Source organism: Bacillus sp. GW821-FHT01G09, assembly GCF_059422205.1.
On record NZ_JBWKWL010000004.1, the window covers coordinates 449,474 to 506,285 of the forward strand.

A 56,812-nucleotide genomic window follows, 5' to 3' on the forward strand; every position below is an offset into this window, starting at 1 on the left:
TTTGATCCATTTTGCCTGATTCATGTTTGCTAAACTTTTCTGTTAATGTCAATTGTTTATGTTACACTTGAAGGGATGAAACTGAAGGAGTGTGGGCATGTTACGCTTAGGAATAGATATTGACGGCACAATCACGGCTCAGGATACATTCGTCCCTTATTTGAACCGTTCGTTTAATCTTTCCATTTCATTAAACGATATGACGGATTATGATTTAACAAAGCTGTTAAACATTACCCAGGAAGAATTTTGGGATTGGATGAATCAAAATGAAGCAATCATATATAAGGAAGCATTGCTTGCACAGCATGCGAAACAGTCACTTGATCTTCTCAAAGAGGAGCACAAGCTTATTTATATTACAGCGAGACGGACTCATTTAACTGATATTACCTATGAATGGTTTGACAGACAAAACATTCATTATGACCACATCGAACTCGTTGGCGGTCATCACAAAGTTGAAGCGGTCAAGGATCATAACATCGACCTGTTTTTTGAAGATCATCACGGGAACGCCATGATGATTGCGAAAGAAGCCGGGATACCGGTGATTTTGTTCAATTCCCCTTATAATCAGCTTCCGATTGATTCAAACATCATCAGAGTAAACAACTGGCTAGAAGCCGTTCAATGGATGAACAACAACAAGCATCACTTTATACGCGTCAATAACTGAAAAAGGAGCCCAAACCGGGCCCCTTTTTCATATATACGCATTTTACGCAGTAGTGTTGTCTTGGTTTTCCGCTGTACAATCAGGGCATGTGCCGTAAATCTCAAATTTATGCCCGCTGACCTGATAGCCATCCAAATCATCACAAAGCTTGTCCATCGGACATGATTCAATTTCCTTTGTTTTGCCGCAGGCAAGACAAATAAAATGATGGTGGTGATGGGTGAATGAACACTTAAATCTGAAAAGCTTTTCACCGGACAGCTCAGTTGTTTCCAAAATCCCAAGTTCTTCATATAAAGAAAGATTTCTGTAGATTGTATCAAAGCTTAAGCCTGGATAATCATCATTCAGTGCAGACAGTACGTTTTTAGCGGTAAGATATCTGTCTGAATCAGCAAAAAGCTGCAGCATATCCTCCCGTTTGTTTGTATATTTATATCCGTTTTCTTTTAGTAGGTTCAGCGCTTCTTGGACGTTCATGAAGGGTCCCCCTTTTCGCTTTGCTTAAGAACGTATCACATGTATGAAAAAGAAAATGGCAGCTGTCTGTCCAGCAAGCCATTTTCTTTACTGCAGATAAAATTATACCCATAAAATGAATAAAAGTAAATGAAAGCCTAGTGGATTGCGTTTTTGAATTTTCCGCCTCTCGTTTCATGAGTATTCATAATTGTTATGAATGCATTTTGATCAACTTCAAACACGATCGATTTGAGCTTTGTCACTTCCAGCCTTGTGACAACCGCGTAAATTACGTCTTTTTCTTCGTCCGTATACCCGCCTTTCCCCTTCAACTTCGTTGTGCCCCGACCAAGACGGTGCAAAATCGCGTCGGAAATCTCATCATACTGCTCAGACACAATAATGACAGCTTTTGTTTCATCAAGCCCTTGGATCACGGCATCAATCGTTTTCATCGCAATATAATAAGTCATGAATGAGTACATCGCTTGCTCAGGACCGAACACAAAAACTGCCCAAATGAAGATGAACACATTGATGAACATAACGAACTCACCTACTGAAAACGGGAGTTTTTTGGTCAGCAAAATACCGAGAATTTCTGTACCATCCATTGAACCTCCGTTTCGAATAACAAGCCCGACGCCAAAGCCGAGTAAAAGACCTCCGAACACAGTAGCCAAAATAGGCTGGGTTGTAATGGCTTCTACATGGTGAAGTGAGGATTCAATAACGGCAAGCCCGACAATCCCTATAAACGTAGAGACTAGAAAGGTCTTACCGATATATTTATATCCGAAGATCATAAAAGGAATATTTAATATGACAACGAAAAAAGCGAAATTGAGAAAGGGGTTTGACATAAAGAGGTGGTCTAAAATAAGTGATACACCGATAATCCCGCCATCAATAAAATCATTGGGGATTAAAAATAATTCGATACTTACAGCCGCAGATGCAGCACCTACCAGAATCATGAAGACCCTGAAAATAAAATGGGTAAATGTTTCTTTCTTATGTTGTTTTGTTGGGGTCATAAAATCTCCTTTCCTGCAATAACTATTTTAAATACATTATAAATCTATTTTACCATTAAACACTGACACATTTTACTGATTTGCCCATACATTAAGTCTGGAGGTGGAATGACCGATGATTTTATTTCAAAGAATTATTTTACAGCGGCTTAATCAGGCTACTGCTGATGATTTGCTGAAGTACTCAAAACAATACGGAATCAGCTTAACAAGATCGCAGGCCGTTGAAGTAGCGAACTTGTTATACGGGAAAAATGTAAACATCTTTAATGAGAGTGAACGAATGCGGCTGTTGAAACAAGTAGAGACGATTACATCGAAAGAAACAGCTCAAACAGTTAATGAACTATTCAAACAATTTACAAGCTAAAAAATGGGGGTGTTATCCCCCATTTTTTATTGCTGTAAAATCTTTTCGAGCAATGTATCATCAAATTGTTTTTCTTTCAGCATTTCAATCTCAAAACGGTATGGCGGTTTTTTGTTCTTTTTATCTTCACCGACATATGGTGTTTCAAGAATTTTTGGAATGTCTTTTAACTGCTCATGGTGAACAACATATTGCAGTGCGTTAAAACCTATTTCACCAAAGCCAATATTTTCATGGCGGTCTTTTCTCGCACCTTTGACATTTTTGCTGTCATTGATATGAAGCACTTTGATACGGTCAATGCCAATGATTTTATCGAACTCATTCAGCACTCCGTCAAAGTCTTCGACAATGTTATACCCGGCATCATGTGTATGGCACGTGTCAAAGCACACTGACAGCTGCTCATTGTGTGTAACGCCTTCGATAATCTGTGCAAGCTCCTCAAAGCTTCTGCCGCATTCTGATCCTTTTCCAGCCATTGTTTCTAATGCAATCTGGACATTTTGATTCGGATCAATCACTTCATTTAAGCCTTCAATAATTTTTTTGATGCCGGCTTCAGCTCCTGCCCCTACATGAGCGCCAGGATGAAGGACAATTTGCTTCGCTCCGATGGCAGCTGTCCGTTCAATTTCTGAACGAAGAAAATCAACACCCAGCTCAAAAGTGGACGGATTTGTCGTGTTGCCAATATTAATAATATAAGGCGCGTGTACGATAATCTCGTCAATGCCGTTTTCTTGCATATGTGCCCGGCCTGCTTCTATATTTAAGTCTTCAATTTTCTTTCGGCGCGTATTTTGCGGTGCGCCTGTATAGATCATAAACGTATTCGCCCCATAAGAGACTGCTTCCTGGCTTGCAGCCAGAAGCATATGTTTTCCGCTCATAGAGACGTGTGAGCCTATTCTCAACAACAGGTTCCCCTACTTTCTTTTCTTAGATTGGTTTCTTCTCTGTTTTTTCTTGATTTTCTCCATCTCATAGCTCATTTTCTTTTTATACCCAGGCTTAACCTTCTTCGGCTTTTTCACGAGACGATGAGCAATTTCATCCGCTTCATTCGGCGTTTTTTTACGCTTTTTGCGGCGCTGACGGTCATCGCCTTTTTTCCATTCGCCCTTGTCAAGCTCTAAGTAATCAAATTCGATGCCCATTTTTTCAAGTCTTACTAATGCATCCTCATCAGTAAGCTCATAAATGGTCATCGCTTGTCCTGATGAGCCGGCACGAGCCGTTCTGCCCACACGGTGAACATAGAAATCGAGATCATCCGGCAGCTCATAGTTGATAACATGGCTGACACCTTTAATATCAATACCTCTTGCGGCAAGGTCAGTTGCAATGACATATGTGAATTCCAAATCATTGATCTGCTTCATGACTTTTTTCCGCTCACGTGGTGTTAATCCGCCGTGCAGCAAGCCAATTTTCATGCCTTTGCCAGTCAGATACTGGGCAATATGGTCAGCCGTATTTTTCGTGTTGGCAAACACAATCCCCAGGTATGGATTCAGATGCGACATGATGTCAAAAAGGAGCTTGTCCTTGTCACGATGTTTCGAAGGAATGAGGATATGCTCAATTTTCGCAGCAGTCACCTGTTTTGGCTCCACATGGGCGTATTTCGGATTTTCCATGTATTTCTTCAAAAATGGTTTCAGCTTTTCCGGTATGGTCGCTGAGAACACAAGCATTTGCAGATCCTCAGGCATGCGGGAACCGATGTAATCTACATCTGCAAGGAATCCCATGTCCAGCATTAAATCCGCTTCATCAATAACAAGAGATTCCGCTTTATGAACACTTAACGCCTGTTCTTTGATTAAGTCAGCAATCCGTCCGGGTGTACCAACAACAAGATGCGGCTGTATTTTCAATTTATCAATTGATTTTTGTTTATCAGTGCCTCCGATAAAACATTTCGAGCGAATCTGACTGCCTTCCTCACCCTGTGTGATTTTAAGCGCTTCCTGATAAATCTGGTTGGCAAGCTCTCTTGTCGGAGCCGTAATGACTACCTGAACGACATCCTTAGCAGGATCGATTTTGTTTAATAAAGGCAGTAAATAAGCGTGAGTCTTTCCAGTACCCGTCTGAGACTGGCCGATGACGCTTTCTTTTTTTAACACTGCAGGAATCAGCCTTTTCTGGATATCAGTCGGTTCGTAAAAACCAAGGCGATGTACTGCATCTATAATAAATGGTTTCAATTCATAAAGTTCAAATTTCGTTTCTTTCATTTTTCCCAGCTCCTTAAAGCGGCACATTATGTGTCCATCATCACATTATACCCGATTTTGCTTAAAAACACCACGTTTGCAAGGCGTTTGTTTTATTCAGTTATGTAAAGCAAATACCGCAGCCCATGCATATTCTAATAGCAGAGAGAGCTGAAAGGAGGTACAAGTATGTTTTCACCGCAGCAGCCAATGAGAAATTACCCACAGCCCGGACCGCCCCGCCCCATGCCAAATCAGCGAATGGCGGGCAGAAGACCGCCTAATATGCGAGGACCTTCATTTGGAGCACAGCAGCAAGGTTTTCAGCAAGCCGGACAATTTCTTCCTCAGGCAAATGCCGGAGCGAGAAATGGTGCAGGTGCAGGCGGAGGCTTAAAAGGAATGCTGTCAAGGTTCCTACCCGGCGGAGGAGGCGCTGGCAGCGCCGGAGTTCCTGGAATTCCAGGAGCAGGTGCAGCAGCGAGCGGAGGTGCTGGCCTGCAAGGCATTCAAAATATCGCCAATCCTGCATCATTATCCAGTATGCTTGGAAATGTGCAAAAAGTACTCGGCATGGCGCAGCAAGTCACCCCTATGATCCAGCAGTACGGCCCATTAGTCCGCAATCTGCCAGCAATGATGAAGCTGTACAGCCAATTAAGTAAAAGTGATGATACTGAGACAGAGGCCAATGAGGAAAGTGAAAAACAATCCGTTTCAGAAGAATCATCAGAAAAAGAGAAAGAGACTGAAACAAAAACCTCAGATGGGAACAAAAAATCAAAACCAAAAAGTTCTTCTCTCCCAAAGAAATCTAAAACAACTGACAATAAAGAACAAGAATCAAAAACGTCTGCCCCGAAGAAAAAGGAAGCTGCCTCTCCTGCTCCGAAAAGAACATCAGGCAGTTCAAAACCGAGATTATATATTTAACATTCTTTGATATCTGAAGTGAGATTGGCTATAATGAGATCAGAAGAATGCAAGAATAGAGCCGTTTGATTACGGCTTTTTATATTGCCTTTACTCACTTCAGTATTGGAGGACAACCGAAAATGGACGTAATTAAAATTTCACCGCGCGGCTATTGCTATGGTGTTGTTGATGCTATGGTCATTGCCAAAAATGCGTCACTAGATAAAAGCTTGCCAAGACCCATCTATATACTCGGGATGATTGTTCATAATAAACACGTCACTGATGCGTTTGAAGAGGAAGGGATTTTTACATTGGACGGCTCTAACCGTCTGGACATCTTAAAGCAGGTTGACAAAGGAACTGTCATTTTCACTGCGCACGGTGTTTCTCCCGAAGTCAGAAGAATCGCAGAAGAAAAAGGGTTAGTCGCAATTGATGCTACATGTCCGGATGTGACGAAAACTCATAATCTAATCTTAGAGATGAAAGAAAAAGGATATCACGTGATCTATATCGGCAAAAAAGGGCATCCAGAGCCTGAGGGAGCCGTTGGCGTAGCGCCGGAGATCGTTCACTTAGTTGAAACAGAAGAAGATGTAAAGAACCTTGATATCCAAGCAGAGAAGTTAATCGTGACGAATCAAACAACAATGTCTCAATGGGATGTTCACGACATTATGGAGCTTGTCAAAGAAAAATATCCTCATGTCGAATATCACCAAGAGATTTGCCTCGCTACTCAAGTGCGGCAGGAAGCTGTATCAGAGCAGGCAAAAAAAGCGGACTTAACAATCGTTGTCGGAGACCCGAAAAGCAACAATTCAAATAGGCTTGCTCAAGTGTCAGAAGAAATAGCCGGGACAAAAGCATACCGGATCGGTGACTTAAGCGAATTGAAGCTCGAATGGCTGAAAGGCGTTAATACCGTTGCAGTTACAGCGGGAGCTTCAACACCGACGCCGATCACAAAAGAAGTCATTCGCTTTTTAGAGCAGTTTGATCACGAAGATCCATCAACTTGGACAACTGAACATAATATACCGCTCAAAAAAATACTTCCAAAAGTAAAAGCAAAAAACTGAGGCTGTAAAAGCCTCAGTTTTTTTATAGAAATGTAAATGGATTTGTATCTGTTTCAGAAACAAAGATATTCACGCCAAACTTTTTATCATTACACATTGATGTCAGTTTTCTCGTGACGCCTTCTTTCATGATTTTTTCCGCGTAATGGCCCGGATCAACCACATTTAGGCCAAGCATCATCGCATCATGGGCCACATGGAAGTATAAATCTCCTGTGACGTAAACATCGGCTCCCTTTCGTTTTGCATGATGAATATACTTGTTTCCATCTCCGCCAAGAACAGCTACTTTTTTCACCATGCTGTCAGCATCCCCCACCATTCTGACACCATTGACGTCAAGCTTGTCTTTCACAAATAAAGCGAATTCCTTGAGCGTCATCTCATTTTTAAGGGTTCCGACACGGCCGAGCCCTTTTTCGGCGGGAGTCTGTTCGATAGGATAGATATCGTAAGCGACTTCTTCATATGGATGGCTTTTTATCATTGCATTGATAACAGCTTTTTCGACGCTTTTAGGAAATACAGTCTCAAGCCTTACTTCATGAACAAGCTCAAGCTCTCCCACTTCACCGATAAAAGGCTTAGCTCCGTCTAATGGTTTAAAACTGCCGATTCCTTCAGATGAAAACGCGCAATGGCTGTATTCACCGATATGGCCAGCCCCCGCATTTCCGAGCGCGGCTCTGACCTGCTCTTCATATTCCTTCGGCACGTATACTGCCAGCTTTTTCAGAGGATCCGTATAAGTAGGCACCAGCACTTCCGTCTCACTCAGCTCTAATGCTTCAGCAAGCAAATCATTCACACCGCCGTCCGCAACGTCTAAATTTGTATGAGCTGCATAAACAGCAATATCATGCTTCAAACACTTTTCAATTAACCTTCCGGCAGGCTGATCTGTTGAAATATGCTTTAGCGGCCGGAAAATTGGTGGATGGTGTGCAATAATCAAGTCAACCTCTTTTTCAATCGCTTCATCGATAACGCTCTCTAACACATCAAGTGTAACCATCACATTTTTAATTGGTTTGTTTAAGGTGCCGATTTGCAGGCCGATTTTATCTCCTTCAACCGCATAGGCTTTCGGGGAAAATTGTTCAAACAGCTGGATGATCTGCTGCCCATTTACACTTTTAGCCATGATCGATTACCTCCTTTAACAGCTCCATTCGATCGGCGAGCTCCTTTAATTTTTGTTTGTTTTGCTCTGTATCCGCCGCTTGGCTGATCTGTTCATAAATGCTTTGAGTGTGCTGAAGCTCTTGTGTCCACTTTTTCAAAAAGACAGCATTTTTTTCTTTTGCCAAGAAAGGGCCGACAAGCATCCCGGCTGATAAAGAAATACCGTCATAAGCCGCATCCCTGTCTCCCGCTTCGGCTACCAGCACCTCATAGCACTTTCCGTCCTCTTCAAGGATTACCTCATCTATCAGCGCATATCCTTCTTTATAAAGCCACTCCCTGATATGAACAGCATGAATATTCGGCTGTAAAATGAACCGTTCTTTCCCCGTTAATTTGTCTTTGCCCGCTTCTAAAATGTGAGCGATCAAAGCCCCGCCCATTCCGGCAATCGTAATGGCATCAGCTTCACCTTTTTTAATCACTTCCAGTCCGTCTCCCTGCCTTACAGAAATGTGCGAGTTTAAGCCTGATTTTTCAACCTGCCGCTTTGCAGACAAAAATGGGCCATCTGTGATTTCTCCGGCAATCGCCCCGCTGGCTTTATGATTCAGCACCGCATAACAAGGAAGGTATGCGTGATCAGAGCCGATATCGGCCATCACCGCTCCATTCGGTATGTACTCCGCTACTGTTTGCAATCGTTTAGATAATTTTAATTCGTTCACTTGTCATCACAACTTTTCTCAATCATTTTTTCCTTTACTATCATATAAAAAATCAGCCCGGAATCCAAGCTGAAGCAAATGATTTTGAGATTATTTCTTTTGATGCGGGTCTGCACGCGGCAGTCAAAAATAAAAGGCTGTCGAGAACATCTCGGCGGCCTGTGAATGTATAAAGAGAAAAATGGTTCTTTTATTTAATTTTTGACACCCACTCTGCCATATCATCCAGCTTATCGGCCGGAACAAGACCGGAAGGCATTCCATTACCGCCTTTTTCGATCTTTGTTTTAATTTCAGCGACATCTTTCTTATCCCCTACACCTTTTAAGCTAGGACCCGAAACACCTTCATAATTTTCACCGTGGCATGCGATGCAGTTTGCCTTGTAAATTTCTTCTGGTGAAGCGTTTGCATCTTTCTTTTCAGCAGATTTGCTTTCTCCTCCGCTTGCAATCTCCCGAGAGTCATCAAGTCCTTTTACTGATAAAAAGAAAGTTAGACCAATTCCTAAAACAGCGATCAGCAAAAATGGAATAAGCGGGTTCCATTTCATTTCCCTTCCCCCTTTTTGATCCTTCCCCCTATGTAAACACTTCTAATTCTAACTTATTTTTACAAAAAGTAAATGGATTGCTATACAAAAGTTTTTTATTCACACTTTATACAAAATTGAATTGAAACATGCCTAAATCTCTAATATCCTTTTTATTCTATTGTATAATGTATTGTATACGCTTACAATAGAAAATATGGAATTAGATTTTGAAATTTTTCATCACAATGTTCATTTGCAAATGACATCATTTTTCAGTAAAATAAAGGCATATTATCCATATATCTTTTTAAAAAAGAAGAACGGATCATCAAGACCCGTTCCATCTTATTCGAGGAAATCTTTCAAACGTTTACTTCTGCTAGGATGTCTTAGTTTCCGCAACGCTTTGGCTTCGATTTGTCGAATACGCTCTCTCGTTACTCCAAATACTTTGCCGACCTCTTCTAATGTTCTTGTACGGCCGTCATCAAGACCGAATCGAAGACGCAATACATTTTCTTCACGATCAGTTAACGTATCAAGCACATCTTCCAGCTGCTCTTTCAATAGCTCGTATGCGGCGTGGTCAGAAGGTGAAGTTGCTTCTTGGTCTTCAATGAAATCACCAAGGTGCGAGTCATCCTCTTCACCGATCGGTGTTTCCAGCGATACCGGCTCTTGAGCAATCTTTAAGATTTCGCGTACTTTTTCAGGCGTTAAATCCATATCTTCCGCAATTTCTTCAGGTGTTGGTTCTCTGCCTAAGTCTTGCAGTAATTGACGCTGCACACGGATTAATTTATTAATGGTTTCAACCATATGAACGGGAATCCGGATCGTTCTCGCCTGATCGGCAATGGCGCGTGTAATCGCCTGTCTGATCCACCACGTAGCATACGTACTGAATTTATAACCTTTGCGATAATCAAATTTTTCAACGGCTTTCATCAGGCCCATGTTTCCTTCCTGGATCAGATCAAGGAACAGCATACCGCGTCCGACATACCGTTTTGCGATACTGACAACAAGCCGCAGGTTCGCTTCAGCCAATCTGCGTTTAGATTCTTCGTCACCTTCTTCAATCTTTTGAGCGTAGGCGATTTCTTCTTTTGCAGAAAGAAGGTTAACCCGACCGATTTCCTTTAAATACATACGAACTGGGTCATTGATTTTAACGCCAGGCGGTACACTTAGGTCATTAAGGTCAAATTCTTCTTCGGCTTTGGCAAGCTGCTGAATATTAGGATCTTCTGTTTCTTCATTCTCACTAATTAATTCAACACCTTGTTCACCTAAAAATTCATAATACTCATCCATTTGGTCTGATTCAATTTCAAAGCTGGACATACGCTCAGCAATTTCTTCATATGTCAAAACGCCACGTTTTTTACCAGACTCTGTTAATTGCTCTTTTACTTGGTCGAATGTTAATTCTGTCTCGTGGGTTTGTTTATCAGCCATTATGGATCCCTCCTTCCAAAGCTTGCAACGAATTCTATAAGCGGTATGATTCTTATTCGGTCCATTCAGGCGTTTTCTATGTGAACTGCCTTTAACAATGTGCGAATAATGAAATGACAATTCATGATGAGGTTAAGCGATCTATTTGCTCCTCCGCAAGGAATCATTGCCAATAAATGCTCCTCATCAGTTCTCCAGTTATTTTAAAGATCGGTTCAATGTAACGATTTCTTGAGCCAGAGAAGCAGCTCTTAAAAAATCTTTTTGCCTTTCGGCTTCGGCTCTTTCCGCCTCTTTTTCTTTTATCATTGACCAATTTCTTTGATTCAACACTTTTTTTACATAATCTGATAACTCGGCTTCGCTAAGCTCTTGACTAACCTGAAGCATTAATATATCAGACAAGAGCTGGCTTATATGATCATCCGTCACCCTGGCCATCAGATGCTGAGGCGTCAGCTCGGCTCCCTCTTCATAAAAAGCATAAAGATAGGCGGCTAATGCCCGGTGCTCATCAATATTAAATTGAAACCCTACCCGATCAATCACTTTTTTGATGACGCTCCGATCTCGAAGCATGTGAGCGAGTAACAGCCTTTCTGCATTTTCATACGCCGGACGCAAACGTTTTTGCCTTGCTTTTGTCGTCAGATGCGCTCGCCGCGTTTTTGTTTCACCGCTATTGTCAGCAGGTTTGTTTTGCTTGCTGAAAACAGACAGCTGCTCAGTTAAAGACTCCTGTGAAAGCGAAAACTCTGAAGCAAGCTGCTTTACATAGACTTCCTGCTCTAGAGACCCTGAAAGCGTGCTGATTTCTTTCAGTACGTCTTTAATGTAAGCTAGTCGGTCGCCTTCATCGGACAGGTTCTTTCCTTTTCGGAAATATTGCATTTTGAACGCCATTACGGTGACACTGGCGTCAATAATGTCATTTTTAAATTTTTCCCCGCCGAATTTTTTGATGTAATCATCAGGATCCAATCCGTCAGGAATCATTGCAACTCTGACTTTGCAGCCTTTTTTTTGCAGAAGCTCCGAAGCTTTTAAGGTGGCTTCATAACCGGCTTTATCAGAGTCATAGCAAAGAATGATTTCTTCGACGTTTCTTCTCAGGATCTTGACATGATCATCTGTAAGAGACGTTCCCATCGTGGCTATGCTTTCTTTTACACCCGAGCTTACGGCCGATATGACATCAGCAAACCCTTCAAATAAGACTGCTCTTTCCTGCTTTCTGATATGAAGGCGGGCCTTATAAAAATTGTAAAGCAGTTTACTTTTATGAAAGAGCGGGGTTTCAGGACTGTTCATATACTTAGGCTGCTGGCTGCCAAGAGCCCTGCCTGAGAAAGCAACAACAGCCCCGTGATGATCATGGATCGGAAACATGACACGGTTTCTGAAGCGGTCGAAATATCCGCTTCCGTCTTCGCGTCTGATCAGGAGACCCGCTTTTTCCATTTGCGCCTCACTAAATCCCCTCTTTACAAGGAATTTCGTGATAAAGTCCCAAGAATCAAGAGCATAGCCAATCTGAAATTCATCAATCAGCTCTTTCGTAAAGCCCCTAGAAAGCAGATAATCCAGTGCCTCTTGACCTTCTTTTGTATTTATTAACAAATGATGGTAAAATTTCTTCAGGAGCTCATGTGCCTCAGCCATTTTTTGTTCTCCAGAAGACTCTGGCCGGGCTCCGGAATGGACTGTTATATCATCTGGAAAATCAATTTGGTATTTGTCAGCAAGGTGAGAAACCGACTCGGCAAAAGAATAGCCTTCCATCTGCCTTAAAAAAGAGAAAACATTGCCGCCCGCTCCGCAGCCAAAGCAATGAAAAATCTGTTTGTCGGGCGATACGGAAAACGAAGGTGTGCTTTCTCCATGAAAAGGACAGAGTCCAAAGTAGTTTCGGCCTTGCTTCTTTAATTGAACATAATCACCTATGACTTCAACGATATCTGCCGACTTTTGCACCTGATCCACAATTTCATCTGGTATCCGATTTCCCATCTTATAACACTCCGTCGTACATTATTCGATGCTTTAGTGCAAAATCCCTTCATCGTTCGACAGGATTTTTTGCAGCAGTGCAATAAATCGTTCTCGATCTTCTTTATTCAATTTTTTAGGCCCTTTGGCATATACGCCTTTTCTTCTTTGTTTGCCGGAAAAATGACGGCCCTCTAGAGCAAAATCAATCGTGTCTTCTTTGTAAAGACGACCTCTTTCCGACATAACAGAGACATTTCTGTTCAACAGCAGAGATGCTAATCCGATGTCCTGCGTCACAACAATATCTCCCGGTTTCACGTGATTTGCGATATATAAATCAGCAGCTTCTTTATGAGGATCAACATACTTCCATTTTTCTTCATTGCTTCTGGAAAGCTGATAATGTTCAAATGAAGCGACAAAAAGAACTTGAACTTCATACTCGGATGCTGTTTGTAAAATTTCATCTTTTACCGGACAAGCATCAGCATCGACAAAAATCGTCTTTTCTTGTTCATTAAGAAGAGTAATTCTCCATCCCTCCATTAAACTCCTGCATAAAAGCAAGCAAAATCGCACATCCTTTATTATTGTGGATGTATATGAATTTGTCGAAAAATTTCCGGGAGAAATTCTTGACATCTTACCCATAATAGTTTATTCGTATCACACGATCCTTAAACCTAAAATTAATCATTTTATCACAATTTTTTATTATAATACAAACTTCACAAAGATGCTATTGTTTTTCATTATTCCCTTTTGGCACAGCCAAAAACCCAGGATAGAGCGTCCTGAGTTATATGTTTTTTGTTTTGAGATGATGGATAATATTTGCTGTTTCCTCAACCGCTTTATTTGAAACATCAACAACCTGGCAGCCGATCCGATCCACAATCTTTTCGAAATACTCGAGTTCCTCTTTGATTCTGTTGATATTTGCATAAATCGCTTTATCATTAAGCCCGAGTGATTTTAAACGTTCTTTTCTGATATGATTCAGTTTATCAGGGCTAATCTTTAAACCGATGCATTTTTTCGGATCAACGTTAAAGAGTTCTTCCGGCGGATCAACCTCCGGTACAATCGGAACATTGGCAACCTTCAGGCGTTTGTGTGCGAGATATTGAGACAGCGGTGTTTTAGACGTTCTTGAAACGCCGATCAAAACGATATCAGCTTTTAAAATCCCTCTTGGATCACGTCCATCATCGTATTTAACTGCAAACTCGATGGCCTCCACTTTTTTGAAATAATCTTCATCAAGCTGGCGCACCCGCCCCGGTTCGTATTTCGCTGTTAAACCGTAGGCTGTTTCCATTTTATCAATCAACGGGCCGATAATATCATAATATAAAACATTTGCTTTTTCCGCTTCGGCTATCAAATATTCTCTGATTTCCGGCACCACGAGTGTAAAACAGATAATGCCGCCGTCTGCCTTTGCAAGTGAAATCACTTCATTGATAGTGCCTATATCTTCAACATAAGGAATTCTTCTTACATGGGTATCATCCGCCGATCCGTTAAATTGGCTGAGTGCTGCTTTCACTACCAATTCAGCCGTTTCACCGACGGAATCCGATACAACATAGATGATGCGGTTATTCATATTATCCCCCCGTTAGTTTGCAATCTTATAGGATTTCATTTTCAGATAAACTGACAAGTATTTTGGTCATATTTGTTTTTGTCACTCTGCCGATCACTTCAAAGCCTTTATCGGTGTCTTTGATGACAGGCAGTGCATCAATTTGTTTTTCTATTAAGTGCTTTGCAATGTCCATCACATAATCCTCGCGTCTGCACACCGTAATGTTCGGCATCCTTGTCATGATGATGTGAACAGGGACCGATGTAAGCTCCTGCTGGCCAATGCTCGCTCTGAGCAAGTCTTTTCGTGAAAGCACCCCGACTAAAACAGCATCGCGGTCCACCACAAACAGAGTACCTACATCTTCTAAAAACATGGTGCAAATCGCATCGTACACAGAAACGTTTTCGTGAATCACTACGGGGATAGATTGAAAGTCTTTCACCTGAAGCTTTTTGAGTTTATCCGCCAAAAGCTGTGTGCCGGTTTTTCCCGTATAGAAATAACCGACTCTCGGGCGCGCCTCGAGGAATCCTGACATGGTGAGTATGGCTAAATCCGGGCGCAATGTCGCCCTGGTTAGGTTCAGCTTTTCTGCAATATGCTCCCCTGTAATCGGCCCGTTTTCTTTTACAATCTGCAAAATATGTTCTTGCCGTTTATTTAGTTCGATCGTACTCACCACCTTTTCACTTCATAGCTATGTAAAGAAATAATAATCCATATTATAACGTAAATATCTTGTAATCAAACAAAAAACATATAAATGGGGAAAAGACGATTACCGATCACACAGCAACCGCCTTTTCTCTCTTTATTTTACAATAAGGGCATTCATATTCGCAAAGGACTTGATCTCATCCGCCAAGCTTACCATTTGCGCTAATCGATTTGCCTTTAATGCCTCATTATCCGCTATAACCATTGTATGATCGAAGTAAGCATCGATCGGTTCTTTTAAGGCTGCAAGTGAAGCAAGCGCCGCCTCATAATCTTTTTTGCTGAAGTTTTCCTGCAGATTTTGCTTCGCTGTTTGGTAGGCATCAAACAGTTTTGCTTCGTATTCATTTTCAAACAGATCAGGCTGAATGTCTCCGCGGACTCCTTTTTTGCTGATAGAGATCACTCGGCCTAACGCTTCGGCTGTTTCCTTAAAGCCAGGTGCACCAAGCTTTTGCTCCAGTACTTGTGCTTTATGCAGCGCAGAGTACGGCTCAAGCTCAGAGCTTTCCAGCACGGCGTCAATGACATCATGTCTGATTTGTTCAGCATTCAAGACATATTTCAAGCGCTGAGTGAAGAAATCCAGCAGTTCATTTTCTTTATCGGTTTGTACGAAAGTAAGCAGCTCTTCAAATGAAATTCCCCAGTTGCGGTCAAGAAGAATCGCAACAATACCGCTTGCTTGGCGGCGCAGTCCGTAAGGGTCCTGGGAACCGGTCGGAATTACGCCGATAGAGAAGAATGAAGCGATTGTGTCAAGCTTATCCGCCATTGCTACAACAGCTCCGGTGAAAGTAGAAGGCGTTTCTCCGCCCGCTGATCTAGGCATATAATGTTCATTGACTGCCGCCGCCACAGCTTCATCTTCGCCAAGCATTCTCGCATACTTTTCGCCCATAATTCCTTGAAGTTCAGGGAATTCATATATCATATGTGTCACAAGGTCGAATTTAGAAATTTCAGCAGCCCGCTTCACATGTTTTAATGTATCTTCATCAGCCTGAAGACGAACGGCAAGTTTCTCTGCGATTGATGTGACTCTTCTAACCTTATCAGCAAGAGAACCAAGCTCTTCATGGAAAACGATATTTTCAAGCTTCTTCACATTTGCATCAATGTTTAGTTTCTGATCTTCCTTGTAGAAGAATGACGCATCAGATAAACGTGCGCGCAGCACTTTTTCATTGCCTCGGGCCACATTTTCAATCGCGTGGCTGTTGCCGTTTCGGACTGTGATAAAGTGAGGCAGCAGGTCACCGTTTTTGTCTTTGACAGGGAAGTAGCGCTGATGCTCTTTCATTGTCGTGACAAGCACTTCTTCAGGAATTGACAGAAACTCGGATTCAAATGAACCGTAAAGAGCTGTCGGGTATTCTACTAAATGATTCACTTCATCAAGAAGGTCTTCGTCAACTGGAATGCTCCAATTGTTTTCAGCAGCCATTGTTTCCAGCTGAGATTGAATCATTTGCTTTCGGACGCTAGGATCAGCAATAACATGCTGTTCTTTCAGCTGCTCTTCATAAGCTGAAGGTGATTCAATTGACACTTCATGTCCGAGGAAACGGTGTCCCTGTGTTGTCCGTCCAGACTCAACGTTTGTGATCGAAAATGGAATGACATCCTGTCCAAATAATGCGACAATCCATTTGATCGGTCGGATATAACGCAAATCTTCATTTCCCCAGCGCATGTTTTTCGGGAAATGCAAGCTTGTAATTAAACCGCTCAATTCTGGCAGAAGCGACTTCGTTTCTTGGCCGGCTTGGAATTTTTGCACGAATACATACTCTATGCCTTTTACTTCTTTGATATACAGGTCTTCCACATTCGCGCCTTGGCCTTTTGAAAAGCCGATTGCCGCTTTTGTCCAGTTCCCGTCCGCATCAAGGGCAATTTTTTTCGCAGGCCCTTTTGCTTCTTCTTTTATATCATCCTGCTTTTCTGCGACATCCTTAACGAACACAGCAAGACGTCTCGGTGTATTGAAGAGTTTCACTTCACCGTGAGTAATATTTTTTTCTTTAAGCCAGCCTGTCAGCTTGTCGCCAAGCTGAACCATGCTTTCATTCAAAAAGCGCGCCGGCATTTCCTCTAATCCGATCTCTAAAAGTAAATCCTGTTTACTCATGAGAAGAACCCTCCCCTTTAAGCATTGGGAACCCTAGTTTTTCTCGTTCCTCATAATAGGTTTTTGCTACTTTTCTAGCTAAATTCCGCACTCTTGCGATATAGCCCGTCCGCTCGGTAACAGAGATCGCACCTTTGGCGTCAAGCAGATTGAAGGTGTGCGAGCATTTCAGTACATAGTCATATGCTGGATGAACAAGTCCGTTATCCATTTGCTTGATCGCTTCTTTTTCATATGTGCTGAACAATTGGAACAGCATATCGACGTCTGATGTTTCAAACGTATAAACGGAATGTTCATATTCAGCCATCATGAATAAATCTTTTACTGTAAACCCTGACGTCCATTCCAAGTCAAACACGTTTTCTTTATCTTGGATATAAGACGCGAGACGTTCAATTCCATACGTAATCTCTACAGAAACGGGTTTACACTCTAATCCCCCGACCTGCTGGAAATACGTAAATTGTGTTATCTCCATTCCGTCAAGCCAAACTTCCCAGCCTAGACCCGCGCAGCCTAAAGACGGATTCTCCCAGTTGTCTTCAACAAAGCGAATATCGTGCTCAAGCGGATCAATTCCAAGAGCACGCAAGGAATCTAAATACAGTTCTTGAATGTTATCAGGAGACGGTTTAATAATGACCTGGAACTGATGATGCTGATACAGTCTGTTCGGGTTCTCCCCGTAGCGGCCGTCTGCAGGACGTCTGGAAGGCTCTACATAAGCCACTTTCCACGGCTCAGGGCCGATACTGCGCAAAAATGTATACGGGCTCATCGTGCCGGCTCCTTTTTCTACATCGTAAGCCTGCATAAGCACACAGCCCTGACTGGACCAATGCTTTTGCAAGGTTAGAATCATGTCTTGAATATTCATTTCAAGCACCTCCACTTTTCTTTCATAAGTTGACTGCGGCAGCAACCAAAAAACTCCCGTCTCTATGCTTGCCAGCCGCAAACATAGGGACGAGAGTTCTCCCGCGGTTCCACCCTAGTTGCTGAGAACAAAATCCCAGCCTCTTTTTTTAAAATTGCTCAAGAATGCCTTTCGTTGCGTGCTCATCCTTAGCTTACACCGCCCTAAGGTCGCTTTCATGAGGTAAACGCAAGTACTTCTTTCTCTCACTGCAACATATTTTATAATAAATGATCATATAAAAAGATGGACCAAATGTCAACTTTTGTTTTCACCCATAAGATGTTTCATGCTTTCCATTTGATCTAAAAAGCGCTTTGATTTTAAATACAATCCCGAATATTCTTCGTAATATAAATCAATCACTTGCTTTAATTCAGCTTTTGTTTCCTCTTTTAAGGACACATTGCCGAGTCTCGACAGATCAAAATAGTAGAAGAGTCTTAACAGCCTTGCCGTTTGCGGTTTAATCGGTATCCTGTAAGGATCTTTTTCAAAACAGCGGTGGCATATAAAACCATTATCACGAACAGAAAAATGAAAGGTTCCGTCTTGGCTTTTACAATGTACACAATGATTTAGCTCAGGATACAGGCCCATGACACCGAGCATCTTCATTTGAACAATGAAGGTGATAACATCCGGATCTGTTCCTTCATTCAGCTGTTTTAATGATTCTAATATGAATTCAAATAAATAAGGATTTGACTTTTTTTCTTCTGTGCCTCTGTCGACTAACTCAGCAATATAGGCAGCATATGCTGTTAAAAACAAGTCTTCCCTGATGCCTCTCATGCTGAGGATCATTTCCCCCTGCTGAAGCGTTCCGAGGCCCGATGTTTTTTGCATTAAGAAAGAACCATACAAAAAGGGCTGGCTGACTGCTGATAAACGGCTGTTCGGTTTTTTGGCGCCTCGTGCCATAACACCTATTTTTCCGTGTTCTCTTGTCAGTAATGTTACGATTTTATTCGTCTCTCCGTAATCATTTGTGCGAAGAACGATTCCTTCACATTTTGTCAGCATTTCCGCACCTTCCTCAAGCAGGAGCGGCCAAGAGGTTTATAAAATTGGATAATCAAATCGGGCTAGCTCATCTTCTAGTTCTTCGGGTCTTTCCATGTTCTCTTTTTCCAGTTCTTTAAAAAGAAGATACGTATCAACATTTCCTGTTTGAGAAAATACGTTCCAGGTAAAATTCAACACAAGAAACCCACCTTTCTGTAGTTAAACTAGCTTACCTAAACTCCAAATTCTTACCTTTATCTTGACCAGATGTCCTCCATTTCATGTTAAACAAAATTTGCTAATGTATCCCTGTTCCTGTGAGATAATGACACACACAGCAAGAGATTAATATTCGTCCTCTTTAAAGCCAAAATCGCGAAGCTGGGACATTTTATTACGCCAGTCTTTCTGCACTTTCACCCACAATTCAAGGTAGACACGGGAGCCCAACAGTGCTTCAATATCCGCTCTCGCTCTTTTTCCAACCTCTTTTAGAAGGCTTCCTTTTTTACCGATCACGATGCCTTTCTGGGAATCCCGCTCGACCACAATCGTTGCCGCTACGTGCACAGAACCGTTGTCCTGCCCTTTGATGGATTCGATGGCCACCGCAATGCTGTGCGGGATTTCTTCTCTCGTCAAATGCAGCACCTTTTCCCTGATTAATTCAGAAATGATAAATCGCTCAGGGTGGTCAGTTACCTGGTCACTCGGATAGAATTGCGGCCCTTCCGGCAAATACGCTTCAATCTGAGCGAGCAAGGTTTCGATGTTATTTCCTTCTAAAGCAGAAATCGGAACAATTTCCTTAAAAGGATAACGTCTGCGGTATTCGTCAATTAGCAGAAGCAATTGGTCGGGATGAATTTTATCAATTTTGTTTACGATTAAAAATACAGGCGTAGACATCGTCTGCAATTTCTCAATGATGAATTCGTCGCCCTTCCCGTAGCCTTCCTCAGCATTGATCATAAACAAGATCAAATCGACTTCTTTTAATGTATTTTGCGCCACTTTCATCATAAAGTCCCCAAGCTTATGCTTAGGTTTATGAATCCCTGGTGTGTCAATAAAAATGGTTTGTGATGTGCCTGTCGTCAGTACTCCTTGCACCTTGTTTCTCGTCGTTTGGGGCTTATCGCTCATGATCGCGATTTTTTGTCCAATGACTCTGTTCAAAAATGTAGATTTTCCTACGTTTGGTCTTCCAATAATGGATACAAATCCTGATTTAAAGCTTTCGTTCGTCATGTAAATCCTCCGATGAAAATGCGCCTGGCAATAATTCTTCCACAGTCATTTCTTTTATTTGTCCTTGTAAATTAGTCAGTACGACAATAACGTCTTTTGTGCAAAGCTCAGAAATCACCTGGCGGCAGGCTCCGCACGGAGATACCGGTCCAGGGGTGTCAGCCGCAACGGCCAGCATCTGAAACTCTGTATCCCCTTCAGAAACAGCTTTAAATAAAGCGGTACGCTCGGCGCAATTGCACATGCTGTATGCCGCGTTCTCAATGTTGCAGCCTCTGTACACTTTTCCATCCTTGGTAAGAAGAGCGGCTCCTACTTGGAATTTGGAATACGGCGCATATGCCATATCACGCGCTTTTAAAGCTTCTGTTATTAATTCTTGTCTGTTCATGTGTACATTCCTCTCTTACCTATAATGGTACCGCTATCACTTTATATTTTACATAATCGCGCGCTTTTTTTCACGCCCATTTCTAAAAATGTAAAATAAATGTAAGAATTTTCAGCCATTACAGCTTTGGCAAAAAAATAAGTATACCAATGATACACGAAATCACGGCAAAAACGCAAACAGCCCCGGCGGCAGCGTCCTTGGCCGCTTTAGCAAGAGGGTGATGTTTGTCAGTTATTAAATCAACCGTATGTTCAATGGCTGTATTTAAAAGCTCAAGCGAAAACATACCGCCTATCAAAAGGAATATAATCATCCACTCAATCATGCTGAGCTCTACAAGGAAGCCGCAAATGAGAACAGCGCAGGCGGCTGCGGCATGAAATTGGAAATTCCGCTCCGTCCGCGCTGTTTCCCAGATGCCCCGGCCTGCATGCACGAAGCTTTTGAAGAATCGCTTCAGCTCATTTCTATGATCTTTTGAGTCCATAAGCGTCCAGCAATTCCTTTTGCTTAGTAAACATCTCCTCTTCTTCCTCTTTCGTCATATGGTCATATCCTAAAAGGTGCAGAAATCCGTGTACAGCTAGAAATCCGAGCTCTCTTTTAAAAGAATGATTATACTCCTCTGCCTGCTCTCTTGTGCGATCGGCACTGATGATAATATCACCTAAAACCGGAGGCATTTCGGCGCCCACGATTTCGACCTCACCTTCTCCCTCTTCTTCAAGAGCAAATGAGATGACATCTGTCGGAGCATCCTTTCCCCGGTATTCTTTGTTAATCTGATGTATGTCATCATTGGAAACAATCGTGACAGAAACTTCAGCCTGATCCTGAACGCCTTCACGCTCAGCGGCAAATTGAAGCAGATTTTCTACTTCTTTGAGCATCTCTTCTGAGACGCTTCCTGTTTCATCAACGATATCAATCAGTAAACTCATCTATTTCACCTTCTTAGTAGCCTCCGGATATTCAATCCGGGAGTGGAAAATTCCTTTTAATGTTGCACAGAGCGTTTTTGCGATTGTATCCAGCTCTTTAAATGTCAAATCGCATTCACTGAACTGTCCGTCCTGAAGCTTATCGGATATAATACCCCGGACAAGCTTTTCAATTCGTTCAGGATTTGGATTATGCATGGATCTGACGGCCGCTTCAACACTGTCGGCCACTGATATAATTGCGGCTTCCTTTGATTGCGGCTTCGGCCCCGGATAACGGAACTCTTCCTCTGTAATCTGGTCGCCTTTTTCCTTTGCTTTATAGTAAAAAAACTTTAAAAGCGAGGTTCCATGATGCTGCTCAGCAATATCGACAAGCTCTTTCGGAAATTTATAGCTCCTCAGCATATTCGCACCGTCTGTCGTATGCGAGATGATAATATTTTTACTCAACTGAGGTGACAGCTTGTCATGCGGATTGTCAATATTCATTTGGTTTTCAATAAAATATTGCGGTCGCTTTGTTTTTCCGAGATCGTGATAATATGCGCCGACTCTTGCAAGCAAACCATTAGCCCCAACCGCTTCACAGGCTGCCTCTGATAAATTGGCAACCATTACACTGTGATGATATGTACCTGGTGTTTCTGTCAGTATTTTGCGCAATAGCGGATGGTTAGGATTAGACAGCTCGAGCAGCCTCATGGTGGATAAAATGCCAAAGCCCGTCTCAAAAAACGGCATCAGGCCGATGATTAATACAGATGAAGCAAACCCCGACACAACCCCCATGAGCATTAACGTGCCGATTTCAAGACCCGACAGCGCAGTGTTCTGGATCAATAATAAAGAAAGAACGACAACCATATTAATAAACGCTACGAAAAGCCCGGTCTGCAAAATCTTTGATCTGGCATTGTGCTTTCCTAAAAATAATACACCTGAAATCCCGCTGATCAAATAATAAATCCCTATGACATAATTGAATGTTCCTGTCACACCCTGATTAAACATCATACTTCCGCAAATCGCAAGAATGATACTTCCCAAAATGGCAATGCGTTCATTCATCAGCAGTTTGATTAAGATGGCTCCGGCCGCAATGGGGACCAGATAGCCGATATTATTATACTCCATCTTCTGAAACAAACTGACAACCTCCATGATCACAAGCAAAAGTGTTGTGATAATCGAGAATAACAGAATGGATTGGTTTTTAAACTTCAGATTTTGTTTCTGTTTTTCAAAATAATATACAAGTGTTGCAATGAAAAGTCCGATCATAATCAATAGCCCGCTGATCGGTTTAAAGAGATTTGAGTTATTTAATAACCCGGTCAGCTCAAGTTTCCTGTACACTTCCCGATCAATGAGGTCATTTTCTTCCACAAGCACTTGTCCCTGTTTGATTTGAACCTGCTGGACATTGTCTGAAGCTTCCTGCCGTTTTGCCTCTGTTGCTTTCGGATCAAAGACGTAATTCGGAATAATAGCAAAACGCCCGATTTCTGTCGCAGCTCCCAAGTATTTAGACGGAATAGAATTGCTCTTTAGCTCTTTTTCTACCTTATCCTTTGCATCAGATAGTTTATCCGAAGGGATTTCACTGCTCATGACCGTATTTACTGCGGTAATGACCGTATCTCTGACAAAAGAAAAGTCTTCACTGTCTGCTTTCAGCAATGTCTTAATTGAGTCCTCGGATATGGAATCATTCACATCTGACGTCAATTTATCCTTTACGGATTTGACCATTGATTTTTCCGATGGTGATTTGCTGCCTTCTTCCGATGATTTTTTCACTTCACTGATACTGTCGAATATTGATGACACAAGGTCAATCCGATTATCTGTGTATTCTTTTTTTAATGTATATTGATCCTCAACCGCGTCCTCAGCGGCTTGCTTTTTTTCCTCTGTGGCTTTTTGATCTTCCACGGTTGCCGGAGCATAAATGGTCTTGTCGCTGACTGAAAACAGGTCTAAATCAAGTGTTTCCGGCTTAACATGTACAAAGAGCAAAGCAAACATAATGGCAGCCAGCAGAAGATACAGCAGTACATGCATGGAGCGGGCATTTTTAAAACTGCTCCATTTTTTTGAGCTGCTTTTGGTCTTAGCCTTCTTTTTCAACACAAGAACCTCCTCTTGAAACATCAAGCCAATAAGCAATCATAAAAATGACCCGATAACGCGCGATCGGGTCATTCAGCATTAATTTTGCTTATCGTATGCTTCAATAATTTTCGCAACAAGCGGATGTCTGACCACGTCTGTCTGGTCTAGCTCAATCATAGAAATGCCGTCTATTCCTTTCAGCATCTCCTTCGCTACTGCAAGTCCCGATTTGACGCCTTTCGGCAGATCAATTTGGCTAACGTCACCTGTAATGATCATTTTAGAGCCAAAACCCAGTCTCGTCAAAAACATTTTCATTTGAGCAGGCGTGGTATTCTGTGCTTCATCAAGTATAACATAAGCATCATCGAGCGTCCGTCCCCTCATATATGCGAGCGGAGCAATTTCAATGATGCCTCTTTCCATCAGACGTTCTGTATGATCTGCCCCAAGCACATCATGGAGAGCGTCATACAGCGGGCGCAAATAAGGATCTACTTTTTCTTTTAGGTCACCTGGGAGAAAACCAAGGCTTTCACCAGCTTCCACGGCAGGTCTTGTTAAAATGATTTTTTTGATATGTCCGTTTTTTAAAGCATGGACTGCTTTTACGACAGCCAGGTACGTTTTCCCGGTTCCCGCCGGACCAATGCCGAATACAAGGTCATTCCGCTTCATAGCGGCCACGTATTCCCGCTGTCCCATTGTTTTTACACGGATTGATTTGCCTTTTGCGTTTTTTGTAATTTCTTCTTCATACATGCTTTCAAAGTATTCAAGTTCATTCTTCTTTGCCATTTTGATGGCGTAAATCACATCACGTTCAGAGATCTCTATCCCCTTGCGAATTAAAGCGAGGAGCGATCCCAGCAGCCTGTCTGCAATCTGAAACGATTCATCATCGCCTGAAACATAAATCGTCTCGCCGCGCGTAATGATATTTACATTCAGATCTTTCTCCATCAATTTCAAAAAAGAATCTTGGTTCCCGAAGAGTGAAAGCGCCTCGTCCGGGTTTTTCAGTTTTTGATTCATCGCAAGTAAATGTTCTGTCATTCTTCAGTCTCCCTGACAATAGGTGTGGTTTGAACGATATCTTCTATAACTTGGTAGAGAATAATCAACTTTACTTTACCATTCTCAACAGTCTGGTGCAAAACTTTTTCACTTTTCACCTCGCCGTTTTCGCCTATTTTATCCTCTACATCCTGTTTACCCAATTTAATGCCTTCTTGAACTGCTTCTTCTTTCGTATATTTTCGTAAAGCCTCTTCACTTTCTCTCGTTTGCTCTTTGACATAGGATACAGGGAGCTTAAATCCGAGAAAATGAAGCGAATGCTTTTCTTGTTCTGTTTTTGGATGCTTCAATTCCTCTTTTTTAAACGTCATCCCCCAGATCGGGATTGCCAACGAGCCAAAAGAAAGCTTGTGCTTTGTCCTTACTTTGCCCGTATAGACGTTAAATAATGTTTCAAGCGGGACTGTCACTTCTGATCTATACCAGGTTTCTCCGTAAATTTCAGCTTTTGAGGCGACTTCCTGCTGATGGTCTTCGCTGCCGATCAGCCCCGAAACAAGCAGCTGACCCTTTTCAACATGATCGTGTATGGCAGCCATGGGCTGTCCTTTTTGCACAAACATTCTCGTAATCGTTGCTTTCTTTTTGGCGACAATATTGCGCGGGCTAACATACTTTTCTTTTTCGGGCTCATTTTTCTCCACGACTTTCATGTGAATGGTCGTCCCCTTCAGATCAACTCCGACCCAAGTGATATTGTCTATTCCATTGGTTAATGATTTCTGTATTTTTTCGGGCGACATCATTAAAAACTGCAGACGGCCCTTTTTGACGCCGATTTCATTAAGATGCTGCCTCATTTGATGTTCTGTTTCAGGCTTAGCGCCTGTCACATCAATTTTCCACACCATATTGGACAGCAAAAACAAAAGGATGAAAAAAATCGCAAAACCGATCGTAAACCCTATATTCAGCTTTGATTTCAGCAACAGGAAGGGAAAACCCTTCCGATTGATAAATCGGGCTTTACATTTAAATTTACTTCTCACCCGCCGAAAGGCATGTACATCCTGAAGCTGTATATATAACGATACGGCTTCTTTCTTTTTTTTGACATGAAAGACCGGAATCCCCTGTCTTGTGCATTCATTAAGGAGCCGCTCAATCCCTCTTCCCGTCAATTCAAGCTGGACCTTACCCGAAAAAAAAGACAGCCATTTATTTTTCACAACGTTTCCCCCTCGGCTTTATGACTCAACATATCGAACGACATCAATCGTACCCTCCAAAAGTATCTCTTCCGGAAGAATCGCCTTGATGACAAAATTTTTACCAGATATGATGCACTGGCCCTGCTTCAGCATCAGCCTCACTTCATTCTCACTGAAAAGCAAAAGGCCTCTGTGGTTTTCTATGTAGATATGAAGTCTGCCAACCATTGTAATCCTCGGCAGATCCATCATAACGTCCGGGGGAATTTCCAATGCTCTTGTCAGCCAAGCTTTCATACGATTCTTTCTTTGCCCCATACAAAAAGAACCCCCTTTCATCTCATATGTATGATTTGAAAGGAGGTTCTAACACTTTAATTTTTACGGGCCGGGCGCATCGTACGGTGAGGTTTTTTCGCCCGTGGAGGCCCGAACACCTCTCCTAGAACGATCCCCTGTACGACGGTGTCTTTATTCATCTGAAGCATTTTTTGTTTTGTGTATACTGTTTTTTGTTTGGCAGCAGCAAGATCTCGTTCCAGCCCTTTCAGGTTTCTTGCTGTTTCCCTGCGTCTTTCTTCCGCTTCCCGTCTTGCCTGTTCCATACGGTTAGGGATAGGTGCAGGGGCATCTTCTTTTGACTGCTTCTTTTGAGGAGAAGCAGATTGCACGTGTTGAGGTTTTTTTCTTTTTTGGCTGTTTTCCTTTTCATCTTTGCTCTTTTTGCCGAAAATCGCAGAAATGATTCCGATGATCGCTGCAATAATAAGCGGATTGGTCAGTAAATCTTCCATCAGCGTTCTCCCTTCTTAGAGAGATTATGATTTGCGGTCTTCATCCGAAGGGTCTTTCGTCAGCTTGCCGAATGAATCACGCATTTCTGTGTCAGCATCGATGTTCTTGATATTCATGTAATCCATGACGCCAATATTCCCTTCACGCAAAGCTTCTGCCATCGCAAGCGGCACTTCCGCCTCGGCTTCTACCACTTTCGCGCGCATTTCTTCTACGCGGGCACGCATTTCCTGTTCTTGAGCGACAGCCATCGCACGTCGTTCTTCCGCTTTTGCCTGCGCGATGTTTTTATCAGCCTCAGCCTGATCGGTTTGTAAAATTGCACCGATGTTTTTGCCGATATCTACATCTGCAATATCAATTGAGAGAATTTCAAACGCAGTTCCTGAGTCCAATCCTTTTCCAAGGACTGTCTGAGAAATCATGTCAGGGTTTTCAAGCACTTTTTTATGATTGCCAGATGAACCGATTGTAGAAACGATCCCCTCACCTACACGAGCTACAATGGTTTCTTCTCCTGCTCCCCCGACGAGGCGCTCGATATTCGCTCTTACTGTGATTCTCGCTTTCGCTTTCACTTCAATCCCGTCCATTGCGACACCGGCAATGAACGGTGTTTCAATCACCTTAGGATTAACGCTCATTTGAACAGCTTCCAACACGTCCCGGCCTGCAAGATCAATGGCAGCACAGCGCTCGAATGTGAGTTCAATGTTAGCTCGCTGAGCGGCGATAAGCGCGTTGACGACTCTGTCAACATTACCTCCGGCCAGGTAGTGGCTTTCAAGCTGGTTTGTTCCAACATTAAGTCCCGCTTTATGGGCTTTAATCAGCGGGTTAACAACCCGATTCGGAATGACACGGCGAAGCCTCATCCCAACTAGAGTGAAAATGCTGATTTTCACTCCGGCTGCCAAAGCTGAAATCCAAAGCATTACAGGCACAAATGTAAAAAATACTGCCAAAACAATGATCGCTACTGCGACAATTGCCAGAATCATAAGTGTTGACGGATCCATATAACTTCTCCTCGTTTCTATTTAAATTTCTCTCACGACAATGCGTGAGCCTTCTACTTTTATCACTTTTACTTTTTTATCTTTTTCTGTAAACGATCCCTCCGATACAACGTCAAGGCGTTCATCATCAATAATGACGGTACCGGAAGGACGCAGCGGTGTAAAGGTTATACCCACTTTTCCCATTAAGTCCGTGCGCGTTTGATTTGAAACGTAGCCGCTCTCCGTATTTGTAGAATCATTTAATATCAATTTCTTAAAGAATTTCATACGCTTTCCCAACACCCTTGTCAGTAAAATAAAAGCTGTAATCGAAACAGCTGAGGCGATCAAGAGAGAAACCGCCATTACAGTGAAGCTCCCCGCGGCTAAAAACAGGCTCGCAATAATCGCTCCCAAGCCCAGTAATCCAATGATTCCTCCGGGAAGAAAAATCTCAAGCAGGATGAGGATCACCCCTGCTATAAAGAGGAGAACCGTCTCATACCCGGCAAGGCCGGCTGCAAGATGCCCGTAAAAGAACAGCAATAACGCAATGAGTCCAGCCGTTCCAGGGAGGCCGACACCCGGTGAAAAAAGCTCCACCGTCAGACCTAAAAAAGCGATTGTCAGCAGAATAGGGACAATGACCGGATTCGTCAGCCACCTTGCCGTCTTTTCCGCAAAGCTCTCCTTTGCGTAGCTGATCTGCGCTTTTTCGAACCCAAGCTTCTTTACGAGCGTGGACAAATTGTCAGCAGTGCCTTCTGAATAGCCTATCTCAATTGCCTTGTCTGCGTTAAGTGTCAGCAGATCTCCTTTAGGCGCGCCAACTTCCTTAGCATCTATATCCGGGTCAGCCATTGCGAGCGCATATTTTGGATCGCGGTTATTTTTCACTGCGGCATCTTCCATCTCTGCCAGCCAAAGTGATTGAGCTTTTTGGTCAGCGGCATTGCCTTGGCCATCAACAATCGCGGCGGCTCCCATTTTTCCGCCAGGCGCCATATAAATGTGATCTGCTTGCAGTGCAATATATGCACCAGCAGACAACGCGCGTTTGTTGACATATGCAGTTACGGGGATCTCGCTTTCCGTTATCAAATCGGCCATATCAATAGCAGATTTGACCAATCCCCCCGGGGTATTGATATCAAGAATAATATGGTCTGCATGTGCATCCTTTGCGTCTTGTAACGAACGGGACAAAAACGAGGCGAGACCCTGTTCGACATTTTTTTCAACCGGAATCACATAAACAGTTTGTTTTTCTGCTTTTGCGTTCAGTTGTACGCCTAATAAAGAAAGTAAAAATATACTCAAAAGAGCAGCACGGAATCCTTTGATTTGAAGCAAGGGCGGTGTATCCCTCCTTCCTTTTATAATAAGTGCCTTCTCTTCATACGTAACAAATGTATCAAAGGTTTCATTTTTTTATGTATAAAAAAAGACATCTCTCTTAGAAAGATGTCCTTTTCTTTGCCATTTAAGACAGTTGACTGCTCACAAGCTTATTAATTAAACTTCCGTCAGCTTTACCTTTTACTTTAGGCATAATTGCCCCCATCACTTTGCCCATGTCCGCTTTTGAGCTCGCACCGACCTCCGCGATGGTTTCATTTACGATTGTACGCAGCTCTTCTTCTGACAGCTGCTCAGGTAAATAAACTTCTAAAATGTCCAGCTCTTTTTGAACTTTATCTACTAAATCTAAACGATTAGCGTTTGAAAATTCCTGGAGGGAGTCTTTACGTTGCTTAAGTTCACGAGAAAGGACAGTGAGTTCCTCATCCTCGGTCAAACTGTCTTTCTTAAGCTTAATTGCTTCATTTTGAAGTGAAGCCTTAACCATTCGAACGACAGTCAGTTTGTCTTTCTCACGGTTTTTCATATACAGCTTCATATCCTGGTTGAGACGCTCAAGAAGACTCATAAATCCACCCTCTTTTAGAATTTGCGTTTTCTAGCAGCTTCAGACTTTTTCTTGCGCTTTACGCTAGGTTTTTCATAAAATTCACGCTTTCTTGCTTCTTGCAAAGTACCTGTCTTTGATACACTGCGTTTGAAGCGACGAAGAGCATCTTCAAGCGATTCGTTTTTTCTAACGACCGTTTTTGACATTCTCTTTCCCTCCCTCCGAATACACCAATCGACTACCTTTAAGTTACACATATAAACATGTACTTTGACATTATAATATAAGCCATCAGTCAGGTCAACTAAGTGAGTTCACTTTTCCGTCATGAGTGCGACTGCCTGTCTATATAATGATAGAAAGGGGTTGGTGAATAGGATGTTAATTTTGATTAGCTTTACTGCTCTTATATTATTCTTTCTCGCAGGCATGAACATGCTTCGAAAGGGCTTAATTTCAATGGCGTACTCAAAAATTGAAGAACGTTTGCTTTTATTTACGGACCATCCGTTAAAAGCGTTTCTTATCAGCATTGTATTTACGGGGATACTTCAGAGCAGTTCAGCCTTTATGGTCATTGTCATCGGCTTTGTAAGTGCGGGCGTTCTTTCTTTTAAGCGGACAATACCGATGATTCTGGGGACGAATGTTGGCTCTACTTTTACAACTGAATTTATTGCTATCAAAATGGATATTTTGATTTGGGTTCTTTTAATAGGAGGTTTATTGTTTTTTCTGACTGGCAGGTATCCTTTGAAACAGCTGGGAACAAGCTTCCTTGGACTGGGCATCATCTTCTTTTGCATCAGCGGATTCAGCCACCTTGCCGGGCCGCTGACAAAGCTGAAAACGGGAGCCGACGTTCTATACCATGTTAACGATTCAAACTGGTCCGCTTTGCTCATCGGGATGGTGTTAACTGCCATCATTCACTCCAGTTCTGTCTGTATCGGCATTTTGATGAGTTTTATGAATGAAGGGATTATCGGACTGACACAGGCGATGAGCGTCGTACTCGGATCAAATATCGGGACATGCATTACAGCTGTCATGGCTGCTGTATCCGGCGGATATGCGGCGAAACAGACAGCGTATGCGCATGTGGTATTTAACGTGCTAGGGGTGGCTCTAGTATTGCCTTTTCTGACCGCAGCGACCGGCTTTGTAGAGCAGTTATCACCCGATCCTGCCCAAAGAATTGCTCATTTCAGTCTTTTATTTAATGTAGTAACAGCTCTTTTATTTCTTCCGCTTACAAACTTGTTTTACCGATTGATTCACCTTCTTATCCCGGCTAAATAAAAAACCGGTACATTTTAATGCACCGATTTTTTAGGTTAAGAAGACAAACGCATGTGTTCAGTTATTTCATCCTCAACCACACGGACAAACTGTCCTTCGTTGTAAGGATAACCTGCTTTTAGGATTTTGACTTTTACGATTTTGCCGATCATATCTTCCGTACCTTTGAAAACAACCTTCATATAATTGTCTGTGTAACCGACAAACATATTTTCTTCTTCTGTTTCCTTAAACGCTTCCTCAGGGATAATCTCAAGCACTTCATTTTCATACTGAGAAGCGTATTCTTTTGCAAGCTGGTCAGAAAGAGCAATCAGGCGATGCACACGTTCGTTTTTCACGTTTTCATCCACTTGGTCTTCCATTCGTGCAGCTGGTGTTCCTGTACGTTTACTGTAAGGGAAAACATGCAGCTCAGAGAATTTATGTTCTTTAATAAAGTTATAGGTTTCCATAAATTCTTCTTCTGTTTCTCCAGGGAACCCGACGATGACATCAGAAGTAACAGCTAAGCCTGGCAGTGCTTTTTTCAATTTATTTAAACGGTCTGCAAAGAATTCCATTGTATATTTGCGTCTCATCCGTTTAAGCACTGTGTTTGATCCGGATTGGATAGGAATATGCAGATGATTCACTATCTTATCTGAGCGGTCTAAGACCTCGATCACTTCGTCAGTGATTTGGCTGGCTTCGATTGAAGAAATTCTGATCCGTTTCACGCCTTCCACACGGGTGTCTAATTCGCTCAAAAGCTTCGCGAAGTTGTAATCTTTCATATCTTCGCCGTAGCCGCCTGTATGAATACCCGTAAGAACAATTTCCTTATATCCGGCATCGACAAGCTGCTGCGCTTGTTTAATGACTTCTTCAGGGTCGCGGGAGCGGAGCAGGCCGCGCGCCCACGGAATGATACAGAATGTGCAGAAATTATTGCAGCCCTCCTGTATTTTCAATGACGCTCTTGTCCGGTCCGTGAAAGCAGGCACATCTAGCTCTTCATAGACTCTTGCTTTCATGATGTTGCTGACGCCATTAATCGGCTGGCGTTCTTCTCGGTATTGGTCAATGTAGCCAAGCATTTTTTCACGGTCCTGTGTTCCGACTACAATGTCGACACCGGGGATCGCCATAATCTCAGCAGGTGAGGTTTGCGCGTAGCAGCCTGTGACACAGATGACACCGTCAGGATTTTGACGAATGGCGCGTCTGATCACTTGGCGGCTTTTTTTATCTCCCGTATTTGTAACCGTACATGTATTAATGACATATACATCAGCTGTTTGTTCAAAGTCTCTTCTTTCATAGCCCGCTTCTTTGAAAAGCTGCCAGATTGCTTCTGTTTCATAATGGTTGACTTTACAGCCAAGCGTATGGAAAGCAACAGTTGCCATTACTGATCACCTCTTAATAACTCTGTTTGATAAGAAATCGCGCTCAACGCGTATAGCGGAGCGGTTTCTGTCCTTAAAATTCTCGGTCCAAGGCCGCACGGCACACCGTCTTGCTCTGTGAGCCGTTCAACCTCCGCTTCTGTTAAACCGCCTTCGGGACCAAATACGATCAATAGAGATGATCCTTTCGGAAGGCTGCTTACAATCGCGCTGAATGCGCTTATTTCCCCTTGCTTCGATGACTCCTCGTATGCAACGACACATTTATCGAAATCCTGCATCCTTTGAAGAAGCTGCTGAAAAGAATGGACATCCATCACTCGCGGCACTTCGTTACGGTACGATTGTTCAGCCGCTTCCTTCGCAATTTTCGTCCATCTTTCCCGCTTTTTCTTTGCCTTTTTGTCATCCAGCTTGACAACAGAACGCGCGGCTTGGAAAGGAATAAAGGCATGAGCTCCGAGCTCAGTCCCCTTTTGGATAATCCATTCAAGCTTATCTCCTTTCGGAAGGCCGCTCGCAATATAGACCTTTATCGGAAGCTCTCTGTTTTCATTCGTCCATTCTATCACAAGGCAGGACACTTTATCTTTGGAAACAGATTGAAGTTCACATTTTGCCTCGAAGCCGTCTTGAGAGCAGCAGATAATCTGATCTCCCTCATTCATTCTCATCACGTTCACAATATGATGAACATCTTCGCCGGTAATCGAAAAAGCCGGCGCTTCCTCTATTTGCTGCTTCGTGAGCTCGATAAAATATCGTTGCATACGCTGTGACACCTACTAACTGTTATTTTTTCGCAATAATACTGACCCAATCTTCCATTGAAAGGATTTCTACAATGGTAAAGCCAGCTTGTTCCAGTGCTTCTTTTACTTCTTGTTTTTTATGACCGATGATTCCTGACGTAATAAAGTGGCCGCCTTCTTTTAACAGGCTGTACGCTTGTGAAGTAAAGCGAAGAATGACTTCAGCCAAAATGTTGGCCACAATCACATCATGTTCCCCTTCAATCCCGTCTAACAAATTGTTTTGCTTCACTTGAGCAATATCGCTGACTTTGTTCAGCTTGAGATTGAGGCGTGCACTTTCTACAGCCACGGGATCAAGATCGTAGGCATGAACCGATTCAGCCTCAAGCATTGCAGCCGCAATACTTAAAATTCCCGAACCAGTGCCGACATCAATCACCTTATCACCCTTTTGCACAAAGCGTTCAAGCGCCTGAATGCAGAGTACGGTTGTGGGATGTGTCCCTGTGCCGAAAGCCATTCCCGGGTCCATTTCAATAATCAGTTCATCAGTATGGACCGGCGTATATTCCTCCCACGTCGGCACAATTGTAAACTTTTCAGAAATTTTCACAGGATGATAATATTTTTTCCAGGCAGTCGCCCACTCTTCTTCATTTACTTCAGAAATAGTGATGTGGTTTCTGCCCAAATCAATATTGTAAAGAAGGAGATTATTAATCGTTTCTTTAATGCCGTCTACAGTTTCGCCCAGAAAACTGTTAACCGGCAGATATGCTTTGACAATGACACCCTCATCTGGGTAATCATTGGGGTCGAGCTGGTAGATTTCCCCGTACACATTCTCACGTTCTTTAATTAAATCAAGCGGGTCCTCTATCACAACCCCACTTGCACCAGCTTCATGCAATATATTTGAGATAGGTTCGACCGCTTCATGTGTTGTGTGAATGCTTAATTCGGACCATTTCAAAACTACCAACTCCTCATCCAATAATTAATCGCCTTTAAACGCACGTTTTACCTTGTCAAAGAAACTCATTTCCTGTTCGTCAGGCAGGTTTCCGCTGACTTCGGCAAATTCGCGGATAATGTCTTTTTGTTTATCAGTCAGATTTGTCGGCGTAACGACGCGGACGACGATATGCTGGTCACCCTGTCCATAGCCTCTGACATTTTGAACGCCTTTGCCTCTTAATCTGAATTTCGTTCCTGTTTGTGTACCGGCCGGAATTTTCAATTTCACTTTTCCATGCAGCGTCGGCACTTCTACCTCATCTCCAAGAGCAGCCTGAGCAAACGTTAACGGCATTTCACAGTAAATATCATCGCCGTCACGCTCGAAAAACTCGTGTGCGCGTACATGGAACACGACAAATAAATCCCCAGCAGGGCCGCCGTTTATTCCTGGTTCACCCTGTCCCGAGAGACGAAGCTGCTGCCCGTCATCTACACCGGCTGGAATTGTCACATTGATTTTCTTGCGTTTTTTGATTTTTCCTTTGCCGCCGCAGTCCACACATTTGTTTTTAATGATTTTGCCTGTACCTTCACAGTGGTGGCAGACCCGTCTGTTAACGACTTTTCCAAACGGTGTATTTTGCTCCACGTTTAACTGGCCGGAGCCTCCGCAGTGGGAGCATGTTTCTGGATTTGTTCCAGGTTTCGCACCTGAGCCTTTACATGTCTCGCACGTTTCCTCGCGGGGAATTTCGATGGTTGTTTCTTTACCGAAAGCCGCATCCTCAAACGACAGGGTCATCGTATACTGTAAATCAGCACCCTGGCGCGGAGCATTTGGATCTCTCCGTCTTGTGCCTCCGCCGAAAATACTTGAGAAAATATCATCGAAACCAAAACCGCCGAAATCGCCGCCGCCAAAACCTCCGCCGCCGAAGCCTTGGTTAGGATCAGTGTGACCAAATTGATCGTAATGCGCACGTTTTTGGTCATCTGACAGCGTTTCGTACGCTTCTTTTACCTCTTTAAATTTTTCATCTGATCCGGCTTCTTTGTTAATATCAGGATGATATTTTTTTGACAGCTTCCGATAAGCTTTTTTAATTTCATCCTTTGAAGCGCTCTTACTTACTCCCAGCACTTCATAGTAATCACGCTTACTCATCTCGCTTCACTCTCCCGAATTTCTCACATAAATTAGATTGTATCATTTTGAATTATGATTTTTCAATTCCTTTTATCCCGGGCAAGAAAAAAAGTCAAAGCCAAGAGATGCCTGACTTTGACTTTCTAATCATTGAATCAGATTATGAAATGTGTTCTTTTCGGTCAGCTCCGGAAGCGGGGCTGACACTAAAAAGAACTTATTTTTTGTTTTGGTCGTCGTTTACTTCTTCGTATTCAGCGTCGACAACGTTGTCATCCGCTTTGCCTTCAGCGTTTGCTCCGCCTTGAGCTTGCTGTGCTTTAGCAGCTTCTTCATAAAGCTTCATAGAAAGCTCTTGAACGATTGTTTGAAGCTCATCTTTTTTCGCTTTGATCTCTTCAAATTCGTTTTTCTCAATTGCTGCTTTTAAAGCGTCTTTGGCATCGTTGGCTTTTTTCACTTGTTCTTCATCCACTTTGCCTTCAAGATCTTTTAATGTTTTCTCAGTTTGGAAAACAAGCTGATCTGCTTCGTTGCGGACTTCGATTTCTTCTTTTTTCTTCGCATCAGCGTCAGCATTTTCTTCCGCTTCTTTAACCATGCGTTCGATCTCTTCATCTGAAAGACCTGAAGAAGATTTAATTGTAATGTTTTGTTCTTTCCCTGTGCCTAAGTCTTTTGCTCTTACGTTTACGATACCGTTTTTGTCAATATCGAAAGAAACTTCGATTTGAGGCACGCCGCGCGGTGCTGGCGGGATATCAGTAAGCTGGAAGCGGCCGAGTGTTTTGTTGTCGGCAGACATTGGGCGCTCACCTTGAAGAACATGGATATCAACAGCTGTTTGGTTATCAGCAGCAGTTGAGAACACTTGAGATTTGCTTGTCGGGATCGTCGTGTTGCGGTCGATCAGTTTTGTAAACACGCCGCCCATTGTTTCGATACCGAGAGAAAGCGGTGTAACGTCAAGCAGAACAACATCTTTTACGTCACCTGTGATAACGCCGCCCTGAATCGCAGCACCTAGCGCTACAACTTCATCCGGGTTTACGCCTTTATGCGCTTCTTTTCCAGTTTCTTTTTTGATTGCTTCTTGTACGGCAGGGATACGAGTTGATCCGCCGACAAGGATGACTTTGTCGATTTCGCTTGCAGAAAGTCCTGCATCTTGAAGCGCTTGACGGACAGGACCCATTGTGCGCTCTACTAAATGAGAAGAAAGCTCTTCGAATTTAGCACGAGTTAATGTAAGTTCAAGGTGAAGCGGTCCTGCTTCTCCAGCTGTGATAAACGGTAAAGAAATTTGCGTAGAAGATACGCCGGAAAGATCTTTTTTCGCTTTTTCAGCTGCGTCTTTCAAACGCTGAAGCGCCATTTTGTCTTTTGATAAATCAATGCCGTTTTCTTTTTTGAATTCAGACACAAGATGATCGATGATAACTTGGTCAAAATCGTCCCCGCCCAGACGGTTGTCGCCGGCAGTTGAACGAACTTCGAATACACCGTCGCCAAGCTCAAGGATGGAAACGTCGAATGTACCGCCGCCAAGGTCGTATACTAGGATCGTTTGATCTTCATCTGTTTTATCAAGTCCGTATGCAAGCGCTGCTGCAGTCGGCTCGTTGATGATACGTTCTACTTCAAGACCTGCAATTTTACCAGCGTCTTTTGTTGCTTGACGCTCAGCATCGTTAAAGTATGCAGGAACTGTGATAACTGCTTTTGATACTGTTTCGCCAAGATAGCTTTCAGCGTATGATTTAAGGTGTTGAAGGATGATAGCAGACACTTCTTGTGGAGTGTAATCCTTTCCTTCAATTTCAACTTTATAATCAGTACCCATATGACGTTTGACTGACATAATTGTGTTAGGGTTTGTAATAGATTGGCGTTTAGCCACTTCCCCTACTTGACGTTCGCCGTTTTTAAACGCAACAACTGATGGCGTTGTGCGGTTTCCTTCAGCGTTAGCAATAACTTTAGGCTCGCCGCCTTCAAGCACTGCCACACATGAGTTTGTTGTTCCTAAGTCGATTCCGATAACTTTACTCACTTGAATAACCTCCTGCTATGTAATTATTGATTCACTTTGACCATGGAAGGGCGAATGACGCGATCCTTCAGCTTATAGCCTTTTTGCATTTCCTCAACAACAATGTTGGAGCCGTAGTTTTCGTCTTCAGCCTGCATAACAGCTTGGTGCAGATTAGGATCAAATTCCTGCCCTACAGCTTCGATGGCTTCGACGCCTTCTTTTTTCAAGGCTTCTACGAGCTGACGGTGGACCATTTCCATTCCCTGGAGCAAACTTTTCGTCTGTTCATTGTCGGCTTCAACCTGAAGCGCTCGTTCAAAGCTGTCAAGAGCCGGCAGCAAATCAGTCACGATATTTTGAGAACGGTATTTTTGGGACGCTTCCATCTCTAAACGGCTGCGTCGTTTATAGTTTTCAAAGTCTGCTTGAACACGCAAAAGTTTGTTTTCTTTTTCCTCAAGCAAACCTTGCAATTCGTTAATTTGGTTTTGAAGAAGTTCGCTTTCATTTGTTTCTTCCTGCTGTTCATCAGCGGCAGCTTGTTCTTCAATGATTTCTTGCTCTTCTGTTTCGTTTTGTTCAACGGTTTGTTTTTCTTCTGACATTGTGTTCACCTCCCTCAAAGTGTAAGGAGAAGGACAGGTGCTGCCCTTCGATAAAATTTGCCAAAATTCCCTTATTCATCATACAGACTTGTTAATGCTTTTGACAAGTCCGAAGTCACATGCTGAAGCAGGCTGACAACCCTGGAATAATTCATGCGTGTCGGGCCGATAATCGCAATTGAGCCGATCTGCTTCTGGTCTACGGAATAAGAAGCCGTAATCAGACTGCAATTTTCCATCTCTTCATAGTCGTTTTCTTTTCCGATTTTAATCGAAATTCCCGTGTGCGGGGATTGAACCAGCTTTAAAACATCCTGTTCTTTCTCAATTAATGAAAGCAGCGACCGAACTCGGGTGATATCATGGAACTCCGGCTGGTTCAGCATATTGATTTTCCCGCCAAAAAACAACTTTTCAACGTGATTTGTGGAATGAAAGGTTGAACGAAGCGCGTCGAGTATATTGTCATAGTTTTTAATGTGCTGTCTTAGGTACATGACAACTTCTTTAAATATGCGCTCATTCAGTTCATCCATTGGAACGCCGCTTAAACGGTCGTTCAGTATATTTACCAGTTTTTCAATATCAGACAGATCCATTTTGGCCGGAAAGTTAATCGTTTTGTTTTCCACATGCCCCGTATTGGTAACGAGAATCGCTACCGCCATATCAGGCTGAATCGGAATGATTTGAATCTGTTTAAGGTAATTCTCACTCAGCTTCGGCCCGAGTACGATGGATGTGTAATTCGTCAGATCGGACAAAATTTGCGCTGATTTTTGAACTGTCTTCTCCAGCTCGAAAATTTTCTCTTTGAAGATCGAGTGGATTTGGTCCAGGTCGCTTTTCGTCAGTTTGACGGGTGACAGCAAATGGTCAACATAGTACCGATACCCTTTTTCTGACGGAACACGTCCTGAGGATGAATGGGTTTTTTCAATAAAGCCCAATTCCTCCAAGTCAGCCATCTCGTTTCTTATTGTTGCAGAGCTAAATGTGATTTCATCTTTTTTCGAAAGAGTTCTTGATCCCACCGGCTGTGCCGATTTAATAAAATCGTTGATTATAACCTGAAGGATCAGCAGCTGACGATTTGTTAACATCATCATCACCTCTGTTAGCACTCTCAATAAGCGAGTGCTAATTCTATAACAAAAGTATCAAACCACAAGAAAAATGTCAATTATAACTCACCCAAAAAAGCGCCAAAAACTTCATTGCCTAATAATTTCCCTTGATGAGTCAAATAAACGGCAGACTCCGAATTGTGAATCAGCCCTTTTTCAGCGAGGTCTTTTAACACGCTTGGGAAAAGTCCATCCAGGGAACGGCCGTATTTTTCTGCGAATCGTTTTTTGCTGACACCGGCTGTTTTTCTCAAACCTAAAAACATTTCTTCCTCAATCTGTTCTTCTGTTGTCACTTCATGTGTATCTCTGTACGGAAAACCCTTTTCAGCTATCAGGTCAATGTAATGCTTAACAGGTCCGACGTTCACTGTTCGTGTGCCGCCGATATATCCGTGAGCGCCGGCTCCGAAACCGAAATATTGTTCGTTGCTCCAATACGTTAGATTGTGCTTAGATTCCATGCCTGCCTTAGCAAAGTTGCTGATTTCATATTGATGGATGCCGTGAGCTTCCATCTGGCTCATCACCATTTCATACATTTCAGCTTCCTGCTCCTGCGGCGGAAGATGAAGCCGCCCTTTTTGCATCAAATTATAAAATACCGTTTTCGGTTCTACAATAAGGGAGTAAACGGAATAATGCTCGGCATCCAATGATAAAGCAGTGTTTATGGAATGTTCCAGATGCTTGAGGGTTTGCCCCGGAAGCCCGAACATGAGATCAAGACTGATATTCTCAAAACCGATTTCCCGCGCTCTTTCAAAAGAGGTGAATACATCTTTTTGCTTGTGCACTCGGCCGATTTTTTCTAACAGATCGTCTTCGAACGTTTGCACACCAAAGCTGAGGCGATTTACGCCTGCTTCTTTTAATATTTTTAATTTCTCTGCGGACAAGTCGTCCGGATTCGCTTCAACCGCAAATTCCGATAAGTCGCTTGAGGGCTTCAGTACGCGGTTGATCATGTCCATCAGCTTTTTGAGCTGTTCCTCAGACAGGGAGGTCGGCGTGCCTCCTCCGATAAAGATTGTTTTGAGATCAGGCTGCCCAGTTTTTGCTATTGTATTTATCATTTCCTGTTCGAGTGCGTTTAAATACTCGTCGACTGGCTGACTTTGAATAAAATATTTATTGAAATCGCAGTAGTGGCAAATATGCTCACAAAATGGGATATGGATATAAGCTGATTTCAACGGATTCACCTTCTTTACAGAAAGAAGCCGCAGTACAAGACTGCGGCGGCTTCTATTGTTTTTTCGGACTGTCGTCCATTTTCAGAACTGCCATAAATGCTTCTTGCGGCACTTCAACTGAGCCGACCTGCTTCATACGGCGTTTTCCTTCTTTTTGTTTTTCAAGAAGTTTCCGTTTACGTGAGATGTCCCCTCCGTAACATTTAGCCAATACGTTTTTACGCATTGCTTTTATGGTGGAGCGGGCCACGATTTTCTGGCCGATTGCGGCTTGTACCGGAACTTCAAACTGCTGGCGCGGAATGAGTTCTTTCAGTTTTTCAACGATCACTTTTCCGCGTTCATATGCGTAATCACGATGCACGATAAAGGAAAGGGCATCGATTTTTTCACCATTCAGCATAATGTCCATTTTCACAAGCTTGGACGGTTTGTAGCCGATCAGTTCATAATCAAAGGACGCATAGCCTTTAGTGCTTGATTTCAGCTGGTCAAAAAACTCATATACGATTTCCGCTAATGGCATATCATAAATGATGCTGACACGGTTTGCGTCTAAATACTGCATATCAATGAAATTGCCTCGTTTTCCTTGGCAAAGCTCCATTACAGCGCCGACATAGTCATTCGGCACCATCATCGTCGCTTTTACGTATGGCTCCTCAACTCGTTCGATCTTTTGAGGATCCGGCATGTTAGACGGGTTGTCGACAACGACCTTTTCGCCGTCTGTCATATACACGTCATAGATAACGCTTGGCGCTGTCGTAATCAGGTCGATGTTGAACTCACGCTCAATTCGCTCCTGAATGATCTCCATGTGAAGCATGCCTAAAAATCCGCAGCGGAACCCGAATCCAAGCGCTTGCGAAGTTTCCGCTTCATATTGAAGGGAGGAATCATTCAGCTCAAGCTTTTCAAGAGCTTCCCTTAAATCATTATACTTCGCTGTATCAATCGGATACAAACCACAGTACACCATCGGGTTTAGCTTGCGGTATCCCGGCAGCGCTTCTTCTGCAGGATTAGCAGCGCTCGTTATTGTATCACCGACACGTGTGTCACCGACATTTTTGATTGAGGCAGTCAGGAAGCCTACATCACCGACCGTCAGTTCATTTGTCGGAGTTGCTTTCGGCGTGAACACGCCTACCTCTGTTACTTCGAATTCTTTGCCGGTTGCCATCATTTTGATTTTTTGTCCCGGCTTTACCGTTCCTTCAACGACTCTGATATAAGCCACGACACCGCGGTAGGCGTCATAAAGCGAGTCGAAGATCAGCGCTTTGAGCGGCGCCTCCGGATCTCCGGTCGGAGCTGGCACCTTTTCTACGATTTGTTCTAAAATCTCCTCAATCCCAATACCGGCTTTTGCTGAAGCAAGCACGGCTTCTGATGCATCAAGGCCGATAACGTCTTCTACCTCTTGGCGCACACGTTCAGGCTCGGCGCTCGGAAGGTCGATTTTATTGATGACCGGAAGGATTTCAAGATCGTTGTCAAGCGCTAAGTAGACATTGGCGAGCGTCTGCGCTTCAATCCCCTGGGCTGCATCTACGACAAGAATCGCTCCCTCACAGGCAGCAAGGCTTCGGGATACTTCATATGTGAAGTCGACGTGTCCCGGCGTATCGATTAGATGAAAGATATATTCTTCTCCGTCTTTTGCTTTATATTTAAGCTGAACAGAGTTTAATTTAATGGTTATGCCCCGCTCACGTTCAAGATCCATAGAATCGAGCAATTGTTCTTTCATTTCTCGTTGAGTGATTGCCGACGTTTTTTCTAAAATACGATCCGCTAAGGTCGATTTTCCGTGGTCAATATGGGCAATGATAGAGAAATTCCGTATTCTCGATTGCCTCTCTAAACGCTTTTCTTTATCTGTCACAATCTATCACTCCTACTATTAAACGCAAAATACACTAGCTTAGATTATATCAATAGGATTGTAAAGATTCAATGTAAAACAAGAAAGAGAAAAGTTCCCTATCATATCTGGGCTGCTTTTCTCTTTCACGTACTTATTGATTCATATCCCGTATCCATTCATACATTGACTGGGCAGTATTGGTTACGGTGTTCGAAAGCGCTTTTCCGGCTTTTGAAAACATATTGAATGTCTCCACCTTTTCCAGCTCTTTTTGTTTTTCTTCTAAATCTTTTGCCGTGACTGTTTCTCCTAGGATTGAGGCTTCTTTTTCATTATCTTTTCCGTCGGTGAGCGTAAACGCCCCCTTCAGTGAAGGGTCATGATAGCCTTTCATACTCAGCATCCCGTTGTTTGCCTGCTGCATGCCGAACAGTACGCCTAAAAACATGATCGTGACAAGCAGTAAGCATTTTCCAAAGTATGCAATCAAATCAACCACCTATTTCTTATTGTTTTTTCGTCTCCCCGCTCGCTGCGTTGACCTTTTCAGCATCCCAGTACATTTCGCTGAATACGTCCGCGGCCGCGTTAGCCGCACGCTGCAGCTCTTCGAGATTATTATCTACTCCGCCAAATTCGAGCAAAAGCGCTCTATCGGTTAAATCCTGATTGTAAACACCATTATCGCCTGGCGAGCCTTTGGAAAAGACACCTGTGCTAAGTCCGGGGTATTTTTTCTCCATCAGTTTATGAAGCTCACTCGCAATTTTATAGTTTTCTTCGAAGTTTTTGCTTTTTTTCCCGACGACAAAGGCTACCCTGGCATAGCTTTTTCCTTTAATCGTTGCGGTTGTGTCTTTTTTGCGCCGTGAGTCTCTGTGGATGTCAATGATATATTGCAGATTTTTGTTTGAAGCGAGGGCGTCTTTCACAACCGGCCTTGATTCATCATAGGACCTGGCATAGTTTAAGCCTTTTTTATTCAATTTTGACTGTATATCGGTTTTATTCACTGTGGCTCCGATTCCCTGGGATTCAAGCGCTTGTCCGAACATATCTCCTACAAGCGTGACGTTGGCTTTAGAATGGCGCGCCATGTCAGGATCGGTCTCGCCTTTTAATAGAGGGAGATATGATTCCGTATTGTGCGTGTGATAGATAAACACAACCTTTTTATCACCTGTTGTTTGTTTGGGCGGATCTTTTTGCGCATTATCTGATTGCGTTTGCTGTTTTTCAATCTCTGCCAAATTCGCTTCCCTTTCTTCCTCCATCACCTTAGACGGCGGCGGCGATTCCGCAGGCATATTCGTATAATCGGTCCCTTGTCCAGCTAACAAAATCTCGGTATCAAATTGTGCAAACCCTGGCAGCTCCCGGCCGAGAAAGCTCCGTGGATCTTCGAGGTTAATGCTCGTCGCCAGCTTTAAAGAAAGACGAGAAAGATGAAATGAGCTGTCTGTTTGAGAGAGGTCAGAAGCGAAATAATGGTTTTCCATCCGCAGCAAATGTGCAAACACGTCACCCGGCAATTCTTCAGCTATCCCATAAAAAGAGTCAGACGACGGCCTAAGTTCCGGCCGGAGAGACGTCAGCACACCGGATAAAACAAAAATCACGATAAGGCTTACGATAAATAGAAAGATGGCTTTTACCGCTTTCCCTCCATTTACCGCAACAACAATTTGTCTGTTTCTGCGTTTATTTCTCATTGAATCCCTCCAGCGCTTGTCTAGTAATTACTCTATGAACAAGCTAGAGGAAGTAGAACTGTTTAGTGATTGTAGGAGCCTTTGTTTTCTTGTGACACTTTTTCATGAAGCGCTGTGTTTAATCCGTTCGCTAAAACATTTGCCATATCGTCGATAAATGAATCGACTTCCTTCGGCGTAACCATTAAGTTGTGCCCTAAAGGCGAAAGCACCTCGTGAATGAGCTGCCGTTTTTCATCCTCTTGAAGGGTTCCGACAATACCTAGGAACGATTGGCGCTGCTTTTGATCAGGAAGATCTTCTTCAGTGAGCACTTTCTTCTTCCCAAAGGTCATGCCTGCCGGAACAAGCGATCTTGACGGCCTGTTATCCTTCATTTCTCTGCCAAAATGTTTTAATATGTAGTCCACCGTGTCGCTGGCAATTGTCACGGCATCAACTACTGTCGGAACACCGATAGCGATCACCGGAACACCAAGCGTGTCTTTGCTTAAATCTTTTCGTTTATTCCCCACTCCAGATCCCGGGTGAATGCCTGTATCCGATATTTGAATGGTTGTGTTGACCCTTTCCACCGCCCGCGCCGCCAACGCATCAATGGCGATGACAAAATCAGGCTTCGATTGCTCAATCACACCTTTAATAATGTCACTTGTTTCGATTCCTGTTATCCCCATTACACCCGGTGCAAATGCACTGACAGGCCTGTAACCCTCCTGTACGTTTTCCGGCTGAAGCTTAAACAAGTGCCTTGTTACCAACAGATTTTCTACTGCCATCGGTCCAAGCGCGTCAGGTGTCACGTTCCAGTTGCCGAGCCCAACGATCAAACAGCTCGCATCTTTTGAGATATTAAGGTTTTCAAGAAAAGCTGAGAATTCCTCTGCAAAGACAGCAGAGACCTTCTCCTGCATTTCCGAATCATTCTCCCTGATTCCCTGTGCTTCAAGCGTTAAATAGCGCCCTTCTTTTTTTCCCGAAAGCTCTGCGCCTTCCTTTGTAACATCAACTGTGCGGATTTTAATGCCGCCGTGATCACGCTCTTTTTCAATAAAGCCTTTAATTTCTTTTGTCGGCACAGCCTGCTGATTGGCCATTGCTTCCTTCGTTTCCACTGCCAAATCGGTACGTATCAAATACTGATTCACATCTAGCTCACTTTTTTTCATACAGGGGCCTCCTTCACATTAAGTACCTATATTGTTGCCATTTGCTGAATGAATCATGCTAAAAAGAGAACCTTCAATGAAAAATACTTTACATTTATATTGCAATCTAAAGGTGTGTTTGATAGAATACAATTTGTTCTATTGTGAAGAAGATTTAACCTTAAGACACTGTGCTACAGGTTGTATCTTAGGAGGTGAAACACATGCCAAACATTAAATCAGCGATTAAACGTACAAAAACAAACAACGAACGCCGCGTTCATAACGCGACAATCAAATCTGCTATGCGTACTGCAATCAAACAAGTTGAAGCTTCTGTTGCCAACAACGAAGCTGACAAAGCGAAAACTGCTCTTACTGAAGCAGCTAAACGTATTGATAAAGCAGTGAAAACAGGTCTTGTACACAAAAATACCGCAGCTCGATACAAATCAAGACTAGCGAAAAAAGTGAACGGACTTTCTGCATAATATAAAAACGATCCTCAATAATGGGGATCGTTTTTTTCATTTCTTTTTAACAGCTGTAAAAGGAACAGTTCGAGCAGGAGCTGCTTGTCCTTTTTCCCGGTTTTCATCTCATAGTCCATGACAGCAAGCTGTTCAATAATTGAACGGAGCTCCTCCTCTGAAAAAAGCCTTGCTTGATCCATCGCCAGCTTTACCCGAAATGGGTGAACTTTTAGATTAGAAGCGATTTGTTTTTGTCCGTATCCCTGTTCCGCGAAGTACTTTGTCTGCAGAATCAGCCGGAACTGGTTCGAAATAAGCGCCATAATTTTGATCGGTTCTTCATTTTGTTTAAGCAAATCATAAAAAATTTGCAGACTCTCTGTTCGTTTTCGGTTGACGATTTTATTGATCAGCTCAAAAATATTTTGTTCAAGGCTTCTAGCAACAAGCATTTTTACATCATCCAGCGTAATTTCTTCACGATCTCCAATAAACGTGCAGAGCTTTTGAATCTCCTGAAAAATCGATGACAGATGCCCGTTCACAAGCAGAACCAAATGCTCCGCCGCTTCCGTGCCGATTGTTTTCTGCTCTGTTTTTGCAAGGTTGACAGTAAAGTCTGTCGTTTCCTTTGCGTTTAATTCCTTCGCCTCCATCATAAACGCGTGCTTCTTTAACGCTTTCGTCAGCTTTTTCCGCTCATCAAGCTTTTCATACGGAGCAAGCAGGACAAAGACTGTGTAAGGCGCAGGTGATTGTATATATGATTCAAGCGCACTGACGTTGTGCTCAATTTTTTCTTTTTTCTTTTCACCTGTTAAAAAATATGGATTTTTCACAATGACAAGACGCCGCTCCCCCATAAACGGAAACGTTTCAGCATCTGCAATTGCTTGATCCAGCGGGTCCTCTTCCAGATCAAAAACGGACAGATTGAAATCCTTTGTCTCCTGATCAACGACCGTCTGTCTGATCCTGCTGACGGTTTCTTGCAGCAGATATGTCTCTTTTCCGTATAAACAATAAACCGGATGGACATCTCCTTTTTTCAGGCTTTTCCACACATCAAATACCATTGTTGTACGACTTCCTCTCTTTCATCATCCCCTTCTATCCTAAATTGAGTTTGCAAAATAGTAAAGAGGAAGCCTGACTGCTGCTTCCCCATTTATATTAAACGCCTGTTCGCAAGCCCCCGGGACAGCTTGTAAAAAGGCGATAATCACCAGAACAGAAAACGTTACCTTAGCTTCTAGATTTTTCAAAACAATTCCATTATACTTAAATCAGTCAGGAGGGATAAAGTTGAATGATTTTGAAAAAAACGTTCAAAGCAAACGAAATGATGCTGTAGATTCAGCTGTTGGTTTTGTTGTGTCCTTCGGATTTTTCGCCTTCTTGTTTGTCATGGCAACGGTTATTCACCTAGTTGGTTCATAACAGCGACTGCCCGGGCTGCTGATTTCTCGGCAGTCTTTTTTAGTTCGTCTCTGTTATATCTGATGTATCATATGGAGGATAGACAGAAAAGGTTCCAACTCTGTTTTTGTATCTATATTGGATCGTTCCGTTTTGATCTGTTCGCAGCACGCGGATAGAATGTCTCTGTAATAGTTGCAGAACTTCTTGATGAGGATGATGGTACCGATTGTTTTTCCCGGCTGAGATAATGGCCGTTTTCGGCTGAAGCTGTTGGATGAATTCTTCACCGGTAGAGCCTTTGCTCCCATGGTGCCCCACCTTTAAGACATCTGCTTTAATATTTGGAAACACGTTCATCACCTCCTGTTCCCCTTCTTTCTCCAGATCACCTGTCAAGATCCAGCTCATACCGCCGGTCTCCATCCACAGAACGAGAGAGGAATTATTTTTGCTTGCAGGATCAGGTGCTTCAGGTGACAGTACATGGAACTGCAAATCCTTTATTTGCAATACATCGCCTCGCTTCACCTCTTCAATTGTCACTCCCTCTTCTCTGGCTGTCTGAACCACTTTCTCATCTTTAGGTTCAGAAACGAACCCTTTCGGAATCATGAGACGCTTTACTTTATGATGCTTCAGCAGAGTCTCCGCCTCTCCAATATGATCTTGGTCAGCGTGCGTCAGAATTAAAGCATCAAGCTGTTTGATTCCCTTAGCAGTTAAAAACGGAATCAGCACCTTTTCCCCCAGTGAAAACGGATGCTGTTTTTCGCGCCAAGGCTCTGACGAGTAAGACAAAGTGCCGCCGGTATCAATTAAGACATGACCCCGCTGATGCGGAGCACCTACATACATGCTGTCACCCTGCCCAATATCTAGCATATCCACTTCTCCTTCGGAACTAAGACGCGGATACACAAAGAGCAGAAACAGCACCGTGCAGCAAATGCCGCCGGTTACCATCAACTGCGACAAGGAGCGTTTTTCAATTGCCATAAGCAATAGGATGATCGTGACCGTGAATAAAAAAAGCAAAACAGGTGCAGGATGTGCGATCATAATCGTGAACACATCAACATCTGCAATGTTTGTGATTAGCCTATTGGTCCAGCTTATCAATAAATCAAACCAGCTGAAAAACAATCTCCCAAACGAAGCGGAAAGACTTAATAGAAGAACACCTGCTACAGCTCCCGGCAAAATACAGAAGGTATAAAATGGTACCATCAACATATTCATCGGTACGCTAATTATAGAAAACTGATGAAAATGATACAGGAGAATCGGAAGCGAGCCCAGCTGAGCGATGAGTGATACAATTGTCAGCTGTCCCAAGGAGGTTTTAACCTGCTGAAAAATAGAAGAGGATAGAATTAAAGAAAAACTGACGGCGAACGATAGCTGAAAACCGGCTTCAAAGAGATGATAAGGATTGAAGAGCAGAAGGACGATGTATGAAAGGCAAATTGCAGTTGCAGAGTGGACACGCCATTTGACAAGACTTCCAGCTAAGTAAACACCCGACATGAGAGCGGCGCGTAGCACTGAAGGAGCAGCGCCGGTCAACATCACATAGAACGGCAGAAATAACAGCAACAGAATTGACGCCTTCTCTCTAGTTATACCAAGGCGGATCATGATATAAAACAAACCTGCTGTCAAAATCCCCACATGGAGTCCTGATATTGCCAAGAGATGGACAACACCAAGCTTTTGATACGCGGTAAGCACTTCATCCTCCACATAAAATCTGTCACCAACTGTAAGTGCCTGTACAATCCCTGCCGAATCAGGAGGCAGAAGGCTGTTTGTGAATGATATGATATGTTTTCTCAAACTGAGCACCTTGTACTTGAAATTTTCAGGTTCGCTGCAGTTTTGGATAGACGTGACAGAGTAGTTCCAATGAATATGCTGCCGATAGAGATACTCGTTATAATCAAATGCACCCGGCACAGTTGCGTGTTTCGGTTCTTCTAATGTACCAGTCAATTCACATGACATTCCTGGTTCTATGTATAACAGCTGTTCTTTTTCACCAGCAGACTGAATGCGATACGCAGCAGCCCATTTTTCCTTATCAGGTGTCTCAACCATCATAGACATACGGTCGCCGTCAATTTTGGGAATAGTGTCAATCACTGCCTTGAATTGATAAGTTCCCTGCCGATAGGAAGAGACATTCTGAGAATCTGTGACTGCATACAGTACAAAAAACAATATAAAAGAGAAGAAACAAACAATAATAAGAAAAGCGTGCCTCGTTTTGATTAAAATGATGAGGAGAAGGAGGATGAAAAGAAAAATAGCGGGGAAATAAGCGGCGGCAGTAATTCCAACCGTTGCCGAAGCTGCCGCCATAGGCAATAACAAACGCGAATTACGCATTCATCACACGTAGCTCGTGAAAAGTGTATTCGCCTGTTCATGTATCTTTTTCAATTCTTCCTCCGCTAAACCGGCATCGGCCAATTTCCCTATAAGACCCGCTACAAATGAAAGCTTTTCTCTGTTTTTCAGATCAACGATCATTTCATCGAGTTCAACCTGTTCAACAGTTACACCCGCCTGTTCAAATAATTCCTGCGCATACGGATGTGTTTTGTAATCCTCAGCATAATAAACCGTTTTGATACCAGCTTGAATAATAGATTTGCAGCATTGAATGCACGGATAATGCGTCACATAAATCTCCGCTCCATCAGTCGGCACCCCAAACTTAGAACATTGAAGAATCGCATTCATTTCAGCGTGAATCGTTCTTGCACAATGATCATCTATCATTAAGCATCCTTCATCTGCACAATGTACGCCGCCCGCGATTGACCCGTTGTAGCCTCCTGCTATCATGCGTTTGTCTCTGACTATAGTAGCGCCGACAGATAATCTCGGACATGTGCTGCGCAGCGCCAATAAATGGCTTTGAGCCATAAAGTATTGATTCCATGAAATTCGTTCCACGTTGTTCCCTCCAAATGTTGTATTGCCTGACCTTTAGTTTACCTATCATAATGCATGACCGTCAAATCACTTTACTGTAATGGAAGACTTTATTTTCTCAAATGACTTTTCACCTATTCCTGAAACCTTAGTGATATCTTCAATTGTTTGGAAACGACCGTTTTCTTCCCGGTATGCAATAATAGCTTCAGCTTTGGATGGCCCCACCCCTGAGATGCCTTGTAACTCCTCTAAGGTTGCTGTATTGATATTCACCAGCGCTCCCTTCCCTCCATCGCTTTGGACAGACCCTCCACCACCACCTTGCTGCACTGCTGTTTCCTCTCCCTTTTTCGGGATGTACACCACTGTCCCGTCCTGCAGAATCTCCGCCAAATTTACTTGCGCTTCGTCTGCTTGTTCACTGGTCCCGCCCGCTTTCTCAATTGCCTGAGATACTCTGTCCCCTGTTCGCATTTCATAAACGCCAGGATGCTGAACAGCACCTTTGATGTCTATCACAATTATTTCGTTTGACTCGTCGTTGTTTGCTTCCTGCTTTACCACTGTATTTTCTGCCTCTGTTGGTGCAGCTTGCTTCACCGGCTCTTTATTTTTCCCTGTGGCCAGAAAGATCATAATCGTTGTGAAAACAGCCGCAGAAGCCGCTAAAATAATTGCTTTCTTATGCTGATTCAACCAATTCATCGTGCATGTTCCCCGCTTTCGTCATATTTTATTTTCATAACACATATGGTTTAGAGGATAATAGCTCAAAGGAGGGGAAACCATTGAAGATAGGCTTTATCGGCACAGGAAATATGGGTACGATCCTTATCGAATCATTTATTGAATCAAAAGCAGCCGATCCCTCAAACATGACAATCACAAACCGCACAATTGAAAAAGCGTTACACATAAAAAACCGCTACAACAGCATAAACGTTACCGAAAGTCTCGAAAAGCTCGTTTCTGAGAACGAGATGATTTTTATTTGTGTTAAGCCGCTTGATATATATCCTTTACTGGCAAGAGCGCTACCTTATTTAAGAAAAGATCATATTCTCATTTCAATTACAAGCCCCGTTCAAACCGAACAGCTCGAACAATATGTGCCGTGTCAAGTGGCGCGAGTGATCCCAAGTATTACGAACAGAGCGCTGGCAGGTGTTTCTCTCGTCACGTTCGGCACAAGCTGCGGCGAATCTGCAAAAGCGAAAATCAATGAGCTGATGCAGCATATCTCTCATCCGCTGCAAATTGAAAGTGACATCACAAGGGTTGCATCAGACATCGTAAGCTGCGGCCCCGCTTTTATGAGCTATCTGATCCAGCGGTTTATAGATGCAGCTGTTTCGGAGACATCAGTGTCTAAACAGGACGCGATTTTGATGTGTAAGGAAATGCTTGTCGGAATGGGAAAACTGTTAGAAACCGAATTGTATACCCTGCCTGCATTACAGGAAAAGGTTTGCGTTAAAGGCGGTGTAACAGGAGAAGGCATTAAAGCGCTGGAAAGCGGTGTGCAGGATATGTTTCACCGGGTATTTCAAAATACTCATATGAAGTACGAGGAGGATATTTCCGCAGTGAAAAAGCAGTTTCATGTGTAGACGAGTATGTCATACTTTCGTCTGTACTGCAAAAGCATAAAAAAGCATTTTAAAAAACCATCGTTTTAAGAAACGATGGTTTTTGATTTCTGCGCCTTGAAAAAGAGGCGTTCTGATTGTGCTGATGGCTCGGTATCCGTAAAATCAGCTGTCACGCGATGGAGCTGAAAGCCGCAGTTCTTAAGCATTTCTTCGTATTCTTCCACCGGGAACGTTCTTTGCTCGTGTGTCTCATCAAAACGATCATACGCTTCTCCGTTCCACACAAAAAACGACATATCATGAATGACAGAAAGCTCGTCACTTCCGGCAAAGCTCTGCCAAATATAGCTGATATCTTCGTCCTGGTCAGCAAATGTGCTATCCGGAAAGACTTCCGCAATTTTAAAAGATGAATGAACATCAAACAGCAGAATGCCTTCAGGCTTTAATACCCGAAAAACACTGTTAAAGGTTTCGATCACATCATTTTTTGTTTTCAAATAATTTAATGAGTCACAGCATATCACAACAGCGTCAAACTGACCGTCAAAGCCGGTAATCTCTCTCATATCCTGCTGAAGAAATAAAATAGGCTGGCTACTCGATACCTTTTGCTGGGCGAAAGAAAGCATCTCTTCGCTGAGATCGATGCCTGTAACCTCGAAGCCTTTTTCGGCAAGCCGGATGGAGATTTCCCCCGTGCCGCATGCCAGATCGAGAATACGACCTTTTTCCGGGAGAGATGCTTCAATCCAATTTGTCCATTGATCGTAAGGCGCGTGTGACATTAACTCGTCATACACGCTTGCAAAGCCTTGATAAATCATTGATTCATTCCAAAGTCAAGATCTGCGAGCGGAGCGTCTCCCCACAGCTTTTCAAGGTTGTAGTAGCTTCTTTCGTCCTTGTGGAAGACATGGACAATTACATCGCCTAGATCAACGAGAACCCATCTTGCTTCATCAAAGCCTTCCATCTTTTTGACTTGAATGCCGTTTTCATCAGCCTGATCCTTGATTTCACGGGCAATCGCCTGTACCTGTTTATCTGAATTTCCGTGGCAGATCAGAAAATAATCAGCAACCAGAGAAATACCTTCCATATCCAGTGCTAAAATATCCTCTGCCCGTTTATCGTCGCAAGCCGCAGCTGCGATCTTTAAAATGGACTTTTGGTTCATTCACAAATTCCTCCTGTTCAGCTGCCAGACACAAGCCAGTTATATGTTAAAAATGTGTCTGGAAAAACCGGTTGATTTTTTTTCATAAGAAAAACCATTGTATTTTTAATGGACTGAATCAGCGCTTGATTCAAATCTGTCTCAGCAAGCTTACGCACCTCATCGACACCGGGAAATGCCCGATTTGGCTCAATGTAATCGGCAACGTAAATGACTTTTTCTAAAAGTGTCATGCCGGGGCGCCCTGAGGTATGATACCTAATGGCGTCAAGAATGTCTTCATCTTGAACCCCTGCCTCTCTTTGGACCAAATAAGCTCCGACCGGAGCGTGCCAGAGCTCCGGATTATGATCCAATAAATGCGCAGGCATTTTTTCTCGCGCAATAATTTGTTTCATTTCTTCTTTCGGGCGGAATTTGGCGTAATCATGAAAGATTGCCGCTGTTTCCGCTTTTTTAGAATCGGCTCCAAAACGCTCCGCAAGTTCGATCGCCGTGTTCATCACGCCAACCGTATGGATATATCGGTGTTCGGTCAATTGCTGCTTCACGCATGCAAGTGCCTCCTCACGATTCATATAAACCATTCTCCTCTACATACTTCTTCACTTTATCAGGGATTAAGTAGTCAGTGGGCTTCTTGCTTTTAAACCGTTCCCTTATCATAGTTGATGATACCTCAAATTCCGGAACGTCTGCAAAGAGAAGCGGATAAGGGGTTTCAACATGAAAACCGGGGCGCTTTACTCCAATAAATTGAATGAGGTTCAGCAGCTCGTCCAGCTTATACCATTTCGGCAAATATTCAATCATATCAGCGCCGATAATAAAGAACAGCTGATCATTTGGATAACGCTGCTTCAGTAAAGAAACGGTATCAAAGGTATATGACGGTCCTTCTCTTTCCATTTCAACAAGCTCCAGCTTAAAGGACGGATTAGATTGAATTGCAAGCTTTAGCATTTCCACGCGATGAAAGCTGTCGGTATAGTCTTCGTTCTGTTTATGCGGCGGAATTTGATTAGGCATAAACCAAATTTCATCAAGCCCTGCCTGGTACAGCACCTCATTCGCCATTAAGAGGTGACCATTATGCGGAGGGTCAAACGTGCCTCCGAAAATTCCGATTTTCTTCATTTCAACCACCTTTAAGGAAGCTCGATTTGTTTATTTTCCTTTGATTCCTTATATAACACAATCGTATTGCCGATTGTCTGCACCAATTGAGAGCGGCTTCCTTTTACAAGAGCTTCCGCTACATCGTTTTTATCCTCTTCGCAATTCTGAAGCACGCTGACTTTAATGAGCTCTCTCGCTTCAAGTGCCTCAGCAATTTGTTTAATCATGTTGTCGTTTACTCCGCCTTTACCTACTTGAAAAATCGGCGTTAAATGATGCGCTTTTGAACGCAAAAAACGTTTTTGTTTACCTGTTAACATTCTGTTCCTCCTAATTTTCCTATTACAATGGATCTCATTTTTTCAATATTAGGCTCTTGTCCAGTCCACAATTGGAAAGACAATGCTGCCTGTTCAACAAACATGCCCACACCGTCGAGTGTTTTCAAGCCTTTTTGGCTTGCTTCTTTTAAAAGGGCCGTCTGTATTGGATTATACACGATATCACATACGACGGCACTGCTCGCGGCACGCTGTAATGAAAGCGGCACATCGTCCACGTTCGGATACATGCCCACAGACGTTGTATGGATGATAACATCATACTGCTCAAGACGTTCTTCTGCTTCTTTTATGCTTAATACTTCTTTATTGTGAAACGAGGGAGTAGCTTCTGTAAGCCGCTTTGCTTTTTCTAACGTCCGGTTGCAAATGTCAAATTTTTTCGGGGTATTTCGGACAATTGTTGTAAAAATGGCTCTCGCCGCTCCGCCAGCGCCGATCATTAAGAATGACAGTTCAGAGATGGGCTTGTCTAATACCTTCATTAATGACTTCACGAAGCCTTCCCCATCGGTATTGTATCCGACAAGCTTATCTCCCTCTCTTCTGACCGTGTTTACGGCACCGAGCACTTTTGCACTCTCATCAATATGATCCAGATAATCCATAATGGAAACCTTGTGCGGAACAGTCACATTGATTCCTTGTACGCCTAGAGCTCTTATTCCTTTTACCGCATCCTCCAGATCATTCCCTTCTACCTTGAAGGCATGATAATGTCCGTCAAGCCCGAGGTCTTTCAATGATGCGTTATGAATATCAGGTGACATAGAATGGCCAATCGGATTTCCGATAACCCCGTACAGCTTTTTCATCCTCCTCTCCCCTTTTCTTAAATTAATGAACGCCGAACAAATACATGAACGCCTTTTGGCGCGTATGCAGTTACCTTTTTATCGGCGTCATGGACAGTAACCCAGCCTAACCCAGAGAAAACGATATCTGTCTTTTTGTCTTTTATCGTAAACGTATGGGCGACCAATTCCGGAAACTCATCCATTTCATCTTTACCCGGAGGTGTGAGCAATTCCCCTGCATGCTTTTCATAAAGCGCGTCTGCATTTTCAAGTTTTGTTCTATGAATCATCAGCTCATTCGGCATATAGCAAATAAAAGGAGATCTTTCCCCAGACACATAATCAAACCTTGCAAGTCCGCCAAAATACAGTGTTTGCTGATCATTAAGCTGGAATGTGCGAGGCTTCAGCTCCTTTTTAGGAGATAATATTTTCAGATCCTTTTTATTGACATAATGCGCCATTTGATGGTTGTTGATAATTCCAGGTGTATCATAAAGCGATGAACCGTCATCCAGCGGGATTTCAATCGCATCAAGGGTTGTGCCAGGAAATTGGGATGTTGTAATAATATCTTCTTCACCTGACACTTCTTTAATAATCCGGTTAATAAAGGTTGACTTTCCTACATTTGTACATCCGACAACATAGACGTCTTTTCCGTTGCGGTAATGCTCAATCGCGTCAATTACTTCTCTGATTCCCTGGCCGCGTCCCGCACTGACCAAAAATACGTCAACCGGTTTTAAGCCAAGCTCTTTCGCTTCACGCTTCATCCATTGGATCAGACGCTCTCTTTTCAGTGACTTAGGCAAAATATCCGCTTTATTGCCAACTAATAAGATAGGGTTTCCCCCCACCAAGCGCTGCAGCCCATTAATCCAGCTGCCGTTAAAATCAAAAATATCAACAATTTTTACGACAAGAGAGTCCGTTTCTCCAATACCGTGAAGAATGTTCAAAAAATCATCATCAGTTAAGGAGACATCTTGTATTTCATTATAGTTTTTCAGTCTGAAGCAACGCTGGCAAATCACATTTTCTTTCGTAAGTGATGCAGGCGGCGCGTACCCCAAACCTGTTTTGTCCTCGGTTTGGATCGTAACTCCGCACCCGATACAAACAACCTTTTCCATTTCTTACTCCTCCCACTGAATGTGCCCTTTTCGTTTGAGAGCACTCAGTATTCTGCGTTCGACCTGGCGGTTAAAGCGCGTAATGAATCCGTCAGAGGAAGCGACTGGCACGACCAAAATCGTATGGTAGCCGTTTCGGTTTCCCCCGAGTACATCGGTCAGCAGCTGGTCTCCGATGACAACGCAGTCCTCTTTTTTCAGCTCCATATTGCGCACCGCTCTATTAAAGGCTTTACCCATCGGTTTTCTGGCTTTATAGATGAATGGGATTCCAAGCGGTTCTGAGAAAAGTTTCACTCTTCTTTCGTTATTATTAGAGACAATTGTCACTTTAATGCCGTGTTCCTTCATTTCTTCAAACCACTCGATCAATCGCGGCGTCGCGTTCGGCCTGTCCCATTCAACAAGCGTATTATCCAGGTCAGTAATAATTCCTTTTACATTTCGTTCCTTTAATTTCTCAGGTGTAATATGAAAAATATTTTTTACAAACTCGTCAGGTAAAAAAAACTTTTTTAACAAAACCCGCACCCTTCCCTTTTTTCTTTCTCTCAAAATGATTGTCGAAAAAAATCGAACTTGCGCCTAAATAAAAACTGAGCAAAAAAATTTCGACAAAAATTGGGTTTCTTCACCAGGTGTGGATAAATTTACACACACTATCCACTCTTATTACATCACTCTTTAGACAAATTATAAACACGATACTCACAAGTTATCCACTTTTTGGTGTGGATAACAGAACGATTGTTCTTATATGCATTTCATGGTAGATTAAAGATAACTTCAACCTCAGATGAACGCAACTTATCATTGTATGCGTTAAAATCATGAATGATTCCAACTTTTAAGGAGGTGCCTCTCCCATTAATTGGGTTCCTAGCATGAGAAAACTGTCTGATGAATTACTAATAGAATCTTATTTC

63 protein-coding genes and 1 other annotated feature (1 of these 64 only partly in view) are annotated in these 56,812 nt (G+C 43.0%); of the genes, 9 read left to right on the forward strand and 54 right to left on the reverse strand.

Features of this window, described 5'->3' with window-relative positions; all coding sequences use genetic code 11:
• Positions 1-97 precede the first annotated feature (97 nt).
• Positions 98-679 carry a hypothetical protein gene (locus AC07VD_RS15985; protein ID WP_064671026.1) on the forward strand — a complete coding sequence of 194 codons (582 nt, stop codon included), beginning with the start codon at positions 98-100 and terminating at the stop codon, positions 677-679.
• Between the two features lie 42 nt (positions 680-721).
• On the opposite strand, the gene zur is transcribed toward AC07VD_RS15985, so the two are convergent.
• Together zur and AC07VD_RS15995 are read right to left on the reverse strand one after the other, a co-directional pair.
• Positions 722-1,159, reverse strand: a complete 438-nt coding sequence (gene zur / locus AC07VD_RS15990) for a zinc uptake transcriptional repressor Zur (protein WP_003230079.1) — start codon at positions 1,157-1,159, stop codon at positions 722-724.
• Between the two features lie 137 nt (positions 1,160-1,296).
• Complete coding sequence (locus AC07VD_RS15995; RefSeq protein WP_003230077.1) at positions 1,297-2,178, reverse strand: YitT family protein; 882 nt, start codon at positions 2,176-2,178, stop codon at positions 1,297-1,299.
• 115 nt (positions 2,179-2,293) lie between these two features.
• Between AC07VD_RS15995 and AC07VD_RS16000 the strand changes: the two genes are divergently transcribed.
• On the forward strand, positions 2,294-2,548 hold the full coding sequence (locus AC07VD_RS16000; RefSeq protein WP_003230076.1) for a DUF2624 domain-containing protein: 255 nt from the start codon (positions 2,294-2,296) through the stop codon (positions 2,546-2,548).
• Between the two features lie 26 nt (positions 2,549-2,574).
• Here the strand turns inward: AC07VD_RS16000 and AC07VD_RS16005 are convergent, their stop codons facing one another.
• Positions 2,575-3,468, reverse strand: coding sequence for a deoxyribonuclease IV (locus AC07VD_RS16005; protein WP_124058612.1), 894 nt, complete (start codon positions 3,466-3,468; stop codon positions 2,575-2,577).
• Between the two features lie 9 nt (positions 3,469-3,477).
• On the reverse strand, positions 3,478-4,794 hold the full coding sequence (gene cshB, locus AC07VD_RS16010; protein ID WP_042976517.1) for a DEAD-box ATP-dependent RNA helicase CshB: 1,317 nt from the start codon (positions 4,792-4,794) through the stop codon (positions 3,478-3,480).
• A gap of 168 nt (positions 4,795-4,962) precedes the next feature.
• On the opposite strand from cshB, the gene AC07VD_RS16015 reads away from it, so the two are divergent.
• Positions 4,963-5,706, forward strand: a complete 744-nt coding sequence (locus AC07VD_RS16015; RefSeq protein ID WP_101169546.1) for a YqfQ family protein — start codon at positions 4,963-4,965, stop codon at positions 5,704-5,706.
• A 122-nt stretch (positions 5,707-5,828) separates the two neighbouring features.
• Complete coding sequence (locus AC07VD_RS16020) at positions 5,829-6,773, forward strand: 4-hydroxy-3-methylbut-2-enyl diphosphate reductase (RefSeq protein ID WP_014477361.1); 945 nt, start codon at positions 5,829-5,831, stop codon at positions 6,771-6,773.
• Positions 6,774-6,795: 22 nt separating this feature from the next.
• On the opposite strand, the gene AC07VD_RS16025 is transcribed toward AC07VD_RS16020, so the two are convergent.
• From AC07VD_RS16025 to rpsU, 25 genes are all read right to left on the reverse strand, one after another.
• On the reverse strand, positions 6,796-7,917 hold the full coding sequence (locus tag AC07VD_RS16025; protein WP_015714275.1) for a Nif3-like dinuclear metal center hexameric protein: 1,122 nt from the start codon (positions 7,915-7,917) through the stop codon (positions 6,796-6,798).
• Entirely contained in the window at positions 7,910-8,560 is a 651-nt protein-coding gene (trmK, locus tag AC07VD_RS16030; RefSeq protein WP_015714276.1) for a tRNA (adenine(22)-N(1))-methyltransferase TrmK, read from the reverse strand. Before trmK ends, AC07VD_RS16025 begins: the two co-directional genes overlap by 8 nt.
• 256 nt (positions 8,561-8,816) lie before the next feature.
• Positions 8,817-9,179, reverse strand: coding sequence for a cytochrome c550 (cccA, locus tag AC07VD_RS16035; RefSeq protein ID WP_003230068.1), 363 nt, complete (start codon positions 9,177-9,179; stop codon positions 8,817-8,819).
• Positions 9,180-9,506: 327 nt separating this feature from the next.
• Positions 9,507-10,622, reverse strand: coding sequence for an RNA polymerase sigma factor RpoD (gene rpoD, locus AC07VD_RS16040; protein WP_003226225.1), 1,116 nt, complete (start codon positions 10,620-10,622; stop codon positions 9,507-9,509).
• Between the two features lie 198 nt (positions 10,623-10,820).
• Entirely contained in the window at positions 10,821-12,632 is a 1,812-nt protein-coding gene (gene dnaG, locus AC07VD_RS16045) for a DNA primase (RefSeq protein ID WP_064671022.1), read from the reverse strand.
• Positions 12,633-12,665: 33 nt separating this feature from the next.
• Positions 12,666-13,160: a YaiI/YqxD family protein gene (locus AC07VD_RS16050; protein ID WP_015714278.1), complete on the reverse strand. Its 495-nt coding sequence runs from the start codon at positions 13,158-13,160 to the stop codon at positions 12,666-12,668.
• A 253-nt stretch (positions 13,161-13,413) separates the two neighbouring features.
• The gene (locus AC07VD_RS16055) at positions 13,414-14,226 is read right to left on the reverse strand and encodes a pyruvate, water dikinase regulatory protein (RefSeq protein ID WP_003230064.1); all 813 of its coding nucleotides are present in this window, start codon (positions 14,224-14,226) and stop codon (positions 13,414-13,416) included.
• 25 nt (positions 14,227-14,251) lie between these two features.
• Positions 14,252-14,890, reverse strand: coding sequence for a transcriptional regulator CcpN (gene ccpN / locus AC07VD_RS16060; RefSeq protein WP_003237058.1), 639 nt, complete (start codon positions 14,888-14,890; stop codon positions 14,252-14,254).
• A 132-nt stretch (positions 14,891-15,022) separates the two neighbouring features.
• Positions 15,023-17,062 (reverse strand): glycine--tRNA ligase subunit beta, encoded by a 2,040-nt coding sequence (gene glyS / locus AC07VD_RS16065; RefSeq protein WP_024572413.1) that lies wholly within the window; start codon positions 17,060-17,062, stop codon positions 15,023-15,025.
• Positions 17,055-17,942, reverse strand: coding sequence for a glycine--tRNA ligase subunit alpha (gene glyQ, locus AC07VD_RS16070; protein ID WP_003226213.1), 888 nt, complete (start codon positions 17,940-17,942; stop codon positions 17,055-17,057). Before glyQ ends, glyS begins: the two co-directional genes overlap by 8 nt.
• A gap of 82 nt (positions 17,943-18,024) precedes the next feature.
• Positions 18,025-18,200 (reverse strand) — a binding site (T-box leader).
• 39 nt (positions 18,201-18,239) lie between these two features.
• Entirely contained in the window at positions 18,240-19,007 is a 768-nt protein-coding gene (recO, locus tag AC07VD_RS16075) for a DNA repair protein RecO (protein ID WP_015384118.1), read from the reverse strand.
• 36 nt (positions 19,008-19,043) lie between these two features.
• Positions 19,044-19,187 carry a YqzL family protein gene (locus AC07VD_RS16080; protein WP_003230053.1) on the reverse strand — a complete coding sequence of 48 codons (144 nt, stop codon included), beginning with the start codon at positions 19,185-19,187 and terminating at the stop codon, positions 19,044-19,046.
• 147 nt (positions 19,188-19,334) lie between these two features.
• Positions 19,335-20,240, reverse strand: a complete 906-nt coding sequence (era, locus tag AC07VD_RS16085; protein WP_014477370.1) for a GTPase Era — start codon at positions 20,238-20,240, stop codon at positions 19,335-19,337.
• A complete protein-coding gene (locus AC07VD_RS16090; protein ID WP_003230049.1) occupies positions 20,221-20,631 on the reverse strand; it encodes a cytidine deaminase in 411 nt (136 codons plus the stop codon). The genes era and AC07VD_RS16090 overlap by 20 nt, the downstream gene beginning before the upstream one ends.
• A gap of 118 nt (positions 20,632-20,749) precedes the next feature.
• Positions 20,750-21,121 carry a diacylglycerol kinase family protein gene (locus AC07VD_RS16095; protein WP_144483093.1) on the reverse strand — a complete coding sequence of 124 codons (372 nt, stop codon included), beginning with the start codon at positions 21,119-21,121 and terminating at the stop codon, positions 20,750-20,752.
• The gene (gene ybeY / locus AC07VD_RS16100; protein WP_024572410.1) at positions 21,102-21,575 is read right to left on the reverse strand and encodes an rRNA maturation RNase YbeY; all 474 of its coding nucleotides are present in this window, start codon (positions 21,573-21,575) and stop codon (positions 21,102-21,104) included. Before ybeY ends, AC07VD_RS16095 begins: the two co-directional genes overlap by 20 nt.
• A complete protein-coding gene (pgpH, locus tag AC07VD_RS16105) occupies positions 21,576-23,711 on the reverse strand; it encodes a cyclic-di-AMP phosphodiesterase PgpH (RefSeq protein WP_010886570.1) in 2,136 nt (711 codons plus the stop codon).
• Between the two features lie 78 nt (positions 23,712-23,789).
• The gene (locus tag AC07VD_RS16110) at positions 23,790-24,749 is read right to left on the reverse strand and encodes a PhoH family protein (protein ID WP_014477373.1); all 960 of its coding nucleotides are present in this window, start codon (positions 24,747-24,749) and stop codon (positions 23,790-23,792) included.
• Positions 24,746-25,942: a sporulation protein YqfD gene (gene yqfD / locus AC07VD_RS16115; RefSeq protein ID WP_003230033.1), complete on the reverse strand. Its 1,197-nt coding sequence runs from the start codon at positions 25,940-25,942 to the stop codon at positions 24,746-24,748. Before yqfD ends, AC07VD_RS16110 begins: the two co-directional genes overlap by 4 nt.
• Positions 25,943-25,960: 18 nt before the next feature.
• The gene (gene yqfC, locus AC07VD_RS16120) at positions 25,961-26,242 is read right to left on the reverse strand and encodes a sporulation protein YqfC (RefSeq protein ID WP_003226191.1); all 282 of its coding nucleotides are present in this window, start codon (positions 26,240-26,242) and stop codon (positions 25,961-25,963) included.
• 56 nt (positions 26,243-26,298) lie between these two features.
• A complete protein-coding gene (locus AC07VD_RS16125) occupies positions 26,299-26,718 on the reverse strand; it encodes a YqfB family membrane protein (protein ID WP_064671020.1) in 420 nt (139 codons plus the stop codon).
• Between the two features lie 24 nt (positions 26,719-26,742).
• Entirely contained in the window at positions 26,743-27,738 is a 996-nt protein-coding gene (floA, locus tag AC07VD_RS16130) for a flotillin-like protein FloA (protein WP_014477375.1), read from the reverse strand.
• Between the two features lie 21 nt (positions 27,739-27,759).
• On the reverse strand, positions 27,760-29,073 hold the full coding sequence (locus tag AC07VD_RS16135) for an NfeD family protein (RefSeq protein ID WP_029946405.1): 1,314 nt from the start codon (positions 29,071-29,073) through the stop codon (positions 27,760-27,762).
• A gap of 130 nt (positions 29,074-29,203) precedes the next feature.
• Positions 29,204-29,650: a GatB/YqeY domain-containing protein gene (locus AC07VD_RS16140; protein WP_003230022.1), complete on the reverse strand. Its 447-nt coding sequence runs from the start codon at positions 29,648-29,650 to the stop codon at positions 29,204-29,206.
• A 14-nt stretch (positions 29,651-29,664) separates the two neighbouring features.
• Positions 29,665-29,838, reverse strand: a complete 174-nt coding sequence (rpsU, locus tag AC07VD_RS16145; RefSeq protein ID WP_003152957.1) for a 30S ribosomal protein S21 — start codon at positions 29,836-29,838, stop codon at positions 29,665-29,667.
• A 172-nt stretch (positions 29,839-30,010) separates the two neighbouring features.
• Here rpsU and AC07VD_RS16150 point away from each other — a divergent pair, with 172 nt between their 5' ends.
• Positions 30,011-30,934 (forward strand): Na/Pi symporter, encoded by a 924-nt coding sequence (locus AC07VD_RS16150; RefSeq protein WP_015714282.1) that lies wholly within the window; start codon positions 30,011-30,013, stop codon positions 30,932-30,934.
• Between the two features lie 35 nt (positions 30,935-30,969).
• Here the strand turns inward: AC07VD_RS16150 and mtaB are convergent, their stop codons facing one another.
• From mtaB to gpr, 12 genes are all read right to left on the reverse strand, one after another.
• The gene (gene mtaB / locus AC07VD_RS16155) at positions 30,970-32,325 is read right to left on the reverse strand and encodes a tRNA (N(6)-L-threonylcarbamoyladenosine(37)-C(2))-methylthiotransferase MtaB (RefSeq protein WP_003230017.1); all 1,356 of its coding nucleotides are present in this window, start codon (positions 32,323-32,325) and stop codon (positions 30,970-30,972) included.
• Positions 32,325-33,095, reverse strand: coding sequence for a 16S rRNA (uracil(1498)-N(3))-methyltransferase (locus AC07VD_RS16160; RefSeq protein ID WP_015251679.1), 771 nt, complete (start codon positions 33,093-33,095; stop codon positions 32,325-32,327). Before AC07VD_RS16160 ends, mtaB begins: the two co-directional genes overlap by 1 nt.
• Positions 33,096-33,117: 22 nt before the next feature.
• The gene (gene prmA / locus AC07VD_RS16165; RefSeq protein ID WP_004398884.1) at positions 33,118-34,053 is read right to left on the reverse strand and encodes a 50S ribosomal protein L11 methyltransferase; all 936 of its coding nucleotides are present in this window, start codon (positions 34,051-34,053) and stop codon (positions 33,118-33,120) included.
• A 24-nt stretch (positions 34,054-34,077) separates the two neighbouring features.
• Positions 34,078-35,205 (reverse strand): molecular chaperone DnaJ, encoded by a 1,128-nt coding sequence (gene dnaJ / locus AC07VD_RS16170; protein WP_494721806.1) that lies wholly within the window; start codon positions 35,203-35,205, stop codon positions 34,078-34,080.
• A 199-nt stretch (positions 35,206-35,404) separates the two neighbouring features.
• The gene (gene dnaK / locus AC07VD_RS16175; protein ID WP_014477380.1) at positions 35,405-37,240 is read right to left on the reverse strand and encodes a molecular chaperone DnaK; all 1,836 of its coding nucleotides are present in this window, start codon (positions 37,238-37,240) and stop codon (positions 35,405-35,407) included.
• A 23-nt stretch (positions 37,241-37,263) separates the two neighbouring features.
• A complete protein-coding gene (gene grpE / locus AC07VD_RS16180) occupies positions 37,264-37,827 on the reverse strand; it encodes a nucleotide exchange factor GrpE (protein ID WP_003230005.1) in 564 nt (187 codons plus the stop codon).
• A 71-nt stretch (positions 37,828-37,898) separates the two neighbouring features.
• Complete coding sequence (gene hrcA / locus AC07VD_RS16185) at positions 37,899-38,930, reverse strand: heat-inducible transcriptional repressor HrcA (protein WP_014114464.1); 1,032 nt, start codon at positions 38,928-38,930, stop codon at positions 37,899-37,901.
• An 80-nt stretch (positions 38,931-39,010) separates the two neighbouring features.
• Positions 39,011-40,150, reverse strand: a complete 1,140-nt coding sequence (gene hemW / locus AC07VD_RS16190; RefSeq protein WP_015714284.1) for a radical SAM family heme chaperone HemW — start codon at positions 40,148-40,150, stop codon at positions 39,011-39,013.
• Positions 40,151-40,202: 52 nt separating this feature from the next.
• Positions 40,203-42,041, reverse strand: coding sequence for a translation elongation factor 4 (gene lepA, locus AC07VD_RS16195; RefSeq protein WP_003229999.1), 1,839 nt, complete (start codon positions 42,039-42,041; stop codon positions 40,203-40,205).
• Between the two features lie 133 nt (positions 42,042-42,174).
• Complete coding sequence (locus AC07VD_RS16200) at positions 42,175-42,513, reverse strand: YqxA family protein (RefSeq protein ID WP_024572265.1); 339 nt, start codon at positions 42,511-42,513, stop codon at positions 42,175-42,177.
• Positions 42,514-42,529: 16 nt separating this feature from the next.
• Positions 42,530-43,735, reverse strand: coding sequence for a spore autolysin SpoIIP (gene spoIIP / locus AC07VD_RS16205; protein WP_014477383.1), 1,206 nt, complete (start codon positions 43,733-43,735; stop codon positions 42,530-42,532).
• Positions 43,736-43,797: 62 nt separating this feature from the next.
• Entirely contained in the window at positions 43,798-44,904 is a 1,107-nt protein-coding gene (gpr, locus tag AC07VD_RS16210) for a GPR endopeptidase (protein WP_014480309.1), read from the reverse strand.
• A gap of 203 nt (positions 44,905-45,107) precedes the next feature.
• On the opposite strand from gpr, the gene rpsT reads away from it, so the two are divergent.
• The gene (gene rpsT / locus AC07VD_RS16215) at positions 45,108-45,374 is read left to right on the forward strand and encodes a 30S ribosomal protein S20 (protein WP_003229989.1); all 267 of its coding nucleotides are present in this window, start codon (positions 45,108-45,110) and stop codon (positions 45,372-45,374) included.
• A 14-nt stretch (positions 45,375-45,388) separates the two neighbouring features.
• On the opposite strand, the gene holA is transcribed toward rpsT, so the two are convergent.
• Both holA and AC07VD_RS16225 read right to left on the reverse strand, forming a co-directional pair.
• Positions 45,389-46,432 (reverse strand): DNA polymerase III subunit delta, encoded by a 1,044-nt coding sequence (gene holA, locus AC07VD_RS16220; protein WP_029317888.1) that lies wholly within the window; start codon positions 46,430-46,432, stop codon positions 45,389-45,391.
• A gap of 39 nt (positions 46,433-46,471) precedes the next feature.
• A complete protein-coding gene (locus AC07VD_RS16225) occupies positions 46,472-46,621 on the reverse strand; it encodes a hypothetical protein (protein WP_003229985.1) in 150 nt (49 codons plus the stop codon).
• Between the two features lie 40 nt (positions 46,622-46,661).
• On the opposite strand from AC07VD_RS16225, the gene AC07VD_RS16230 reads away from it, so the two are divergent.
• A complete protein-coding gene (locus AC07VD_RS16230; RefSeq protein WP_003229983.1) occupies positions 46,662-46,796 on the forward strand; it encodes a YqzM family protein in 135 nt (44 codons plus the stop codon).
• 39 nt (positions 46,797-46,835) lie between these two features.
• Here the strand turns inward: AC07VD_RS16230 and AC07VD_RS16235 are convergent, their stop codons facing one another.
• The 3 genes from AC07VD_RS16235 to comEA form a co-directional block, all read right to left on the reverse strand.
• The gene (locus tag AC07VD_RS16235) at positions 46,836-49,166 is read right to left on the reverse strand and encodes a DNA internalization-related competence protein ComEC/Rec2 (protein WP_217018207.1); all 2,331 of its coding nucleotides are present in this window, start codon (positions 49,164-49,166) and stop codon (positions 46,836-46,838) included.
• A gap of 3 nt (positions 49,167-49,169) precedes the next feature.
• Positions 49,170-49,739, reverse strand: coding sequence for a ComE operon protein 2 (locus tag AC07VD_RS16240; RefSeq protein ID WP_003229978.1), 570 nt, complete (start codon positions 49,737-49,739; stop codon positions 49,170-49,172).
• A 66-nt stretch (positions 49,740-49,805) separates the two neighbouring features.
• Positions 49,806-50,426, reverse strand: coding sequence for a helix-hairpin-helix domain-containing protein (comEA, locus tag AC07VD_RS16245; RefSeq protein WP_212130125.1), 621 nt, complete (start codon positions 50,424-50,426; stop codon positions 49,806-49,808).
• An 83-nt stretch (positions 50,427-50,509) separates the two neighbouring features.
• Between comEA and comER the strand changes: the two genes are divergently transcribed.
• Positions 50,510-51,331, forward strand: coding sequence for a late competence protein ComER (gene comER / locus AC07VD_RS16250; protein ID WP_004398597.1), 822 nt, complete (start codon positions 50,510-50,512; stop codon positions 51,329-51,331).
• Between the two features lie 65 nt (positions 51,332-51,396).
• On the opposite strand, the gene AC07VD_RS16255 is transcribed toward comER, so the two are convergent.
• From AC07VD_RS16255 to AC07VD_RS16290, 8 genes are read right to left on the reverse strand one after another with little or no spacing between them, the layout of a single operon-like run.
• A complete protein-coding gene (locus AC07VD_RS16255; RefSeq protein ID WP_070547553.1) occupies positions 51,397-52,140 on the reverse strand; it encodes a class I SAM-dependent DNA methyltransferase in 744 nt (247 codons plus the stop codon).
• The gene (gene rsfS / locus AC07VD_RS16260) at positions 52,137-52,493 is read right to left on the reverse strand and encodes a ribosome silencing factor (RefSeq protein WP_014477391.1); all 357 of its coding nucleotides are present in this window, start codon (positions 52,491-52,493) and stop codon (positions 52,137-52,139) included. Before rsfS ends, AC07VD_RS16255 begins: the two co-directional genes overlap by 4 nt.
• A gap of 17 nt (positions 52,494-52,510) precedes the next feature.
• Positions 52,511-53,071 carry a bis(5'-nucleosyl)-tetraphosphatase (symmetrical) YqeK gene (gene yqeK, locus AC07VD_RS16265; RefSeq protein WP_014480316.1) on the reverse strand — a complete coding sequence of 187 codons (561 nt, stop codon included), beginning with the start codon at positions 53,069-53,071 and terminating at the stop codon, positions 52,511-52,513.
• The gene (locus AC07VD_RS16270) at positions 53,061-53,630 is read right to left on the reverse strand and encodes a nicotinate-nucleotide adenylyltransferase (protein WP_004398676.1); all 570 of its coding nucleotides are present in this window, start codon (positions 53,628-53,630) and stop codon (positions 53,061-53,063) included. Before AC07VD_RS16270 ends, yqeK begins: the two co-directional genes overlap by 11 nt.
• A gap of 11 nt (positions 53,631-53,641) precedes the next feature.
• The gene (gene yhbY / locus AC07VD_RS16275) at positions 53,642-53,932 is read right to left on the reverse strand and encodes a ribosome assembly RNA-binding protein YhbY (protein WP_003226133.1); all 291 of its coding nucleotides are present in this window, start codon (positions 53,930-53,932) and stop codon (positions 53,642-53,644) included.
• Positions 53,926-54,768, reverse strand: a complete 843-nt coding sequence (aroE, locus tag AC07VD_RS16280) for a shikimate dehydrogenase (protein WP_494721805.1) — start codon at positions 54,766-54,768, stop codon at positions 53,926-53,928. The genes yhbY and aroE overlap by 7 nt, the downstream gene beginning before the upstream one ends.
• Before the next feature lie 17 nt (positions 54,769-54,785).
• On the reverse strand, positions 54,786-55,886 hold the full coding sequence (yqeH, locus tag AC07VD_RS16285; RefSeq protein WP_003229966.1) for a ribosome biogenesis GTPase YqeH: 1,101 nt from the start codon (positions 55,884-55,886) through the stop codon (positions 54,786-54,788).
• A 3-nt stretch (positions 55,887-55,889) separates the two neighbouring features.
• Positions 55,890-56,408: a YqeG family HAD IIIA-type phosphatase gene (locus AC07VD_RS16290; protein WP_003226126.1), complete on the reverse strand. Its 519-nt coding sequence runs from the start codon at positions 56,406-56,408 to the stop codon at positions 55,890-55,892.
• A gap of 362 nt (positions 56,409-56,770) precedes the next feature.
• On the opposite strand from AC07VD_RS16290, the gene AC07VD_RS16295 reads away from it, so the two are divergent.
• Positions 56,771-56,812, forward strand: the 5' end (the start) of a protein-coding gene (locus AC07VD_RS16295; protein ID WP_003226124.1) for a sporulation histidine kinase inhibitor Sda. It continues 99 nt past the right edge of the window; the window shows 42 of its 141 coding nt (coding positions 1-42); the start codon lies at positions 56,771-56,773; its stop codon lies beyond the right edge, outside the window.

What these genes read in the sequence shown, in the direction of transcription:
- AC07VD_RS15985 (WP_064671026.1), top strand. Translation starts at nt 98, where the DNA reads ATGTTACGCTTAGGAATAGATATTGACGGCACAATCACGGCTCAGGAT.
- zur (WP_003230079.1), bottom strand. Translation starts at nt 1,159, where the DNA reads ATGAACGTCCAAGAAGCGCTGAACCTACTAAAAGAAAACGGATATAAA.
- AC07VD_RS15995 (WP_003230077.1), bottom strand. Translation starts at nt 2,178, where the DNA reads ATGACCCCAACAAAACAACATAAGAAAGAAACATTTACCCATTTTATT.
- AC07VD_RS16000 (WP_003230076.1), top strand. Translation starts at nt 2,294, where the DNA reads ATGATTTTATTTCAAAGAATTATTTTACAGCGGCTTAATCAGGCTACT.
- cshB (WP_042976517.1), bottom strand. Translation starts at nt 4,794, where the DNA reads ATGAAAGAAACGAAATTTGAACTTTATGAATTGAAACCATTTATTATA.
- AC07VD_RS16015 (WP_101169546.1), top strand. Translation starts at nt 4,963, where the DNA reads ATGTTTTCACCGCAGCAGCCAATGAGAAATTACCCACAGCCCGGACCG.
- AC07VD_RS16020 (WP_014477361.1), top strand. Translation starts at nt 5,829, where the DNA reads ATGGACGTAATTAAAATTTCACCGCGCGGCTATTGCTATGGTGTTGTT.
- AC07VD_RS16025 (WP_015714275.1), bottom strand. Translation starts at nt 7,917, where the DNA reads ATGGCTAAAAGTGTAAATGGGCAGCAGATCATCCAGCTGTTTGAACAA.
- trmK (WP_015714276.1), bottom strand. Translation starts at nt 8,560, where the DNA reads ATGGCCGATATCGGCTCTGATCACGCATACCTTCCTTGTTATGCGGTG.
- cccA (WP_003230068.1), bottom strand. Translation starts at nt 9,179, where the DNA reads ATGAAATGGAACCCGCTTATTCCATTTTTGCTGATCGCTGTTTTAGGA.
- rpoD (WP_003226225.1), bottom strand. Translation starts at nt 10,622, where the DNA reads ATGGCTGATAAACAAACCCACGAGACAGAATTAACATTCGACCAAGTA.
- dnaG (WP_064671022.1), bottom strand. Translation starts at nt 12,632, where the DNA reads ATGGGAAATCGGATACCAGATGAAATTGTGGATCAGGTGCAAAAGTCG.
- AC07VD_RS16050 (WP_015714278.1), bottom strand. Translation starts at nt 13,160, where the DNA reads ATGGAGGGATGGAGAATTACTCTTCTTAATGAACAAGAAAAGACGATT.
- AC07VD_RS16055 (WP_003230064.1), bottom strand. Translation starts at nt 14,226, where the DNA reads ATGAATAACCGCATCATCTATGTTGTATCGGATTCCGTCGGTGAAACG.
- glyS (WP_024572413.1), bottom strand. Translation starts at nt 17,062, where the DNA reads ATGAGTAAACAGGATTTACTTTTAGAGATCGGATTAGAGGAAATGCCG.
- glyQ (WP_003226213.1), bottom strand. Translation starts at nt 17,942, where the DNA reads ATGAATATTCAAGACATGATTCTAACCTTGCAAAAGCATTGGTCCAGT.
- recO (WP_015384118.1), bottom strand. Translation starts at nt 19,007, where the DNA reads ATGCTGACAAAATGTGAAGGAATCGTTCTTCGCACAAATGATTACGGA.
- era (WP_014477370.1), bottom strand. Translation starts at nt 20,240, where the DNA reads ATGACGAACGAAAGCTTTAAATCAGGATTTGTATCCATTATTGGAAGA.
- AC07VD_RS16090 (WP_003230049.1), bottom strand. Translation starts at nt 20,631, where the DNA reads ATGAACAGACAAGAATTAATAACAGAAGCTTTAAAAGCGCGTGATATG.
- AC07VD_RS16095 (WP_144483093.1), bottom strand. Translation starts at nt 21,121, where the DNA reads ATGGACTCAAAAGATCATAGAAATGAGCTGAAGCGATTCTTCAAAAGC.
- ybeY (WP_024572410.1), bottom strand. Translation starts at nt 21,575, where the DNA reads ATGAGTTTACTGATTGATATCGTTGATGAAACAGGAAGCGTCTCAGAA.
- AC07VD_RS16110 (WP_014477373.1), bottom strand. Translation starts at nt 24,749, where the DNA reads ATGACAGAACATTTACTTGCGATGAATCAAAAACTGAAAAACCCGGAC.
- yqfC (WP_003226191.1), bottom strand. Translation starts at nt 26,242, where the DNA reads ATGGGGCAAAGAAAGAATCGTATGAAAGCTTGGCTGACAAGAGCATTG.
- AC07VD_RS16125 (WP_064671020.1), bottom strand. Translation starts at nt 26,718, where the DNA reads ATGGAAGATTTACTGACCAATCCGCTTATTATTGCAGCGATCATCGGA.
- floA (WP_014477375.1), bottom strand. Translation starts at nt 27,738, where the DNA reads ATGGATCCGTCAACACTTATGATTCTGGCAATTGTCGCAGTAGCGATC.
- AC07VD_RS16140 (WP_003230022.1), bottom strand. Translation starts at nt 29,650, where the DNA reads ATGAGTCTTCTTGAGCGTCTCAACCAGGATATGAAGCTGTATATGAAA.
- rpsU (WP_003152957.1), bottom strand. Translation starts at nt 29,838, where the DNA reads ATGTCAAAAACGGTCGTTAGAAAAAACGAATCGCTTGAAGATGCTCTT.
- AC07VD_RS16150 (WP_015714282.1), top strand. Translation starts at nt 30,011, where the DNA reads ATGTTAATTTTGATTAGCTTTACTGCTCTTATATTATTCTTTCTCGCA.
- mtaB (WP_003230017.1), bottom strand. Translation starts at nt 32,325, where the DNA reads ATGGCAACTGTTGCTTTCCATACGCTTGGCTGTAAAGTCAACCATTAT.
- AC07VD_RS16160 (WP_015251679.1), bottom strand. Translation starts at nt 33,095, where the DNA reads ATGCAACGATATTTTATCGAGCTCACGAAGCAGCAAATAGAGGAAGCG.
- dnaJ (WP_494721806.1), bottom strand. Translation starts at nt 35,205, where the DNA reads ATGAGTAAGCGTGATTACTATGAAGTGCTGGGAGTAAGTAAGAGCGCT.
- grpE (WP_003230005.1), bottom strand. Translation starts at nt 37,827, where the DNA reads ATGTCAGAAGAAAAACAAACCGTTGAACAAAACGAAACAGAAGAGCAA.
- hrcA (WP_014114464.1), bottom strand. Translation starts at nt 38,930, where the DNA reads ATGTTAACAAATCGTCAGCTGCTGATCCTTCAGGTTATAATCAACGAT.
- spoIIP (WP_014477383.1), bottom strand. Translation starts at nt 43,735, where the DNA reads ATGAGAAATAAACGCAGAAACAGACAAATTGTTGTTGCGGTAAATGGA.
- gpr (WP_014480309.1), bottom strand. Translation starts at nt 44,904, where the DNA reads ATGAAAAAAAGTGAGCTAGATGTGAATCAGTATTTGATACGTACCGAT.
- rpsT (WP_003229989.1), top strand. Translation starts at nt 45,108, where the DNA reads ATGCCAAACATTAAATCAGCGATTAAACGTACAAAAACAAACAACGAA.
- holA (WP_029317888.1), bottom strand. Translation starts at nt 46,432, where the DNA reads ATGGTATTTGATGTGTGGAAAAGCCTGAAAAAAGGAGATGTCCATCCG.
- AC07VD_RS16235 (WP_217018207.1), bottom strand. Translation starts at nt 49,166, where the DNA reads ATGCGTAATTCGCGTTTGTTATTGCCTATGGCGGCAGCTTCGGCAACG.
- comEA (WP_212130125.1), bottom strand. Translation starts at nt 50,426, where the DNA reads ATGAATTGGTTGAATCAGCATAAGAAAGCAATTATTTTAGCGGCTTCT.
- AC07VD_RS16255 (WP_070547553.1), bottom strand. Translation starts at nt 52,140, where the DNA reads ATGATTTATCAAGGCTTTGCAAGCGTGTATGACGAGTTAATGTCACAC.
- rsfS (WP_014477391.1), bottom strand. Translation starts at nt 52,493, where the DNA reads ATGAACCAAAAGTCCATTTTAAAGATCGCAGCTGCGGCTTGCGACGAT.
- yqeK (WP_014480316.1), bottom strand. Translation starts at nt 53,071, where the DNA reads ATGAATCGTGAGGAGGCACTTGCATGCGTGAAGCAGCAATTGACCGAA.
- AC07VD_RS16270 (WP_004398676.1), bottom strand. Translation starts at nt 53,630, where the DNA reads ATGAAGAAAATCGGAATTTTCGGAGGCACGTTTGACCCTCCGCATAAT.
- yhbY (WP_003226133.1), bottom strand. Translation starts at nt 53,932, where the DNA reads ATGTTAACAGGTAAACAAAAACGTTTTTTGCGTTCAAAAGCGCATCAT.
- aroE (WP_494721805.1), bottom strand. Translation starts at nt 54,768, where the DNA reads ATGAAAAAGCTGTACGGGGTTATCGGAAATCCGATTGGCCATTCTATG.
- yqeH (WP_003229966.1), bottom strand. Translation starts at nt 55,886, where the DNA reads ATGGAAAAGGTTGTTTGTATCGGGTGCGGAGTTACGATCCAAACCGAG.